This is a genomic window from Nitrospira sp. Nam74, assembly GCF_965152615.1.
On sequence record NZ_OZ224220.1, the window covers coordinates 5027630 to 5085300 of the forward strand.

49 protein-coding genes and 1 pseudogene (2 of these 50 running past the window's edge) are annotated in these 57671 nt (G+C 56.5%); 30 read left to right on the forward strand and 20 right to left on the reverse strand.

The annotated features are described in order from the left end of the window. The 3 genes from ACWHYZ_RS23740 to ACWHYZ_RS23750 all read right to left on the reverse strand — a co-directional run. On the reverse strand, positions 1-162 hold the beginning of the coding sequence (locus ACWHYZ_RS23740; RefSeq protein WP_447985139.1) for a hypothetical protein. It extends 219 nt beyond the left edge of the window; 162 of the gene's 381 nt are visible here — the first part of the coding sequence; its start codon is at positions 160-162; its stop codon lies off the left edge, out of view. Continuing rightward, positions 152-379, reverse strand: a complete 228-nt coding sequence (locus ACWHYZ_RS23745; RefSeq protein ID WP_447985140.1) for a DUF1653 domain-containing protein — start codon at positions 377-379, stop codon at positions 152-154. The genes ACWHYZ_RS23740 and ACWHYZ_RS23745 overlap by 11 nt, the downstream gene beginning before the upstream one ends. A 212-nt stretch (positions 380-591) precedes the next feature. After that, positions 592-1311: an SDR family NAD(P)-dependent oxidoreductase gene (locus ACWHYZ_RS23750; protein ID WP_447985141.1), complete on the reverse strand. Its 720-nt coding sequence runs from the start codon at positions 1309-1311 to the stop codon at positions 592-594. A gap of 247 nt (positions 1312-1558) precedes the next feature. Between ACWHYZ_RS23750 and ACWHYZ_RS23755 the strand changes: the two genes are divergently transcribed. Next, positions 1559-1948, forward strand: a complete 390-nt coding sequence (locus ACWHYZ_RS23755) for a hypothetical protein (RefSeq protein ID WP_447985142.1) — start codon at positions 1559-1561, stop codon at positions 1946-1948. Between the two features lie 81 nt (positions 1949-2029). On the opposite strand, the gene ACWHYZ_RS23760 is transcribed toward ACWHYZ_RS23755, so the two are convergent. Together ACWHYZ_RS23760 and ACWHYZ_RS23765 are read right to left on the reverse strand one after the other, a co-directional pair. Then, a complete protein-coding gene (locus ACWHYZ_RS23760; RefSeq protein ID WP_447985143.1) occupies positions 2030-3349 on the reverse strand; it encodes an MFS transporter in 1320 nt (439 codons plus the stop codon). 145 nt (positions 3350-3494) lie between these two features. Next, positions 3495-3635, reverse strand: coding sequence for a hypothetical protein (locus ACWHYZ_RS23765; RefSeq protein ID WP_447985144.1), 141 nt, complete (start codon positions 3633-3635; stop codon positions 3495-3497). A 145-nt stretch (positions 3636-3780) separates the two neighbouring features. Between ACWHYZ_RS23765 and ettA the strand changes: the two genes are divergently transcribed. Genes ettA through ACWHYZ_RS23780 form a run of 3 tightly spaced genes read left to right on the forward strand, consistent with a single transcriptional unit; the run spans position 3781 to position 7072 of the window. Further along, positions 3781-5463 carry an energy-dependent translational throttle protein EttA gene (gene ettA, locus ACWHYZ_RS23770; RefSeq protein WP_447985145.1) on the forward strand — a complete coding sequence of 561 codons (1683 nt, stop codon included), beginning with the start codon at positions 3781-3783 and terminating at the stop codon, positions 5461-5463. 2 nt (positions 5464-5465) lie between these two features. Continuing rightward, positions 5466-6020, forward strand: a complete 555-nt coding sequence (locus ACWHYZ_RS23775; protein ID WP_447985146.1) for a hypothetical protein — start codon at positions 5466-5468, stop codon at positions 6018-6020. Further along, positions 6017-7072 (forward strand): trypsin-like peptidase domain-containing protein, encoded by a 1056-nt coding sequence (locus ACWHYZ_RS23780; protein WP_447985147.1) that lies wholly within the window; start codon positions 6017-6019, stop codon positions 7070-7072. Before ACWHYZ_RS23775 ends, ACWHYZ_RS23780 begins: the two co-directional genes overlap by 4 nt. 23 nt (positions 7073-7095) lie before the next feature. On the opposite strand, the gene ACWHYZ_RS23785 is transcribed toward ACWHYZ_RS23780, so the two are convergent. The 3 genes from ACWHYZ_RS23785 to ACWHYZ_RS23795 form a co-directional block, all read right to left on the reverse strand. Further along, positions 7096-7269 carry a hypothetical protein gene (locus tag ACWHYZ_RS23785; protein ID WP_447985148.1) on the reverse strand — a complete coding sequence of 58 codons (174 nt, stop codon included), beginning with the start codon at positions 7267-7269 and terminating at the stop codon, positions 7096-7098. A 1236-nt stretch (positions 7270-8505) separates the two neighbouring features. Then, positions 8506-11079, reverse strand: a complete 2574-nt coding sequence (locus ACWHYZ_RS23790; RefSeq protein ID WP_447985149.1) for a PAS domain-containing protein — start codon at positions 11077-11079, stop codon at positions 8506-8508. 298 nt (positions 11080-11377) lie between these two features. Next, on the reverse strand, positions 11378-12346 hold the full coding sequence (locus ACWHYZ_RS23795) for a hypothetical protein (protein ID WP_447985150.1): 969 nt from the start codon (positions 12344-12346) through the stop codon (positions 11378-11380). 1067 nt (positions 12347-13413) lie between these two features. On the opposite strand from ACWHYZ_RS23795, the gene ACWHYZ_RS23800 reads away from it, so the two are divergent. Further along, positions 13414-14007, forward strand: a complete 594-nt coding sequence (locus tag ACWHYZ_RS23800; protein WP_447985151.1) for a YiiX/YebB-like N1pC/P60 family cysteine hydrolase — start codon at positions 13414-13416, stop codon at positions 14005-14007. A 258-nt stretch (positions 14008-14265) separates the two neighbouring features. Here ACWHYZ_RS23800 and ACWHYZ_RS23805 read toward each other — a convergent pair whose 3' ends face one another. Further along, positions 14266-15312, reverse strand: a complete 1047-nt coding sequence (locus ACWHYZ_RS23805; protein WP_447982971.1) for an IS110 family transposase — start codon at positions 15310-15312, stop codon at positions 14266-14268. Positions 15313-16016: 704 nt separating this feature from the next. Here ACWHYZ_RS23805 and ACWHYZ_RS23810 point away from each other — a divergent pair. Beyond that, positions 16017-17366 (forward strand): TolC family protein, encoded by a 1350-nt coding sequence (locus ACWHYZ_RS23810; protein WP_447985152.1) that lies wholly within the window; start codon positions 16017-16019, stop codon positions 17364-17366. Positions 17367-18122: 756 nt separating this feature from the next. On the opposite strand, the gene modA is transcribed toward ACWHYZ_RS23810, so the two are convergent. Next, positions 18123-18911: a molybdate ABC transporter substrate-binding protein gene (modA, locus tag ACWHYZ_RS23815; RefSeq protein WP_447985153.1), complete on the reverse strand. Its 789-nt coding sequence runs from the start codon at positions 18909-18911 to the stop codon at positions 18123-18125. A gap of 661 nt (positions 18912-19572) precedes the next feature. Between modA and ACWHYZ_RS23820 the strand changes: the two are divergent. From ACWHYZ_RS23820 to ACWHYZ_RS23830, 3 genes and pseudogenes are all read left to right on the forward strand, one after another. Continuing rightward, positions 19573-22747, forward strand: a pseudogene (locus tag ACWHYZ_RS23820) (efflux RND transporter permease subunit). Between the two features lies 1 nt (position 22748). After that, a complete protein-coding gene (locus ACWHYZ_RS23825) occupies positions 22749-24038 on the forward strand; it encodes an efflux RND transporter periplasmic adaptor subunit (protein WP_447985154.1) in 1290 nt (429 codons plus the stop codon). After that, positions 24035-25660, forward strand: coding sequence for an efflux transporter outer membrane subunit (locus ACWHYZ_RS23830; RefSeq protein WP_447985155.1), 1626 nt, complete (start codon positions 24035-24037; stop codon positions 25658-25660). The genes ACWHYZ_RS23825 and ACWHYZ_RS23830 overlap by 4 nt, the downstream gene beginning before the upstream one ends. A 248-nt stretch (positions 25661-25908) precedes the next feature. Here ACWHYZ_RS23830 and ACWHYZ_RS23835 read toward each other — a convergent pair whose 3' ends face one another. Continuing rightward, positions 25909-26073, reverse strand: a complete 165-nt coding sequence (locus tag ACWHYZ_RS23835) for a hypothetical protein (protein WP_447985156.1) — start codon at positions 26071-26073, stop codon at positions 25909-25911. Between the two features lie 143 nt (positions 26074-26216). Between ACWHYZ_RS23835 and ACWHYZ_RS23840 the strand changes: the two genes are divergently transcribed. The 6 genes from ACWHYZ_RS23840 to ACWHYZ_RS23865 all read left to right on the forward strand — a co-directional run bounded on the left by ACWHYZ_RS23840 (position 26217) and on the right by ACWHYZ_RS23865 (position 32354). After that, the gene (locus ACWHYZ_RS23840; protein ID WP_447985157.1) at positions 26217-29408 is read left to right on the forward strand and encodes an efflux RND transporter permease subunit; all 3192 of its coding nucleotides are present in this window, start codon (positions 26217-26219) and stop codon (positions 29406-29408) included. A gap of 585 nt (positions 29409-29993) precedes the next feature. Then, positions 29994-30191: a hypothetical protein gene (locus ACWHYZ_RS23845; protein ID WP_447985158.1), complete on the forward strand. Its 198-nt coding sequence runs from the start codon at positions 29994-29996 to the stop codon at positions 30189-30191. A 65-nt stretch (positions 30192-30256) separates the two neighbouring features. Next, complete coding sequence (locus tag ACWHYZ_RS23850; RefSeq protein WP_447985159.1) at positions 30257-30406, forward strand: hypothetical protein; 150 nt, start codon at positions 30257-30259, stop codon at positions 30404-30406. Beyond that, entirely contained in the window at positions 30373-30933 is a 561-nt protein-coding gene (locus tag ACWHYZ_RS23855; RefSeq protein WP_447985160.1) for a DsbA family protein, read from the forward strand. The genes ACWHYZ_RS23850 and ACWHYZ_RS23855 overlap by 34 nt, the downstream gene beginning before the upstream one ends. Positions 30934-30999: 66 nt before the next feature. Beyond that, positions 31000-31659, forward strand: coding sequence for a class I SAM-dependent methyltransferase (locus tag ACWHYZ_RS23860; protein WP_447985161.1), 660 nt, complete (start codon positions 31000-31002; stop codon positions 31657-31659). Positions 31660-31673: 14 nt separating this feature from the next. Next, positions 31674-32354: an SDR family NAD(P)-dependent oxidoreductase gene (locus ACWHYZ_RS23865; RefSeq protein ID WP_447985162.1), complete on the forward strand. Its 681-nt coding sequence runs from the start codon at positions 31674-31676 to the stop codon at positions 32352-32354. A 600-nt stretch (positions 32355-32954) separates the two neighbouring features. Here the strand turns inward: ACWHYZ_RS23865 and ACWHYZ_RS23870 are convergent. Next, positions 32955-33473, reverse strand: coding sequence for a response regulator (locus ACWHYZ_RS23870; RefSeq protein ID WP_447985163.1), 519 nt, complete (start codon positions 33471-33473; stop codon positions 32955-32957). 176 nt (positions 33474-33649) lie between these two features. On the opposite strand from ACWHYZ_RS23870, the gene ACWHYZ_RS23875 reads away from it, so the two are divergent. The 3 genes from ACWHYZ_RS23875 (at position 33650) to ACWHYZ_RS23885 (ending at position 37134) form a co-directional block, all read left to right on the forward strand. Further along, entirely contained in the window at positions 33650-34048 is a 399-nt protein-coding gene (locus ACWHYZ_RS23875) for a hypothetical protein (RefSeq protein ID WP_447985164.1), read from the forward strand. A 137-nt stretch (positions 34049-34185) separates the two neighbouring features. Then, positions 34186-34803 carry a Crp/Fnr family transcriptional regulator gene (locus ACWHYZ_RS23880; RefSeq protein WP_447985165.1) on the forward strand — a complete coding sequence of 206 codons (618 nt, stop codon included), beginning with the start codon at positions 34186-34188 and terminating at the stop codon, positions 34801-34803. A gap of 303 nt (positions 34804-35106) precedes the next feature. After that, positions 35107-37134: a PAS domain S-box protein gene (locus tag ACWHYZ_RS23885; RefSeq protein ID WP_447985166.1), complete on the forward strand. Its 2028-nt coding sequence runs from the start codon at positions 35107-35109 to the stop codon at positions 37132-37134. A gap of 75 nt (positions 37135-37209) precedes the next feature. On the opposite strand, the gene ACWHYZ_RS23890 is transcribed toward ACWHYZ_RS23885, so the two are convergent. The 3 genes from ACWHYZ_RS23890 to ACWHYZ_RS23900 form a co-directional block, all read right to left on the reverse strand. After that, positions 37210-37365, reverse strand: coding sequence for a hypothetical protein (locus tag ACWHYZ_RS23890; RefSeq protein ID WP_447985167.1), 156 nt, complete (start codon positions 37363-37365; stop codon positions 37210-37212). Then, the gene (locus ACWHYZ_RS23895) at positions 37352-37543 is read right to left on the reverse strand and encodes a hypothetical protein (RefSeq protein WP_447985168.1); all 192 of its coding nucleotides are present in this window, start codon (positions 37541-37543) and stop codon (positions 37352-37354) included. The genes ACWHYZ_RS23890 and ACWHYZ_RS23895 overlap by 14 nt, the downstream gene beginning before the upstream one ends. A 353-nt stretch (positions 37544-37896) precedes the next feature. Beyond that, positions 37897-38121, reverse strand: coding sequence for a PilZ domain-containing protein (locus ACWHYZ_RS23900; protein WP_447985169.1), 225 nt, complete (start codon positions 38119-38121; stop codon positions 37897-37899). Positions 38122-38404: 283 nt separating this feature from the next. On the opposite strand from ACWHYZ_RS23900, the gene ACWHYZ_RS23905 reads away from it, so the two are divergent. From ACWHYZ_RS23905 to ACWHYZ_RS23945, 9 genes are all read left to right on the forward strand, one after another. Continuing rightward, complete coding sequence (locus ACWHYZ_RS23905; protein WP_447985170.1) at positions 38405-38635, forward strand: hypothetical protein; 231 nt, start codon at positions 38405-38407, stop codon at positions 38633-38635. 391 nt (positions 38636-39026) lie between these two features. Next, a complete protein-coding gene (locus tag ACWHYZ_RS23910; RefSeq protein WP_447985171.1) occupies positions 39027-39392 on the forward strand; it encodes a hypothetical protein in 366 nt (121 codons plus the stop codon). 721 nt (positions 39393-40113) lie between these two features. Further along, the gene (locus ACWHYZ_RS23915; RefSeq protein WP_447985172.1) at positions 40114-41022 is read left to right on the forward strand and encodes a hypothetical protein; all 909 of its coding nucleotides are present in this window, start codon (positions 40114-40116) and stop codon (positions 41020-41022) included. A gap of 168 nt (positions 41023-41190) precedes the next feature. After that, a complete protein-coding gene (locus ACWHYZ_RS23920; protein ID WP_447985173.1) occupies positions 41191-41604 on the forward strand; it encodes a response regulator in 414 nt (137 codons plus the stop codon). Between the two features lie 100 nt (positions 41605-41704). Further along, entirely contained in the window at positions 41705-42922 is a 1218-nt protein-coding gene (locus ACWHYZ_RS23925; protein WP_447987636.1) for a CsgG/HfaB family protein, read from the forward strand. Between the two features lie 165 nt (positions 42923-43087). Further along, the gene (locus ACWHYZ_RS23930) at positions 43088-44188 is read left to right on the forward strand and encodes a pyridoxal phosphate-dependent aminotransferase (protein ID WP_447987637.1); all 1101 of its coding nucleotides are present in this window, start codon (positions 43088-43090) and stop codon (positions 44186-44188) included. Between the two features lie 261 nt (positions 44189-44449). Then, positions 44450-44572 carry a hypothetical protein gene (locus tag ACWHYZ_RS23935; RefSeq protein WP_447985174.1) on the forward strand — a complete coding sequence of 41 codons (123 nt, stop codon included), beginning with the start codon at positions 44450-44452 and terminating at the stop codon, positions 44570-44572. 161 nt (positions 44573-44733) lie between these two features. Then, entirely contained in the window at positions 44734-45390 is a 657-nt protein-coding gene (locus ACWHYZ_RS23940) for a cyclase family protein (protein WP_447985175.1), read from the forward strand. Next, positions 45387-46745, forward strand: a complete 1359-nt coding sequence (locus tag ACWHYZ_RS23945; RefSeq protein WP_447985176.1) for a glucose-6-phosphate dehydrogenase — start codon at positions 45387-45389, stop codon at positions 46743-46745. The genes ACWHYZ_RS23940 and ACWHYZ_RS23945 overlap by 4 nt, the downstream gene beginning before the upstream one ends. Before the next feature lie 531 nt (positions 46746-47276). Here the strand turns inward: ACWHYZ_RS23945 and ACWHYZ_RS23950 are convergent. Both ACWHYZ_RS23950 and ACWHYZ_RS23955 read right to left on the reverse strand, forming a co-directional pair. Further along, positions 47277-49595: a 6-phosphofructokinase gene (locus ACWHYZ_RS23950; protein ID WP_447985177.1), complete on the reverse strand. Its 2319-nt coding sequence runs from the start codon at positions 49593-49595 to the stop codon at positions 47277-47279. A gap of 71 nt (positions 49596-49666) precedes the next feature. Then, positions 49667-49852 (reverse strand): hypothetical protein, encoded by a 186-nt coding sequence (locus ACWHYZ_RS23955; RefSeq protein WP_447985178.1) that lies wholly within the window; start codon positions 49850-49852, stop codon positions 49667-49669. A 221-nt stretch (positions 49853-50073) separates the two neighbouring features. Here ACWHYZ_RS23955 and ACWHYZ_RS23960 point away from each other — a divergent pair, with 221 nt between their 5' ends. Together ACWHYZ_RS23960 and ACWHYZ_RS23965 are read left to right on the forward strand one after the other, a co-directional pair. Continuing rightward, positions 50074-51366, forward strand: coding sequence for an NAD(P)/FAD-dependent oxidoreductase (locus tag ACWHYZ_RS23960; protein ID WP_447985179.1), 1293 nt, complete (start codon positions 50074-50076; stop codon positions 51364-51366). Positions 51367-51378: 12 nt separating this feature from the next. Next, on the forward strand, positions 51379-51852 hold the full coding sequence (locus tag ACWHYZ_RS23965; protein ID WP_447985180.1) for an MEKHLA domain-containing protein: 474 nt from the start codon (positions 51379-51381) through the stop codon (positions 51850-51852). A gap of 63 nt (positions 51853-51915) precedes the next feature. Here ACWHYZ_RS23965 and ACWHYZ_RS23970 read toward each other — a convergent pair whose 3' ends face one another. Then, positions 51916-52227 (reverse strand): transcriptional regulator, encoded by a 312-nt coding sequence (locus ACWHYZ_RS23970; protein ID WP_447985181.1) that lies wholly within the window; start codon positions 52225-52227, stop codon positions 51916-51918. A gap of 87 nt (positions 52228-52314) precedes the next feature. On the opposite strand from ACWHYZ_RS23970, the gene ACWHYZ_RS23975 reads away from it, so the two are divergent. Beyond that, positions 52315-53160 (forward strand): mechanosensitive ion channel family protein, encoded by an 846-nt coding sequence (locus ACWHYZ_RS23975; RefSeq protein WP_447985182.1) that lies wholly within the window; start codon positions 52315-52317, stop codon positions 53158-53160. 79 nt (positions 53161-53239) lie between these two features. Here ACWHYZ_RS23975 and ACWHYZ_RS23980 read toward each other — a convergent pair whose 3' ends face one another. Continuing rightward, positions 53240-54760 (reverse strand): DUF4403 family protein, encoded by a 1521-nt coding sequence (locus ACWHYZ_RS23980; RefSeq protein ID WP_447985183.1) that lies wholly within the window; start codon positions 54758-54760, stop codon positions 53240-53242. A gap of 1472 nt (positions 54761-56232) precedes the next feature. Continuing rightward, positions 56233-57671 carry the 3' portion of a proteasome accessory factor PafA2 family protein gene (locus ACWHYZ_RS23985; RefSeq protein ID WP_447985184.1) on the reverse strand. Its footprint extends 43 nt past the window's final position, so only the last 1439 of its 1482 coding nucleotides appear in the window; its start codon lies beyond the right edge, outside the window — the gene reads right to left on this strand; its stop codon occupies positions 56233-56235.

Genomic DNA, 57671 nt, shown 5'->3' on the forward strand with positions numbered 1-57671 from the left:
AAGCCAGCCCTTATGCGAAAATTTTTGGAGATATCCGACGCGGTCCCCATCCGAAAAACTCCAGTTGAGAACAAACACCAGGTACGCCAGAAAGAGCACGATCGGAACCAAGAAGACGGCCCACGCCAGCCGTCTTGCACCTCGACGCCAATCAACGCTCATGATGCTTCCCGTCCAGCAACAGTGAAAAGCGCGGGACTCGCTTGCCCTCGATCAGAACCTCCTCCATAAACATGGCGCTCGGCCTGACCCACAATCCACGATCGCCGTATAGGGCTCGATACACCACGAACTCTTCTTCCGTCTCAGAGTGTCGAGCGCATCCGATCACCTCGTACTCGTTTCCCTTATAATGCCGATACCGGCCCGGCTTCACCATAATGTTTCATATCCTTCTTAGCAGACATCAATACAGAATGGCAGGTGGCCCTGTAGAGGGCTTCACCATCGCCTATACCGACGACGGGTCAAAGAGCAACGTGTCACGGCATTGCGACGTTTCTGCGCGGCTTAGAGGAGCTAGAGGCATCAGCGGCTGGCCGACAGCAATGAAGGTGAACCCGGACTACTTGCGGTGTCATGCGACCCTCCTTACCAATCCGCCATTCTCCGATCGAGGACGATCTGCTGCACGATCGAATTCGGTCCGAGCGTGGCCAGGTAGACACAGGTCTCTGCCACATCAAATGGGCTGATCGCACCACTGCGTTCAATGTCCTCAGGGGAAGCGTCCACTAGTTCGTCCGCAACCCCGCCGGGGCAGATCGCACAAACCTTAATGTTGTATGGCCGCCCTTCATCCGCCATCGCTTTGGTTAATGCCATGATGCCGTGCTTAGATGCGCTATATGTACCGGTACCAGACCACGCCTGAACGCCTGCGACGCTGGACATGTTGAGGATGACGCCGCCACCATTTTTTCTCATCTGCCGAAAGCCCGCGCGAGCACACAGGAATGTCCCTCGTAAATTAGTCGCGATGACGCGATCGAAAGTTTCCGTACTGGTATCGACAATCTGCCCTCCGCCTCCTATCCCGGCGTTGTTCACCAGAATATCGAGTCGCCCGTACTGCCGAACCGTCTCGGCTATGAGATGATCCACTTGCGACTCGTCGGTCACGTCCGTTGGGACTGAAATGGCCTGACTGCCGTCGGCATGAACCTGCGCGGCCGTCTGCTCACACAAGTTCTGCCGTCTGGCCGCCACAACAACACGGGCGCCTTCCCGCCCAAAGACGCGCGCGATCGCTTTTCCGATTCCGCTACTGCTTCCCGTGACGATAGTCACCTTGTCGGCGAGACGCTTCATTGGCGGAATTATAGAGTGTTCGCGATCAACGGGGCAATGCAAGGGTTAGCCAGTCTGCGCGAGATGGAGTGTCCTGCCCGGACAATTTGCTCCGAGCGGTTGGGTCGCTTTCGATCGCTCGATTCGGGCCCGTAGGTTGGAGCACTTTGATAAATCAGCAGTTCGATAACCGTTCAGTTGAAAACAATGAGGCCCGGCTCTTGCTGTACATGCGGAGGGCACGCTTGTCTCTCGTAAGGAGGATGTTATGCCGAATACCAATTCGTCCTTTTCGCCGATCACCAGAATTACTCAATTGAACGCACAACTTGAAAGATTGGAAGCCTTGGGTCACCGGCAAGCCAATGAACAGGAGCTGGCTCAGTTCGATGATGAGATAGAAGAGCTCTTGGGCCGTCACTTCGGACCGGCCGATGCACGTGTTGAGGCCTACAAGTATGCGACGCTGGCCGAAGCTGAAACGTTGGTCAACTTGCCTGAATCCGCACAAGAGCAATCGGCTCAGGATTTGCCGAAGAAAGCCATTCAACAGCGACGCCAGGTTCTTGAAGGGATCCTGTCGGAACTACAAGAAGCGGAAGGGAAGGAAACCGTTGCTCTCACAGGCGAAGACCATGAAGACCCACCTTTGGGATGAATTCACATAGAAGGCCTGAAGCCGTCAGAGTGTGTTGAGCAAGCCGGCCGATATTGGGATCGCGCCCCGGTATAAGGGCCATCACGATGCAGTCATTTGTTCGGGGGGAATAAGGCCGTGTTCTCGAATGTGTCGTCGTATCGCCGGTAACGAGCGCCAGAATACACCGGCCGTCAGTAAGGTGATGAATCCGCCAATCAGGACGATGACCGGGGCCGGCAAATAGGTGGCGCCGATTCCCGCCAACATACTGCCAAAGATCGTCAGGCCTAATGAGAGGGTCGTGAAAAAACTCACGACGCGGCCGCGCAGGGCATCCGGCACTAAACTCTGCAACAAAATATTGATGCCCGCGAGGCTACTGATCATGCCAAATCCGATCCCGACCATTGCCACGATCGAAACCCAAAAGAGGGAACTGGCCGAGAAAGCCATCAATGACACTCCAAAGAGTGCGACTGCTCGCGCAATCGCGCGCCCGAGGCCTTTCACGGTATCCCGCCCGGCATGGCGCAATGCGGCGGCGAGCGCTCCGATGCCGCTTGCTGCCATGAGGGCCCCCAATCCTTCCGGTCCACGGTGGAGGATGTCCCGGGCGAACACAGGCAACAAGGTACTGTACGGCATGGACACGATGCTCAGCATGGCGGTCACGGACAGCACGGCCCGGACATGCGGAGTGTGCCAGGCATAGCGCACGCCTTCCTGTAACTGCGCCCACGCATTGCCGGTATGCTGTCGGGGCTTAGGCTCAAGATGCATGGCACAAAGACACACCAGAATAATCAAGAAACTGACGGCATTGATGGCGAAGCACACCCCTTCTCCAGCGAGGCCGACGATAAGCCCTGCCAATGAGGGGCCGACAATTCGCGCCGCATTAAAGAGTGAAGAGTTCAATCCAATCGCTGAAGGAATGTCTTGGCGAGGCACGAGATCGGCGACGAACGATTGCCGGACGGGAATCTCGAGCGCACTGAAGATACCCAACAGCAACGCGAGCAGCAGAATCCATTCGATGGTGATCGTGCCGGTCAAGGTCAGGATGGCGAGGAGAGTCGCCTGTACGAGCAAAGAGGCTTCCGCGATGATCATCAGTTCCCGCCGTGGCCAGCGGTCAGCGAACAATCCACCCACGATGCCGAACACGAGGATCGGCGCGCGGGCCACAAATTCCACGAGCCCGAGCAGAAATGGGGAGCCGCTGAGCCGATAGACCAGCCAGGCCAATGCCATACTTTGCATCCAGGTTCCGCACAGCGAGAGGCCATGGCCGGTGAAAAAGAGGGCGTAATTGCGATGCGCCAGCGCGCGCCACCGGGAGCGCCGTACGACTGCCGGTACAGGAACGGGTGCGCCGTTCGTGGAAGGGCGAGTGCTCGTTGGGTCGGGAATATGCACGGTCGCTTACCATACCACAAGCAAAAGCGAAGGATGGAAATCGTGGGAGAATCGGAACTTACAGGAGGAAGGACCGAAGGTACACCGCACCCTCCGCGGCACTCAGAGCATCTGCCGCAGTACGTGCCTTAGTCAGTTAACGCCGTTATGCGGCGTTGTAATAGTCCTCATCCTGGCCGGTTTCATCAGGCGTGCGGCCGGAATCGTCAGATTCCATATAGACCGACACCACTGCGGCGCCCCAGGTGAGGATCAGTAAGGCGATGAGCAATGCTATAGGCAGCATGCCGACACCTCCGGGTGAATGATGATACTGCGTGCTGCATCATTATGCTAGTAGGCGCTGTCCGACAGGGTGGGCACGTCGGAATCACATTGCGTATGGGGGGATCGGTGCGGTACAAAGCTTCTGGTTGATAACCGGAGGATGCATGGCTAATGACAAGCAAGTAATTTTTTCGCTCATCGGTGTGGGCAGGGTCCATCCACCGAAGAAGCAGGTCCTAAAAGACATTTATCTCTCGTTCTATTATGGCGCCAAGATCGGAGTGATCGGGCTCAACGGTTCAGGCAAGAGTACGTTACTGCGAATCATCGCCGGTCTCGATAAGGACTATATCGGCGAGATCACCATGTCCAAGGGCTATACGGTCGGATTGCTGGAGCAGGAACCGCAGCTCGACAAAACCAAGACCGTCAAAGAAATTGTCGAAGAAGGCCGCGCCGAGGTCGTCTCGCTGTTGCGCGACTATGAGACCGTCAGCAACAAGCTCGGTGAAAACATCTCGCCGGAAGAAATGGAAAAACTCTTGGAGAAGCAAAGTCAGCTCCAAGAAAAGATCGAGGCGGCCAACGGATGGGAATTGGAGAACGAACTCGAGGTGGCGATGGATGCGCTTCGGTGTCCGCCGCCAGATAGCAAGATCGATGTGCTTTCCGGTGGTGAGCGGCGTCGTGTAGCGCTGTGCCGGCTCCTCATTCAAGAGCCGGATATTCTGCTGTTGGACGAACCCACGAATCATCTCGACGCCGAATCGGTCGGGTGGCTCGAGCAGCACCTTCAACAATATAAGGGCACCGTGATCGCGGTCACCCACGACCGGTACTTTCTCGATAATGTAGCCGGGTGGATTTTGGAGCTGGACCGCGGTCAAGGCATTCCGTTTCAAGGGAACTACACGTCCTGGCTGGAGCAGAAGCAGGCGCGGCTGGAAAAAGAGGAAAAGGCTGAATCGAAACGGCGAAAGACGCTGGAGCGCGAGTTGGAGTGGATCCGGATGTCGCCCAAAGGCCGGCATGCGAAAGGCAAAGCTCGTGTGACCCGATATGAGGAATTGCTCGGGGAGCAACAGGACAAGCAGGCTGATGATCTCGAAATTTATGTGCCGCCGGGACCGCGCTTGGGGGATGTCGTCGTCGAAGCCAAAGGGCTCGCCAAAGCGTTTGGCGATAAGGTGCTGTTTGAGGATGTGAGTTTTAGTCTGCCGCGCGGCGGCATCGTGGGCGTGATCGGGCCGAACGGAGCGGGAAAGACCACCCTGTTTCGGATGATTGTCGGCAAGGATAAGGCGGATGCGGGCACACTGACAATCGGTGAGACAGTCAAACTGGGTTACGTAGACCAGGATCGAACCTTGGATGCGAATAAAACGGTGTGGGAAGTAATCTCAGACGGTCAGGACACGCTCAAGCTGGGCAAAGTGGAGGTCAATTCACGTGCCTATTGTGGACGATTCAACTTCGGCGGCACCGAACAACAAAAAAAGGTCAAGGATCTGTCGGGTGGCGAGCGCAACCGGGTGCATCTGGCACGAATGCTGAAAGAAGGCTCCAATCTGTTAATACTCGATGAACCGACGAACGATCTGGACGTCAATACGTTGCGTGCCCTCGAAGAGGGATTGGAACGGTTCGGAGGGTGTGCGGTCGTCAGTAGCCACGATCGTTGGTTTTTGGACCGCATTGCCACTCACATCCTGGCGTTTGAAGGCGATAGTCGGGTGGCATGGTTCGACGGGAACTACAGCGAGTATGAAGCGGATCGTAAGAAGCGGCTCGGCAGGGACGCGGAACAACCGCACCGAATTCGATATCGCAAGATGACGAGGAGTTAAGGATGGTCGGACGACGCAGACCGATACGACTTCGTTGGCAACGGTGCAGCAGAGCGATCGCCTTCTCGCCTCTTCTTCTAACCGCTATGATCCTCGGGTGTGTCAAGGACACCGGGGGGCACCTGCAGCATTCACAGGCAGCGGTGATGCCGCCCACCACGGCGGCAACGCCATATCCTTCACTCGCCGGCACGTGGAAATACGAGGAAAGTGGACAAACCATTCTGATTACGCTGAATGAATATGGGCGTGGAACGTATGATTGGAAAGATGGTCAATTTATTACGACTACGTTCTCAGGCGGCGTCTGGAAAGGATTCTGGTCGCAGCGAGACAATGATCGAGATGGTGAATTCGAGGTGACGTTCATGCAAAACGCAGCTAAAGGGCAAGGTCGCTGGTGGTACACCCGCATTGGTAGCGACACAGCTCCGAGCCGGCCCGGTGGTGTTTTTCAGATCGCGCGGCAGTCCCCTCCCTCCCCCTCCAGCCAGGCATCAGGCGCGTCCGGCAGCGCCAATGACAATCGGCAAGTTCGTTCACGAGAACGCCGATGACGTTGGCGTGTCGCGTGATAGCTCTCGGCCAAGCAAGGACATACACGCATCAGCATCGACGGGCCATCGTGGCGGGCGTGCTGCTGTTGCTTATCTGGCCAACCATCGGCATGGCCGAAGGCCAAGAACGCCGCTCACCCACGGGTATCCAACAGGCGAAACGCGCGACGCTCGGTGTCTTGCAGCCCGGTGAGGATGCTCAGCGCCAGGGCGGCAAAGCCCATTTCGTGATGCGAGGAACAGCCCTTCATGTCCACGATGGCTACCTTCTGACGGCTCGCCACGTCGCCGAGCAGGATGAGGCCGGCCGGCGCGCCCTGGCGAAACAGATCACGGTCCTCACGGCAGATCTTGATGAAGTGTCGGCCGCTCTCGTAGGGGTCAACGCATTTCTGGACCTGGCCGTGTATCGTTTGCCGCAAGAGATGTCAGGCCGACTGCCGAACGTCTCGATCGCACCGAGTGATCCCGAGCCAGGGGAGGAAGTGTTCACAATCGGGTATCCCTTGGGATGGGGACCCGCTATCGCCTTTGGCCGCATCGGAAATCCCAGCACCTTCCTGCCCACCGTCGACACGCGCTTATTTCAAATCGATCTCTCGGTGTGCGCCGGTAATTCGGGTGGAGGCCTTTTCAATGCCAGAGGCGAGTTGATCGGCATCATGCATGCCATGATTCAAACGACGTCTGATCGTGGAGAACAGCCGTGCAGTCCATTGGCCTTTGCCTCTCCCGGCCAATTGGTTCATCGCGTCACGTCGGCGCTGATTAATGGCGAGCAGCCCGGCTTTTCAAAATTGGGGACGGCTCTGACCGCGGTGCGAATGGGCACCCGCTGGCGCGTGGCAGTGGCCGAAGCCAATGGGCCGGCGCGTGAAGGGGGCGTGCAAAAGGGAGATGTGTTACTGGCAATCGAAAGCACCGACATTGCCGACGGTGCGCACTTAAAGAACTATCTTATCGAGCGCACCGTCCCGGGCCAGCGAGTCGCTCTCCGCGTCCTGCGGGAAGGCAAAGAGCACGTGCTGCACGTGACCCTGGGCAAATCGTGATCAGCAGCGATGGACTGCGTTCCTTATGACTTCCCGCATGGCGCCGTTGTTGCCGCTCCCACCCTGTGCTGGTGATTGCGTTCGATCATCCGGTCCATGACGGATCCGCAGTTCACACAGCGCCAGACATAGGCCTCATCGAGTTCGTCCGCCAACCACTCCTCGATCATGAGCCCGCGGCATTTCCGGCATTCCATCGCGCAGCCTCCTCTGTTGAGATCCTTCACCGCAGGTCACAGTAGCAATCAAAGATGAAGGCGACATTAAGGCCAGATTAGAAATCTTTCATGTAGGGCAGAGTGCATGCCGAAGTGACGTGTGGAGAGCAGGTCTCTCACTGTTCCCTTAACGGGGTTGAGCGGTGTTCAATCGGGCACCGCCCCGACCTAATCCACCATGGACATTTAACACAATCAATCGATTTGACCCCGGCAATCCGGCGAACCCTCTCAATCGATATAATCCCGACAACCCGTTCAACTCCGTCAACCGTTGCGATCCTGTCAATCCCCTCCATCTAGCCAACAAATTCAATCTGCACACGCCATTCGCATCTCTACATCGGTAGGAGTGCAGACACTGTACCAAGGAACACCTTCTGCTCAATAGGACATGGACTCACGCTGGGTACTGGCCCGTATTTGAATGACGAGGATGTAGCCGCCATACAGAGAGGCACCAATCGCTTGCGCAGTATAAGCAGCGCTCGAAAAGTGTAAGGGGCATCCAGAAGGTGTGTACTGGATTTGAATGAAAGGAAGACAAAATCGCTATTTCACCGTTTGGTTTTGATACAGCGACAGCTTCGAAACCTCATGGCGCATGGTGCGTTTGAGAAACAAGGAGAAGCGTTCAGGCTGGAGCTGTTCCGCTGCTTCTTCCATATAGAGTTGAAAAAGACCGATTTAGACTGGCTGGCGAACTTAGTTTTGATGATGCGACGGCAATACAAGTGATAATGGATTTTGTTGACCATCTATGGTCAGGAGAGCGGGAACCTGCCCATCTATACATTCAAGGAAGCGGCTTGCCGATGATTCTGACAATGGCAGGCAGTTACAGTCGGGCAATGAGTTCCGTCGATGAGATGAGGGAATTTGTGGAATATCTCTGCTACAAGTTGGATCAAGCCGCAGACATGGACTGTGATATATCTTCCTCTATTATGGCACCTTCATGAGGCCATCATTCACGGCTGAGTTATCACGGAGCGAACTGCGATGGTTGCCTGTAGTATCGTAGTTTCTTAACCGCACGCTGGTCTAGAAAGTCCGCGGCTTGCGACATGAGAACGAGTGAGATCAAGTGCGCAGGAATCACTGGGAAATAGCTGTCCTATACGACCGTTTTACGACCGTCTGAATTGTCCACGTCTCCGATGGTCCCCGAGAAGTACTTACGCCATGCGAGGATGGCAAAGGTTGGCTGCTCCCTCAAGACCTCTCATCCAATTGAAGAAGTGAACTCGTGCTCCGAGAGGCGGTCTCCTGAATGACGGCGTACAATTGCTCGACGGCCGCTTCCTTCGTAATAAGTCTCATGGCTCCGGCCCGCTTCATCGCCTTCTGGTTCTCCTCGCCGGCATTGACCGATAACCCGATGATGATGAGGTTCGGATAGCGGGCTTTCAGGTGAGCTGTCGCGTCGATCCCGTTCATTTTGGGCATGTTTATGTCTATGACCACCACAGCCGGCTGCAGTTTCTCAGTAGAAATCAGGGCTTCTTCTCCGTCGCACGCCTCGCCAACAACTTCGATGTCGGCATTGGTCTCCAGGATCGACCTCAGCCCTTGGCGAAACATGGCATGATCATCAACGACAAGCACGCGAATGCGCTCTTTCTTTGCAGCCGGTGAGCGTTGCGGTCGGGCGTTCTGAATTCCTGATAGGGCCTCGCGGACCGGCGGCATGGCGGGCGCTGCTCCTCTCCTACTGTCTCCGGTCAGCGGCAACGTGAGTCTCGCGATGGTCCCCTGGCCGGGAGCGGATTCGATCTCAAATGAGCCGCCCAGCGCTTTCATGCGCTCACGAATGCTGAAGAGACCGAATCTCGAAGAAGTGTCGTCGAACGTAGTCGTTTCAGCCGCAGCAAGTTCAAAGCCTTTCCCGTGATCGCGCACCTCTATTCGAAGTCGGCTGTCGTGCGTGTCCATGGTCACATCGGCTTTACCCGACGCTGAATGCTTCCAGGCATTGATCAGCAGCTCGCGCACCGATTGAAACAACAGCACCGCCAGATCCTCGGGCAGGATGAGCCGCTCCTCCGGCACGGTCACCCTGACTGCCATGTCATGCTTTTGCATCGCCTCGCCGAGCCATCTCAGCCCCGCCGGCAAGCCGTGATCACGCAGCACGGGAGGGCTGAGTTCAGCGACCAGGGTGTACGTGTATTTCAAGGCATCGGTCAGAATGCCATCGACTTCGTTGATCAGTTTGGCACAGACTGGATTAGCTTCAACCAACTGTTTGCCTTGCCCCAGTTTGAGCCGACCCAGCGCGAGCATCTGTTGCAGGTGGTCGTGAAGTTCTGCGGCCAGTCGCTTGCGCTCCCGTTGTTCGGCCAGATTCAGCTCTGTGGCCAGCGCGCGCAAGCGGTCCTGGGACTGCACCAGTGCCTCCGTGCGTTCCTGTACCAAGTGTTCGAGTTGCTCGGAGAACGCCCTCAGCCGATTCTCGCTTTCACGCAACGATTCTTCCGCCAGTTTGCGCTCGGTGATGTCATAGAAGACTCCGGAGGACCTCATTGCCTCGCCGTGCTCGTCATAAGAGAACTCGCCGGTTCCAGAGAGCCACACGATCTGACCATCGTTGGCGCGAATCGCTCGAAACTCCAGGCGATACAACCGATGTTCCCGCTTCGCGGATTCCACCTCGGCCAGCACGCGATTGAGGTCCTCGGGATGAACCCGGCTCGCCCACATCTCGTAGGTCCCCTCGCGCGAGGCGAGCGGTTCATACCCCAGCAGCGTGAAATGCAGCTCGGACCAGGTCGCATGACCGGTGCGGACGTCCCAATCCCAACTGGCCATGCGAGCCGCCTGCATGGCAAAGCGCATTCGTTCCTCGTTCGCGATCAATGCCCGCTCCGCCCGCTTGCGCTTAATGCCCAGAGCAATGTGGTCGGCGACCATCGACATCGCTTTCAGTGTGGATTCCGACAACGCGTGGCGGGAGAACATCGCCATCACTCCGATGACCCGATCCTCGACGGCGAGCGGATACCCGGCGAAGGCCACCATGCCTTCGCGCCTCGCCCATTCCTGGTCGGGCACGAGCGGATCCCCAAGCACTTTATTGGTCAGAGTAGGCTTTCGTTCAGCAGCAATCAGGCCGATTTTCAAGCTGCCCACGGGAACGCGGGCATGGCGGCCATCCAAATGGGTGTACAAGCCGGAACTGGCATGAAGCTCGAGCATATTATGGGGTTCATTTAAGATCCAAATGCGCGCAAAGGCCCCACCCAGATCTTCCACCATCGTCTGAGTGCACCTCCGCAGCATGTCGGTCAAGTCACCGCTCTCGATCAGGTGCTTGCCGATTCGTGCGCTAAAGGCATCCAGGTGAGCTTGTTCCTTGAGTCGTTCCTCCACCCGCTTGCGTTCGGTAATGTCTAAGTTAATCCCGGCGATACGGATGGCCTTGCCAGTTGCATCCCGGTCGATGCGACCGAGCCCCTGCATCCATCGCTCCCCTTTCAGGGGATGGAGCGTCCTGAACTCCTGGCTCCACCCATTGTCGTCGGTCAAGCTCAGCAAGGACCGGATACGCCTGACCAAGTGGTCGCGGTCTTCGGGATGCACTCGGCCGATCCACGCGTCGAAGGAGCACGGTTCCTGCGAGTCGAACCCGTATAAGCGGTGATAGCGTTCATCCCAGGTGAACCTATTTGTCTCAACATTCCAGGACCATGTGCCTGCTAGAGAGGCATCGAGTGCCAACCGCAACCGTTCTTCGCTGTCCCGCAGGGCTTCGTCCGCCTGTACGCTCCCTCGTGGTGATGTTGTCATAGGCGTCTCGCCTTTCCTAATTCCGATAAGCTCAGGTTGTCATTTCGCCGCGCTAACAACGGGTGCTGCAGGTGACAGAAATTCTGCCAGGCTATATTAGTGATCCTATTTGAAGAGATCCAGGAGAAACGAAAAGTGTGTGAAAGTGATCGGAAGGTGAAGTCGTTCAGCACGAGGCAAGCTCTTGGCGTTATGCCATCATCGCTGTGGACATGCGGCTGCAGAGATTCTCGAACGCATCAAACAGAACTGTATTGTAGTTATTCGTCATGCTCCCTCCGGTTGGCCGGATGCGTCGTCACGGAAGCAAAGCGGGCCACAATCGACCCAGATCAAGCATGATTCTGAACCCGTAGGTAGGCCCAGAATCTGTGCGACCCAGGACATCATTCCAGGTTTCGACGACTCCGTAGGGATACCGCAAAGCAATGGAGCCAAATCGTCGTTCGATCCCATGTCCGCTGGGGGTGGCGAATAGCCCGGAATCGACCATTGCGGCAAACTCGAATTCCCAGCGTGGCGGTCCTTCCCCTCGATAGTCCCCCAGCGTCGCGGACACTTGTCCGATCCACGCTTGGTTTGCAATCACGGAGCCATCATAGGCTGCGCCTTCGTAGAGGCGGCTATACCGCCCCATGACAGACAAGCGGAAAAATTGAGACAACCAGTGGACCGGCGCGGGAGGCTCGAAGCCGACCGATGTAATGACCTCAGCCAATGACATCCGACGAAGCCCGACCCGCCAAAAAATCTCTTGGTACAACGAGCCTACGGCAGCTCCCATGCCGACGAACCCCACTTCACTGGCTCCAAAAGGTTTAAACCATCGAGTCACCGATCCGCTAATCATGAAATCGGCGACCCCGTTCCGCCGCTGATCCACCGGAACCGCATTGATGCCCAGCAAACGATGGACAAAGCCATTCTGCAAGTTTTCCGACGGCTCGTGCCCGGTAGGGCCGGCCCCAATGGTCAGATTGGTATTCCATCCAGGGAGTTGGCGTATCCGCTCAGTCCACGTGGCCGTGACAAAATTAAACCCCGCCGATTGGTTAATCGCATTGAATCGCGCGCCTCTACCGTTGAACTCCGTAAACCGATTTACTGTGATACCGGTCAGGAGAGTGCGATCCAGATCGGGATAGGAAATAGCACCCCAATGCTCGCTTGGGGCGGTTTGCTCTGCATGCACCGATGGCATAAGGGCCGAAAAGGCGAGCCCGAATGAGAGGAACATGCACGGCAACAGTGCCTGCAATCGAGCCATGGCATAGTCTTTCGTTTAGTGTGACCCTTCTCAACTGAATCGAGTTGGCCAGCAGCAACCTTACGGAGTGTTGCCCAGTAGTCCATTTTATGGGGGTAGGGTGCCAATCAGCAGACGGCTCAATGTATTGTCATACGAATGCCCCGTCGTATGAGGCGTAACGACTACGGTGGTCCATCGGAAGTGTAGCCCGGAAGTTAGATGACGTAGAACTCCGCGGCGATGATGCCTTGGGAAGGATGGGTCAGAGTTCATCGGTCTGCGTAAGCATCTTTGTTGTAGTTTCCGGCGACCTCTTGGTACCATGAAAACGGTGTGAGTCAGGCAGGATTTGCTGATGGCATTAACAGATCGCGCATATATGAAACGCCGTCCCGTTCCAAATCCATGGTCCCGAGTCTTAGGGCTATGGTTGGCACCATCTTTATGGATCTCGCTCGGATTTCTTTTGTGCCTCCTGTTCGTTCTTTATTGGCCGAAGCCTGCCGGGACAATTCTCCACCGTCTAGCGCTCTTGCTCCATCATCATTAAGGCGGGGTAGCACAATTGACCTTTGGTTCTCCTATTCATGTATTTAGGCGCTTAGCCCAACATGATCGACTCACTTACTGCATCATGCCGGGCCCCCAGAGATTTCTTGCGCCACGATTCCCATCCAGCCATACAGTACGCTGAAGCCCGATCATTTTCCTGACTCCCATCCTACTGAGGCGGCAAGCTCGGCCCTTCAGCCATCCCGACTGGTTGTTCGAGATCAAACATGCCCAGACACACCGAGCTTATTAATCGCGTCGCCTTTAGACATGAATCTAAGGTTCACGGAAAACCCATTTGCGCCTGACCCCGGTCCCGAAAGATCTCCAAGCTGAACTGATCAGCTCAAGCATTCTCCGAGACGGTCAGGCACAATGCTCATCTTCCTTTCGAAAATCAATGTGCCAAACACACGAATCCCCCCCCTCGCACCCCAGCTTTGAGTTTCTGTTATGCTCCATGAGTTAAGCGCTTGCCGAAAGTCAGCAGAACGAATGCTCTAAGCCAACCAACCCCTTGTGAGAGGTCAATAATGGCATACGACGCGAACACTCTGAAGAACTGGGCGGTTACAGACTATGCCACGGTTCGACCGGACATACGATCAGGAGATCTCATATTTTGCTCGGGTCAATACCTTGTTTCAAAAGCGATCGAAGAGGCCTCGAAGTCACTCTGGAGCCATATTGGGATACTGTTACGGGTCAATGAGCTGGACCGCGTGATTCTTCTGGAAAGTGTGGAAGATATGGGCGTGCGGTTAGCGCCAGTCAGTAAATATCTGACGGATTATGACGCGCCGGGAAAGCCGTACAATGGAACCGTCTATCTCGCGCGCTATCAGCCAGGTCTGAGTGAGAGCGAAATCAAGCAGATCGCCACATTTGGTTTAGATAAACTGACGCGCCCTTACAATCGGGAAGAAATCGCCGCGATCGCGGCGCGCATTGCTCTGCACATCCCAAATGATGATCTCATGAAGAATGACACCTACATATGTTCAGAGCTCGTCTATGCCTGTTTTCAAAAAGCGGGCATCACCTTTCCATTAAACCCCGGCAACTTTATCAGTCCCGAAGATATTGCGAAAGATCCACGCATTCAATTCTTGTATCGCATCCGATAACTATTGCCGAACAAAAGGACCAGGTCAGAGCGAGTTACATATTTTCTACTTAATCTGCTATGTCAAAGGTCAAGGTCCCTGAGAAGCCCTCCCAATCTGCTATTCGTGATCGGAACGCCGACCACAGGTCATCAATTCGAGGGATATCGATGAGAAGAAGGAGCATACTGACAGACGCCCCGTCACTGCCGACGAGGCAGATAAAGTCACGCTCCTTCCGTCCTCTGAATCCACAGTTGGCTTCTCGGCGCCATGGACTTACGCAGGGTACGGCTGCCGGAGGATCACCACGCGTCTGGCGTGCAGGAGCAGACGACGGGCCACAGCGACCACAGCGCGCTTCGCACCTGTTCGTAGTTTCAATCGGTCATAAATGGATCGCATCCCGGGATCTTTTGTGAGAAACCGCCACGCGGCTTCTATGAGCGTCCCGCGGAGCGCATTTTTGCCGGACCGGGTAATGCGGCCCATACGGACCTTGTCCGCACTGGAGTGCTGTGAGGGCGTCAGCCCAACATACGCCGCCAATTGATCGCCGTGCCTGAATCGGTGCAGGTCGCCTAATTCTAACAGCAACTCCATCGCCGCAATGAGACCAATGCCCGGAATGGTTCGGAGCCATTGAACCTGCGATCGATAGCGGTCCGTTTCTGCGAGTGATCGGAGCAATTTGGTCTGCTTGACGATCTGACCCGTGAGGAATTCGTACTCCTCTAAGAGCCGTTGAAAACTGTCCTGCAACCACGCGGTAGAGAACCGGAGACGCTGTAAGTTCTGTAGGTAAATACGGGTCCATGGCCCTGTGGGCTCAGGAAGCTCAATGCCGTAGAATCGGAGTTCCGCTTTAATGCGATTTTGCGTGCGAACACGATCGCCAATGAGCTGGCGGCGCCGCCGAATGACCTGTCGGTGCATCCGACCCTCTTCGTCTGGTACCCAGACCTGCTTCAGCAGCCCCTTCGCTAACAGCAGGGCCAGTTTTCGGCTATCCTTCCGATCGGTTTTCACTCGATTGCCCGCCTCCTGAGGAATCAAGCTGGGCGGCGTGACGATACAGGTGGCGCCCACCGCCACCAGCCGATCGTGAAGCCAGTACCCAAAATATCCCGCCTCGTAGACGACGTGCAGCACGGCACGGCGGTAACGACTGAGGAGGGCCTGCAACGCATCCCATCGACCGGGAATCGTGCCGTGGAAGAGTTCTACCTCCGTTGTTCTGACCGTGACATGCCAATTCTTTCGGTGAAGATCAATGCCAACAAAGAGCACTTGCCCCACGTCCTGCTGCTTTTTCTTGGTCGCCATAGAAGCCTCCATCATAATGAGTAGAACGAAGACTTCCAGGAAGTACTGATCCTTCTCACTGCAGGCAATACTCTCTCCAGAGCATAGTGACTGACAGTCAGGTAGAGTCCTCCCTTTCGGTGGCTTAAGGTCCATAACGGGCCTGGTCCCGTCCAATCTTCATCCCGTGTTCATGAGCCCTTCATCTAAGCGGTAGAGACTACACCCTCTGAGTTGGGATTTGTCGTGCTAGAAGTTGATCGCATGTCATTTCGCCTCGGCACATACCTCTTCACCCTTGTGTTCTTCGGATGTCCCTATCTCGTTGACCTCGCCTCCTGTGATGAATTTGATACGCTGACTCGCCAGCTGACGGTGACAGACATCGAGGGCCTCGACGTCTCTGAGTCTTCTCCTACCTCTCCTCTCCGTCATGGCCAACACGGCGATGGAGCATCAGGTAGTGTCACCTGGGACAGACGTCAACACTGGCCTGTGTTCTCGTCGCCACATGTCGAGTCTCATGCCCCCCTTCCACCTTGTCTAACCTGTTCGATCCCCACTCGGGCTCCGCCCAGACCCTAGTCAGCCTTTTTCACGCATTGTCTACGAAGCCTCGCGCGGCTCTCGTGGTCTTTGCATTGGCCATCTTTGATCAAGCAGAGCTGTGGTCGCCCCGAGGCCAACTCGTTATGCAGCCGTTACTCGACAGCAAGGAGATAGTGATGTCTTGTACCCGATTTGCTCCACGATCTTTGGGCGTCACAACTGGGTTGACGCGTCTAGGACAGATAGGAATTCTGCTCCTGGTCATGGTACTCCCGCTAGGCATTCTCCGAGTGGAGCCGACAGAGGCAGCGCTGAACACCAGGGGTCCCACTCCACCAGGTGATCTTCAGCTCACACTGAATGATGCCCTTGCCCTCTTCCTTCGGCAAAATCTGGATCTGCTCATGGCGCAATATGGAATCGACACGGCCAAGGGGCAGCAGATCACCGCCCGACTCTTCCCGAATCCGGAATTAACCGTTGGGACACTTGCAGCTTTCACGCAGGGCAATACTCTGAGGAACTCTAATTCGCTCGCGGTGAGTGTCCAGCAACTGTTCGAAGTGGCAAACAAGCGCGGATACCGAATTGAAAGCGCTCGGTTTGGCCTACAATCCGCAGAAGCCAATTTCGAGGATACCATCCGGCAGTTGAGCTTCACCGTCAAAGATAGCTACGTACAGGTGCAGGCCGCGCGTCGGCGTCTCGCCTTGGCCGAAGAGAACCGCGACCGCTTCTCGCGTATCTTGGACATCAATACGATTCGTCTGAGGAAGGGGTTCATTTCCGGCGTGGACCTGATTCGTCTTCGCCTTCAGGTCGTCGATTTCGAGAGCACAGTCATCGAGGCGCTGAAGGAGCTGGAATCGGCCCTCAACGATTTACGGATCGTCCTGGCGGTCTCCCCCACCGTTACACTGGCCTTACTCACGGACCTGGACTATCGCCGTGTGGATCCCGATCCAGCAGCTTTACAGCGCGCCGCGCTGGAGAACCGTGCTGATATTCGTATGAAACAGCTGATTCGTGCTCAGCGGGAGGTGGACTTCAAGTTAGCCCGGGCGTTCCAGTACCCCGATCCAGCGTTCGGACCCGGCTTCACCCTGCAAGGGCCACGAGGCCCGGATAACCCACAGCAGTACACATTGGGACTTTCGATCCCCCTGCCCGTGTTTAACCGGAACCAAGGCGGGATCGTACAGGCTGAGGTGGCCGTGCGAGCCGCGGAGACCGATCTTCAGAAGACCCTGCTGGCGGCCCAAAATGACGTGAATGTCGTCTATCGCACGCTCCTGCAGAGCCGGCGATTGGTGGAAATCTATCACGGAGGGGTGCTGGAGGATGCGCGGTCCAGTCTCTCGATCATCGAAGCTGCCTATCAACGCGGGGGCGCCACCATTCTCGACTTGCTCGATGCCGCCCGCACATCGGCTGCGGTCCAGCTGGACTATGTGGATGCCCTGACCGCCTATCAACGGAACCTGTTTCAACTCGAAAGTGCGGTGGGTCAAGAGGTGACGCATTGAGAAGTACTCTCCACATCGCCGTCTAGGGCGAGGGGCACGGCAGAGATGTGTCTCAAGAAGTGCTAGATGCATGTGTAGTGCGGCTAAGGCCCTAGGAGGGTGTCTTGGATGTTAGACCAAGACGGTGATCCGGTGACAAATGCGCGATAGAATGTTGTCTATGCTTCCTGAAAGGACTGGAAAACTACTGAATCAGTTAAAGCGGAAAGTCCTAGTTTACGACTTTATTCTCGTATCGATCTATTCTTCTCATTTTCTTACGGTTTCAGTTTACGACTTTTGTTCAGTCTCTACAGATCGTAAAAAGGGAGTTGGTATTCTGGCCCAACCAGCCACCCGGATGTTCGGCGTCCACTGAGTGCACCTGGGATTAGGCTCATCTGCCTAGATTTAGGCACGAGGACGGCCGAGTTGGTGCCCGGGAATGCCGCACGCTTTGCCTGGATTAGTTCGGCTTTGTTAGCCCTGAACCGGGCGGCTCACTTGTGGGAGTATCAGTGGCGTGGGCCGGACCGACGGGCGACGATGCCGGCGGTCGCTCAGTCCTCTGTTGTCCAGAGGCACATCCCAAACCGGCCAGCACTCCGAGAAGGCTCAGCATCGCTGCGACAGTCCCGAAGATCCTCAGTCTGTTCTTCCAGAACCGCATCGTATCCCCCGACCTAAAAGTGGAACGATAGACCACCCACATTGGGACTGCATAGTCTCTTCGATGTTCACTGCGACATGTCCGTAACGAACGCTCGAAGGGCAGCATTACCCATTTGATGGCGCGGCATCAAATCCATATTTCAGCAGGAGCTTTTGTATGCGGGGGCTCATCATGAAATTGAGAAATTCTTCCGCAACATCAAGGGCTGCAGTCCGGCACGTCCAGACCACCGCTTCCCCGAACTGTACCGGCGTATACGTTCCGGTCGGGGTTTCATCAATGATGCGTACTTGCCCGCTATTGATCGCATCCGTGCGATAGATCAAGCCGACATAGGCCTTCCCCGTCGCCACTAAAGCCACGACGTCCTCACTATGTTGGGCATGCACAAGGTTGAAATGGTTTTTATATGCAGGATCGAGCTTGGTCAGGACCCGGGCCGTGATTTCTCCTAGCGTGGAGACTTTGGGATCGGCGATGGCAAGGCGGCTTGCTGAATTCAGCGCCTCGTGAAAAGAGATCGGTGTGGCTCGAGAGCCCGAGGACATGATGAGCACGAGGGAGCTTTGTGCGTAAATTCGAGGGCCTCCCTTGAGCGTCAGTCCCTTCTTGTGCAACTGCTCAACGTCGTCGACCGCCGCCGGAAGGAACACATCGATTGCAGCGCCCTTTTCAATTTGCCGGCGAAGCGTGTGCGATGGACCGTATACGACGCTTACGTTGGCGCCATATTCTTTCTCGAACATCGGCACGATTTCCTGGAATGCCGGCTTCAAACTGTGGGCGGCGCCGATTGTCAAGGTTTCGGCCCAAACGGCGTCCCCGGTGGCAACGACCCCTGCCAGCCCACTGATGACAGCCATCGCCACACCAAATTTCAGAATTCCCGCCATGATACTCCTTTTCCCATTTGTTGGAAGACCCTCCTCCTATCTATTGTCCGAAGGCCTTCCAACAAAATTGATAGATATATGGGAGCTGATGCGTGTCGAGCGCAAAGCGTCAGACCATCGGCGTTAAAAATTTGATATGCAAGAATGAAAGACACCCATCAGCCCTTATGACGATTATGTTTGCCGAATGGGACAGCGCCTGAATCGTTTGTCAGCAAGCCCAATGCCACCTACAGTTTCCACTCAATGCCTTTTACGAAGTCGTTTAGTCACCATAGGTTTTAATCATTTCTCCTGGATTGTCTAACCGAATCGCACGGGCCTACATGGTCAAAATGTGAGATTTCGCACTATTCGCACTGCGCGTTCTTCGGCTTTGTTCTTCTCGCTTTGTTGTTGGATCATTAGACCGGGCCAGGTGGTAAACAGAACAGCAGCCGATACTATCGTGCCGTTTCGCACATTCTTTCCTCGGCTATGGTGTAATTCTTTTTATAGCGACCCGCATCGGTAAGGATTTTGCTAAGCCTTCAGGTCGGTTGGTACAGACCTCTCGATTACTGACATGGTGACAAGAAGTTCGTAACCCAATGCAATGAGTCGCAGCGTCGAGTGCCTGTTCCATGGTTGAAACGAAAACCGCTCGTGGTAGACTACGCCCATGAATCAAATCGTGCTCATTGCCCTGCGCAGGCCGTACACCTTCGTCGTCATGTCCATCCTCATCGTGGTTTTTGGGGGAATCACCGTTCTCCACATGCCAACCGACGTCTTTCCGAATATCACGATTCCCGTGACCTCCGTGGTCTGGATCTACTCCGGCCTCCTGCCGCAGCAGGTGGAAGGGCGCATCACCTATCTGTTCGAACGCTTCTTGACCTCGACGGTGGAAGGCATCAAATACATCCATAGCCATTCCTACTATGGCAGCAGCATCACGAATATTTTTCTTCAAGACGGCGTCGATGTAGGCCGGGCCGAAGCGGATATCGTGGGCATTGCGCAGAACGTCGTCAAGGCGTTGCCGCCCGATATTTCCCCGCCCATGGTCATGCGTCTCGCACCATCCTCGATCCCGGTGGCCATGCTTCAAATCAGCTCCGACAATATGACGCCTGCGGAGCTCTACAATCTCGCCTACATGCGAATACGACCTCTGCTCGTGACCGTACCGGGGATCGTCTTGCCGCACCCTTACGGGGGCCAGGACATGCAGGTCATGGTCAACCTCGATCAGCAGAAATTGCTTGCCCGTCATCTCACGCCATCGGATATTCACGATATTCTCATGAAGCAATACCTCGTGCTGCCGTCCGGCGACATCAAGATCAAACCGACCGATTGGATCGTCCAGACCAACGCGTCACCCATGCAGATCGAGCATTTCGCCGATATCCCGATCAAACGGGAAGGCAACGCGTTCGTCTATCTGCGTGACGTCGCCACCGTGCAGCTTATGGGCCGGGTGCAACAGAACGCGGTGCTGGTGAAAGGCAAGCAGACGGTCATCATCGTCGCCATGAAAAGCACGGAGGCGTCGACCCTGGATGTGGTCGATGGCATCAAAAAAATGATCCCGCGCGCCGAGCAAATTTCGCCGCCGGGCGTGAAGATCCGACTCCTCGATGATGCCTCGACCTTCGTGAAGGATTCGATCTCTGACGTCGTGCATGAAATGGCAACTGCCGGCGCGCTGGTCGGGCTCATTGTGCTGTTGCTGCTCGGCTCTTGGCGGGCCACGGTCATCGTCTGGACGTCGATTCCGCTGTCCATCCTGACCGCCCTCATCGGCCTGCATTGGCTCGGCGAGACCATCAATGTCATGACCCTGGGCGGGTTGGCGCTGGCCGTCGGCATTCTGGTCGACGATGCGACTGTGATGATCGAGAATATCGATCGCCATCTCGAAATGGGCAAGCCGGTGGAGACCGCCATCATCGATGCCGCCAATCAGATCGTCGTCCCGACACTTGTCGCCACCCTGTGCATTGCGATCGTCTGGTTCCCGCTCTTCCAACTTAGCGGCGTCGCCGGCTACCTGTTCAAACCCATGGCGGAGGCGGTGATCATCGCGATGCTTGCCTCCTTCATCCTGTCCCGCACGCTGGTGCCGACTATGGCAAAATATATGATGAAGGGCCACCATGTCGCAGCCGCCTGACCATAACAGTAAGGTGGCCGCGAACCCATCGCGGAACGTCTTCGTCCGCTTTCAGCAGGGATTCGAGCGCCGCTTCAATCAATTCCGCGAGCGCTACGGGGCACTGCTCGAGCAGGTGATCGCCAATCGCGGCGCCTTCGTCACGATCTCGCTGGCCATCGCGCTGGCATCCCTGTCCCTCTTCTTCTTTCTCGGGCGCGATTACTTCCCCGAGATCCGGTCGGGGGTCATTCAGATGCATATGCGCGCGCCGCTTGGAACCCGTATCGAAGTGAGCGGTCGCCTGGCCACGCTGGTCTCCAACAGCATCGAGGAGTTGCTGTCCGGCCAGGTCGAAAACATCGTCAGCAACTGCGGCCTGCCGGTCGGACCGCATAACCTCGCCTTCATCCCGACGCCGACAATCGGCTCGCAGGATTGCGATCTGACGATCCTCTTGCACGATGAAAAGTCACCGGTGTGGGTGTACCGGCGCATCCTCCGCAAGGGCTTGACGGAGCGTTATCCGGGCACCGAATTTACGTTCCAGCCGTCCGATCTGACCGCCAAAATTCTCAACTTCGGCGCGCCCGCGCCGATCGACGTGCAGATCAACGGCCCGGACATGTACCCCAACTATGAGTTCGCCCGCAAATTGGCGGGCAAGTTTCGTGAGATCCCCGGCGCCGCGGACGTGGTGATCCAGCAAACGATGCGCACGCCGACCCTCATGGTCGAAGGTAACCGCACGTTCGGACTCGGTGTGAACCGAACCCTGAAGGACATGGCCGATAATCTGCTGATGACGACCGCCGGCAGCCAACAGGTTGACCAAATCTATTGGCTCGATCCCAAGACCGGTATGTCGTACCTGATCAATGTCTATACGCCGCAGGCGCAGATCAACAGCGTCAATAGTCTGAAGACCGTCCCGGTCGATGCCTCGAACAATGCGTCGGATCATGAGGTGCAGTTGCTCGGCAATCTGGCCGACCTGACGGCGGAGGGCACGCCGGGCGTCATCACGCACGGGAATATCATGCCCTTATTCGACGTTTACGTCTCCGCGGAAGGGCGCGACCTCGGCGGAGTACTAGCGGATGTTCAGAAGATTGCCAAGAGCATGGACCACGAGAAACCCCGCAGCGCCGAGCTCGAAATCCATGGCCAAGCCTCACTGATGTACGAAGCCTATGCCGAGTTGATCTTCGGGCTGCTCGCCGCGATCGTGCTGGTCTATCTGCTGATCGTCGTGAATTTCCAATCCTGGCTCGATCCCTTCATCATCATTACGGCGTTGCCGGGCGCGCTGGCGGGCATCGCGTGGGCGTTGTTCTTGACTCATACGCGGCTCTCAGAACCCGCGTTGACGGGCGCTATCATGACTATGGGCACAGGGACCGCCAATTCGATTCTCATCGTCTCTTATGCGCGCGAGCGGCTCCAAGAACACGGCGACGCGCTGCGGGCGGCAATCGAAGCGGGGACAACCCGTTTCCGGCCGGTGCTCATGACCGCCTCGGCCATGATCATCGGGATGGTTCCCATGGCAACGGGCTATTCGCAGAATGCGCCACTGGGCCGCGCCGTCATCGGCGGCTTGCTCCTGGCCACCGTCTTTACTTTGTTTTTCGTCCCGTGCGTCTACGCCATCGTCTACGAGAGGCGAGCCGCTCGCCAAAAGGAGGATGCCTAAGATGGAGACCCTGCGTAGAACACGGCTTGCAATCCCGGCGATCCTTCTGTGCGTGCTCTATCTCGGTTATCGGGTTTATGAGAGCAGAAGCGATGCCGCGGCGCTGCGCCACGAGACGGTCGAGGGCGCGGTTCCCACCGTCGCCGTCATCTCTCCCAAGCCTGTGCCGGCGACCGAAACCATTACGTTGCCAGGGAATATTGTGGGCTGGTATGAGGCACCGATCTACGCACGGGTCACCGGCTATGTGAAGATGTGGTACAAGGACTACGGCGATCAGGTGAAGAAGGGCGACATCCTCGCCGAAATCAACGCCCCCGACCTCGACGCCGAATATGCGCAGGCCAAGGCGGATCTCGAAACGGAGCGTGCGAGGTATAAGCTCGCCGAGGTGACCGCCAAACGTTGGGTGGCATTGCGCCCCAATCATGCGGTCTCCGAGCAGTCAATCACGGTGAAGGAACAAGAACTGAGAGCCCAGGCGGCGGTCGTCAAGGCCGCGGAGCAAAAGATCAGAAACATTGACGCGTTCATTGGGTTCAAAACGATCGTCGCGCCCTTTGACGGCGTGGTGACCCAGCGCAACATCAACGTCGGTGATTTGGTTAGTAAAGAAGGCAATCTCAGCACTCCCAATGCGATCACCAATCTCTTTACGGTAGCGGTCGTCGATACGTTACGTCTCTTTGTCAGCGTGCCGGAGACGTTTGGGCCGTTTCTCCAGCCGGGGCTGACAGCCGACGTGACCGTGCCGCAATTGCCCAATCGCCATTTCACCGTCAAATTCCTAACGGTTGCAAAAGGCTTCGATGTGAGTACGCGTACTGCAGTCACCGTCTTCACGATCGACAATGAAGACCGAGCGCTCTGGCCCGGCTCTTACGCTCAGGTCCACCTCACGGCACCGGTCGATCGACAAGCCTTCATGATCCCGTCCACGGCCTTGGTGTTCCAGGAGCACGGCACACAAGTGGCCGTGGTGGCGGAGGACGACCGCGTGCACTTGAGACCGATCACCGTGAATAAACTGATGGACAACGCGGTCGAAGTAGGACAGGGGATTTCCGCAAGCGACCGCGTCGTGAATAACCCGAGCGCCGCGTTGCTCGAGGGCGACAAGGTGCGCATCGTCACGCCGGCGGCGGGGTACGATCTTGTCAACGGCGCCGCACCGCAGCAGGCGCCCCAGCCGGCACACTCGCCTGAGCCGGCACAGGGACAGCCGCCACAGGCACCCGCAGTGCCGCAGCCGGCACAGCTGCCGCAACCTTCCTCGCACACCCAGCCATGATTTCGGATTGCTTCCCAATTGGACATCAGTCGTCCGGATTTCGCCGCCACGCGGCCCGTTGCGCCGCCGTCTTTGCGCTCACCTTGTCTGCATGCAGTACGGACTGGTTGCCGCACGTCGATCTGGCGCCCACGTACCAACCGCCCGAATATGTCGTTCCCGTGTCATGGCGTGGGGCGAGTCCCTTCGTCGAGGCGAACCCGTCGGATGGCGAATTGCGTTCGGATTGGTGGACAGTGTTCAACGATCCGGTGCTGAACAGGCTCGTCGAACAAGGCATGGCGGCCAATCCGGATCTGCAGGCCGCCGCGGAGCGGTTCGTCCAGGCCCGCGACGTGATGATGCAGGTCCGCTCGCAGCGCATTCCACATCTCGGCCTCGGCGGGAAAGCCACGGACAGTAGCCGACACGTCAATCCCTCCGTATACGACCCTGATACTCCGTTGACCGGACCGCTAGCTGCCGGTGGCGGGATCGCGTCCTGGGAACCGGACTTCTGGTCGGCGATCCGCAACGCCACGCGCGTCGAGATCTACCGCGCCCAGGGGCGCGCCGCCGACTGGGGGCTCGCGCGCCTCAGCCTGCAGGCCGAAATCGCCGCCAACTACTGGACGCTGCGCGGCTTCGATGCGCAGGCGGCCATCTACAAGCAATCGATCGATCTCTATAGAAGCTCGCTCGGCCTCGTGAAGGCGCAGTTCGCCGGCGCGATCGCATCGGCGCTCGACGTCGCCCGCGTCGAATCCCTGCTCTTCAGCACCGAGACGAAGTATGCGCAGATCCAAGGCCAGCGCCAAGTGACCGAGCAAGCAATCGCTATCCTGGTCAACATGGCGCCGGCCAGTTTTAAGATCGACCCGGTCGATGATCTTCGCGTGGCGAAGTTCACAATTCCGCAAAACATTCCGTCCACCCTGTTAGAACGGCGCCCCGACATCGCCGCGATGGAGCGACGGATGGCGGAGGCCAATCGCGCCATCGGTATCGCGCGCGCCGCTTTTTTCCCGGATGTGCGGTTCAGAGCCGATGGAGGCATCCTCGACGTCGGTTTCAGCGCCGTCGAAGTGGCCAAGTTCGTCAGCGGGTTCTGGTCCTATGGCTCCTTGGTGTCGGTGCCAGCCTTCGAGGGCGGGTATCGCCGCGCCCAGTTGCAGAAGACCTGGTCGGCGTACCGGGAGATGGAAGACCGCTATCGTTCGACGGTGCTCAACGCTTTCCGCGAAGTCGAGAACGGGTTGAGCCTCACGAATCGACTCACCGTCGCGGCCGAACGGCAAGACGCCGCCGTCGGGGCCAACTTCAAGGCGCAAAATCTCACGACGGAGCTCTATCAGGGCGGACTGGCGTCCAGCCTGGAGCTTATTTACGCGCAGGTCCAAACCCTATCGGCGCGCATCGACTCCGTGCAGATCAAGGCCGAATTGCTGAGATCGTCGGTGGCGCTCCTCCGCGCGCTCGGAGGAGGGTGGGACCGCAAGCAATTACCCCGCGACGAACAGATCCAGCCCTTCGGGACCTTGCAATATACCAATCTCAAGAAACCGCCGCCTGCCGGGGGGATCGACGTCAACGCGGAGAATAACCGGATCAATAACGATGTGACGAAGCCTGCAGTGCGTTGACGTCATTCGCCGAACGATACGCCAGCGGCGAGTCACTTCACCGGCAAAGATTTTCGATAGATCCGAATCACTCCGCTCGAATGCCGCCCGTCCCAGGTTTTCCTGCCGCGAACTTCGCAAGGATCAGTTCTCCCAGGTCATGTTCACTGGACGCCCGGTGATCAGAAACACCGGCGAGCAGTATCTTTGTTGCGATATGTGACGACCCGGCGCGGATCGTACTTCACGTTATAGCGATAGAACCATGCTCAGGTCGCAATCGCTGTCGTTCTCACCTCGACATCCGCCGGTGACAGCAGGTCCTGCCCGATACGAACCGGCGACTGATTGATCACATTGCGCACAGTACGATCCGTGCGCTGGTGACACACCGTGCTCTTGCGTTCGCGAAAGGTACGCCGTGCGGTAAACACCTTTTCTTCCTAAACCACAGTAAGCCTGGTTCAAGGCCAGTACTTATGTTAGCTCGGACCGCATAACTTCGCCGCGCGCCTTCTGGTATGCGGCTTGCTTCATATTGCCTAGGATACACAACCTTATTCCTCGGTCGTTGCACATGAACCAAGTCGTCCTCATTGCCCTACGCAGGCCGTACACCTTCGTCGTCATGTCCATCCTCATCGTGTTGTTCGGCGGACTCACGGTGCTCCATATGCCGACCGACGTCTTTCCCAACATCACGATTCCCGTCACCTCCGTGGTCTGGATCTACTCCGGTCTGCTGCCACAGCAGGTGGAAGGGCGCATCACCTATCTGTTCGAACGCTTCCTGACCTCGACGGTGGAGGGTATCAAGTACATCCACAGTCACTCCTACTTCGGCAACAGCATCACCAATATTTATCTCCAGGACGGCGTGGATGTGGGCCGAGCCGAAGCGGATATCGTGGGCATTGCGCAGAACGTCGTCAAGGCGCTGCCGCCGGATATTTCCCCGCCCATGGTCATGCGGCTCGCGCCATCCTCCATTCCGGTGGCCATGCTTGAAGTCAGCTCCGAGACGATGACGCCCGCGGAACTCTTTAACCTCGCCTACATGCGAATCCGACCCTTGCTCGTGACCGTCAACGGCGCGATCCTGCCAGCGCCATACGGCGGCCAGGCCATGCAGGTCATGGTCAACCTCGATCAGCAGAAATTGCTCGCCCGTCACCTGACTCCGTCTCACGTTCACGATGTTCTCATGAAGCAGTACCTCGTGCTGCCGTCCGGCGACATCAAGATCAAGTCGACCGACTGGATCGTCCTGACCAACGCATCGCCCATGAAAATTGAAGATTTCGCCAGTATCCCGATCAAGCGGGAAGGCAACGCGTTCGTCTATCTGCGCGATGTCGCCACCGTGCAGCTCATGGGCCGGGTGCAACAGAACGCGGTGCTCGTGAAAGGCAAGCAGACCGTCATCATCGTCGTCATGAAGAGCACGGAAGCCTCGACCTTGCAGGTGGTCGATGGGATCAAGAAGATGATCCCGCGCGCCCGGCAGGTTTCCCCGGAGGGGGTGGAGATCCGACTCCTGGACGATGCCTCGACCTTCGTGAAGGATTCGATCTCGGACGTCCTGCATGAGATGATGATTGCAGGCGCGCTGGTCGGCCTCATCGTGCTGTTGCTGCTCGGCTCCTGGCGGGCCACGGTCATCGTCTGGACGTCGATTCCATTATCGATCCTCACTGCCATCATGGGCCTGCATTGGCTCGGCGAGACGGTCAATATCATGACCTTAAGCGGCTTGGCGCTGGCCGTCGGCATTCTGGTCGACGATGCGACCGTGATGATTGAGAATATCGATCGCCATCTCGAAATGGGAAAGCCGCTGGAGACGGCCATCATCGATGCCGCCAATCAGATCGTCGTCCCGACGCTCGTCGCGACCCTGTGCATCGCGATCGTCTGGTTCCCGCTCTTTCAACTCGGCGGCGTCGCCGGCTACCTGTTCAAGCCTATGGCCGAGGCGGTGATCATCGCGATGCTGGCCTCGTTCATCCTGTCGCGCACGCTAGTCCCGACCATGGCGAAGTACATGCTGTCGGCGCATCACACCTCCCATGCGATGGAGCTTGACCACCAGGCCGGAGCAGCTGCACCACGGAACGTCTTCGTCCGCTTTCAGCAGGGGCTCGAGCACCACTTCAATCGATTCCTTGGTCGCTACGGCGCGCTGCTCGAACGGGTCATCGGCCGCCGCCGCGCCTTCGTCACCATCGCGCTGGCTATCGCGGTGAGCTCCCTATCCCTCTTTTTCTTCCTCGGGCGCGATTACTTCCCCGAGATCCGGTCGGGGGTCATTCAGATGCATATGCGGACGCCGCTCGGGACACGCATCGAAGCGTCAGGGCGGATCGCCACGCTGGTCTCCGACAGCATCGAGGAGTTGCTGCCAGGTCAAGTCGAGAACATCGTGAGCAATTGCGGCCTACCGATCGGACCGCACAATCTCGCCTTCATTCCGACACCGACGATCGGCTCGCAGGACTGTGATCTGACGATCCTCTTGCACGATGAAAAGTCGCCGGTGTGGGACTACCGGCGCACGCTCCGCAAGGGGTTGACGGAGCGCTATCCGGGCACCGAATTTACGTTTCAGCCGTCCGATCTGACCGCCAAAATTCTCAACTTCGGCGCGCCCGCGCCGATCGACGTGCAGGTCAACGGCCCGGACATGTACCCCAACTACGAGTTCGCCCGCAAATTGGTAGCCAAGTTTCGCGAGATCCCCGGCGCCGCCGACGTGGTGATCCAGCAGACGATGCGTACGCCGACCCTCACGGTCGAAGGCAACCGCACGTTCGGCCTCGGTGTCAACCGAACCCTGAAGGACATGGCGGACAATCTGCTCATGACGACCGCCGGCAGCCAACAGGTTGACCAAATCTATTGGCTCGATCCCTCGACTGGCATGTCATACCCGATCAACGTTTATACGCCACAGCCGCAGATCAACAGCGTCAATAGTCTGAAGACCGTTCCAATTGATGCTTCGAACAATTCTTTAAAGGATCATAAGGATCATGATGTGCAGTTGCTCGGCAATTTGGCCAACCTGTCACCGGAGGGCACGCCGGGCGTGATCACACACGGGAATATCATGCCCTTGTTCGATATTTACGTCTCCGCCGAAGGGCGCGACCTCGGCGGAGTACTAGCGGATGTCCAAAAGATTGCCAAGAGCATGGAGCACGAGAAGCCCCACAGCGCCGAACTGGAAATCCATGGCCAGGCTTCATTGATGTATGAGGCCTATGCCGAGCTGATCTTCGGACTGCTCGCCGCAATCATGCTGGTCTATCTCCTGATCGTCGTGAATTTCCAATCCTGGCTCGATCCCTTCATCATCATTACCGCCTTGCCCGGTGCGCTGGCTGGCATCGCCTGGGCGTTGTTCCTGACCCATACGCGTCTGTCGGAGCCCGCACTGACGGGCGCCATCATGACCATGGGCACAGGGACCGCCAATGCGATTCTCGTCGTATCCTATGCGCGCGAACGGCTCCAAACGCATGGGGACGCCATCAAGGCCGCGATAGAAGCCGGGACGACCCGCTTTCGTCCCGTGCTCATGACCGCCTCCGCCATGATCATCGGGATGGTCCCTATGGCGACGGGCTATTCGCAGAATGCGCCGCTGGGCCGCGCCGTTATCGGCGGCTTGCTCCTGGCCACCGTCTTCACGCTATTTTTCGTCCCGTGCGTGTACGCCATCATCTACAACCGGCAAACGGCCCAGCAAAAGGGACAGGCTTCGTGATGAACTCGGTCAATGGCATTGCCTTTGTAGCAACTTATTGGTGTCGGCCATGGGATTTATGAGACCAGAGGCGGCGCCGCTCTGCTCCATGACAATATAGTGCCACAGGAATGTGGCGGTTCTTTCCATCAATTGCATGTCACTGTGCCGCTCTTTGGAGAATTGATTCGGCGCAAATGGCCAGACTTGTTGCCGTGGGAGCTAATATATGTTCGGCGGCCTGGATGAACTCGTGCTCAACATATTGGAAGACAGCAAAGCCAACAAAGCATCGCGGCGATAAAGATGACGAGGATCCGACCGGAAGGTAGGCGTAGCCTGTTTCTCATGAGCTCCGGCTGGCGTCTCTATCGGATCGGCGTCAAAGCATGGCCGACAGTTGAGCCTACATGAGGACGGATGGGCTCACATTGTTGTGTTAATTGAGCAGCTGACGGCATCAGTCTGATGTTGTAAGCGGCATGCTGACTTGTATTCCGATGCGCCCACGCCTATCGTCTGAAACAGCAGATAAGATCATGGAGGTGAGCAAGCGCAGCGAGCCGGCAGCCGGGTCAAGTCATCGAGTTGGACCACGAACACTTGATGGCGCTGGTGCTGCCCAAGAGTCGCCATGAGTTGGAACACAAAACGGTGCTGGCGACAGTAGACGGAGTCGCCCCCGGCCTTGGATCGACTGAACGCACTGATGATGGAGGGATGGCCCTGGCTGGATTACGTTTCGACTACGATCCATTACAACCGTCGCGTGGGACCGTCGCCTCCCTGAGAGCCCCACCCTGATTGTTCCCTCTCAAAGGCGCCAAGTCGTTTCGCTGTATCAGGCACGACATCTTGGACCTTGAACCATGCCGACCATCGCACTTCGCAATCAACTCGCTATCAACGATGAGGTTGTGCATTTCATGGAACAGGAACTGGACCTGGAAGCGATTCGGCTGATCCAGCAGGGAGGAGTCCCTCCATGTCAACGGTACGACCAGTACCCCTCATCGTAGACGAGTGGGATCACGTCAAAGGACCTGGCACTGCGCCGGTCACATTGCTCGCCTATGGGGATTTTGAATGTCCGTATTCCGGACAAATCTATCCCATCATCCAAACGCTGTTGAAGCAGGTGGGGAAACACCTTCGATACATCTTTCGGCACTTTCCGCTTCTCCACAAACATCCGCACGCGCAGCAAGCGGCAGAAGCAGCCGAGGCGGCCGGCGCACAAGACCACTTCTGGGAGATGTACGATCTGCTCTTTACGCATCAGGCGGCCCTCGATGAGCGCGATCTTCTCGACTACGCTGAACGCCTGAGATTGGACTGCACCATCTTTAAAGCAGCCTTGCGCGAACGAATTTACGCGAAGCGGGTCTATCGCGACGTGGCCAGTGGTAGACGACAAGGAATCGCGGCGACTCCTACATGCTTTATAAATGGGCTGAAGATTGACGAGGATGATCTTACAGGCATCGTGCTCAACACACTCGCCGACACCCATTCACGGCGGAGCCAAGACGGCTCTCCACGCTAGACGGGCGCCGCACATAGCCGCGTGATGATCGGCATGCCCCCTAGATCGTGACGCTAAGGAGCGTGTATGTTCTCCTGGATAAAAACGAAAGCTAAAAAGTATTGGCTCTCTTCCAGGCCCGCATCGACGGATGTGACAGAAGGTCAACATGGCGTCATCGAGACAGGTGGACCTGTGTGGGAAATCGGTCTCCCTCAGCCGGCGTTCGTTTCGTTGGCGCAATCTCAACAGATACGAGGTCCTCTCTTAGATGTCGGATGCGGAACCGGCGAGAACGCGCTCTATATGGCGCGGCTAGGATTCGACGTGAACGGGATCGATTCGGCACGCGGGGCCATTGAGATGGCAAGAGAAAAGGCCCGAGTCAGGCAGGTGCGCGCCTACTTCCGAGTCGTGGATGCGCTCGATCTAGCTTGTCTCGGGACGACGTTTGAGACCGTGATCGACTCAGGCCTCTTTCATCTTTTCACCGATGAGGAACGTCGTCGCTTTCTTCCGAGTCTTGCCGCGGTCCTCCGGCCGGGGGGAACCTATTTTATGCTGTGCTTCAGCGATCAAGAAACCCATGAGGGGCTGAGGCGGATTTCGCAAGCAGAGATCCATGCGACGTTTCGTACCGGATGGACCATTAATTACATTCACGCTACCACCTTTGAAACAAGGGTTCACGCCGGAGGGGCCAAAGCGTGGCTGGCTTCCATCAGTCGGGTAAAGTCCAACAATTGACAAGGAGAGAAACGATGGCAGTAGACGGAAAAGTCGTGGTCATTGCGGGCGGACGAGGAGGGTTGGGGCAAACGGTCACGTCGGCCTTTGCGAAGGCCGGTGCGCGAGTGATCGTCATCGATCGCCATGCCGCCAGTCAGCCAGGAGCCGATGAGTTGGGCATCGATGCCGATGTGACGGACGAGACGAGCGTCGCACGGGCGGTGAGCCAAGTGCTGGATCATGCCGGCCGGTTAGATTGTCTGGTGAACTTGGTGGGCGGCTTTGCTGCCGGCCGACTGGTCGAGACGAGTCCGGCTACTTGGAACACCATGCTCTCACTGAACCTGACGGCAGCGTACGTGTTGTCCCGAGCGGTCATTCCGCACCTATCCGCAGCCGGCAACGGCCGCATTATTCATATCGCCGCGCGTGCGGGGCAGGATCCCTTTCCAGGAGCCGCCGCCTATATTACATCAAAGGCCGGCTTGATAGCGTTGATTCGGGTGCTCGCGTTGGAGCTAACAGGGTCTGGCGTCACGATCAATGGCGTGCTGCCGACCACGATCGACACACCGGCTAATCGCACAAGTATGCCGGGCGCCGATCATTCAAAATGGGTCAAGCCAGACGCCATCGCAGAAGTCCTCATTTTTTTAGCGTCTGATGCCGCACAAGGCATCAATGGAGCATTGATTCCGGTTGGCTCACTCTGATTGACAATGCAGAAGGAGCCATACGGCGTCAGCAGCGGGTGGTGTGTTAACACCCGACCATGGCGGCAGGCCGTTTTGCATTTGGTTGCCTGCCCTATCCTGCGGCCCATATTGGCGACTTGGGAAGGAGTTCTCATAAGGGCTATCGGTTCCATAGGCAGACGTTTCTACCGCTTGCTCCGACTCGGTTCGGCGGCGCAGCCCGCCAGGGCGACCACTACAAGCCCCATGAAGGTGAAGCACCCACAAACGTGTTTTCATCCTGCGCATCCTTTGGTGAACCATGGCAAGTACCGCACGGATCATACGCGCAAGTGCACGGGTCGTGCTGTCGGTTTGATGATGGCGTAAAGAAATTGACGCCGAAAGCTCCAGGAAGGCCGACGTTCCTCTCATGCCGTTAGTTTCATCGACGTTTCATTATCGATTGTTATCCATTGAGGAGACTGCCTATGCATTTGGTTTTGCCAGGTCATTCCCTATCCAAGGCAATAGATCATCCGGCATGGCGCTAAAGAGGGAAATCAGTGAAGTGACCCAACCAGAACTATGAAAGGCAAGGTAGTCTCAAAGGAAGATGGATCCAGAAGGTGAGGAATGTTAATGTGTCGTCTCGTTGCCCGTGGACTCGAGATCTTGCTGCATACTTCGGTATATTTTTCGAACCTTCTCCCACAGTCGCTCACGCTCATTTGAGAATTCTATGAAGGGCGCTTCCGATCCCTTGTTGTTTTCGTGTGACCGTGCCTGACCCGCGGTATACACAGCGCGGTCGACCAAGGAGAGCAATTCGTGAGGTTGGACCGGTTTATGGATAAAGGCGTAGGCCCCCAAATGTAACGCCTCGGTTTCCAGTTCACGATCACCATACCCGGTCACCAACACGATCGGCGTACCGGGTCGAAGCCGCCTGCACTCTCTCAGCAATCGCAACCCGTCCAATCCTGAGAGCCGAAAATCGCTGATGATTGCATCATAGTCAACAACGCCAATCAAGAGCAACCCTGCTTCCGCACACACCGCGGTGTCAATGGCGATATCCGTTCTCGCGTCCATGATTAGTGCACTCACGGCGTTGAGAAAAACGGCGTCATCATCTATGAGAAGAATTTTCGGCATTGGGATTCCATAGCACGCCATGTGTTCGGAGGGAAGCAAGATCACGTGTAGTTCCCTGACAGCCAGTTTCGTACGCGGGAGTTGCACGGGATGCCGGCAGGACAGCGTTTTTTGCGGCCGAATGTCACGTCCATGACAGACACGAAGACGGAAGTTCCTGTAGGACATTGCCCGCCATGGATCTGTCCACCGATTGGGACAATCTGTTCGTCAACAATCCGTCACCCATGTGGGCGTTTCATGTGAACACGCTCCGCTTTGTGGACGTCAATCAAGCCACCGTTGTCTGGTCGGGATACACGCGTACGGAGTTTCTCCATCTCAAACTTGACGACATTCACCCTGCAGAGAATGTCGCACAACTGAGTAAAGTATTCAGTGCGAATGCGGACCCTCTCGATGTCCTGCCTGTTCGCTTCGGTATCATGCCGTTCCGGAAAAAGAATGGTTCCTTTGCTTTCATGAGGATGATGTGCCAACCTGTTCGTGAACATATTGTATACGTGCAGGGCAAAGAGGAGAGCTTGTCGGGGTCGCCGTCTGACAAGCAGGCTTCCGGGACGCCGACTGGCTAAGGGAGCCTAGGAGCCATATAAAACCCGATCAAGGAATGAGAATGCGTAAAGCAGACGCCGACCAATCCTCGAACAACCGGTTACTCGAAGGGCTACCAAAGCCCAGCAGGGATCGGCTCTGTGCGAAGGCGCAGATCGTGTCGGTTTCGGTCGAGGACATTCTGTATCATCCGGGAGACTCCATCACCTCTGTATACTTCCCACTCACCTGCGTCATCTCCTTGATGACAGAAATGAAGAATGGCGCAACGATTGAGATTGCAACGGTCGGTAACGAAGGAATGCTCGGCATCGCCGCCTATTTGGGCATCGATGTGGCGGTTTCGCGCGGCATCACGCAGGTCCCCGGAACAGCACTGCGGGTGGGCGTGGAAGATTTCAAACGGGTGGCCAAGACTGAAGAAACTCTGGACATCATACTACGTCGCTACACCCACGCGCTCCTCATCCAAATCGCCCGCTCAGGTGGCTGCAATAGTCTCCATTCGGTCGAAGAGCGTTATGCCCGATGGCTCCTGATGATGCATGACAGAACCAATGTCGATGTGTTTGGTTTTACGCAGGAGTTTTTGTCCGAGATGTTAGGCGTAAGCCGTGCGCGCGTGAACATTGTCTCGGGAATGTTGGAAAAAGCGGGACTGGTCAAGCACGGCCGCAAACAAATTACGGTGCTGGACTGGAACCGGCTTGAAGCGTCTTCCTGCGATTGCTATCGCGTCATTAAAGAAGAATTTGCCCGCGTGCTGCCGAGCTAATCGGCCTCCAAGACGTCCCTCTCTTACCGTTAGCCCCGTTAGGCTTGTGCCCCGAAGGGTTTATTAGTACCTACCTCCTCCGAAAGATAGGTGTCGTTTAAACGACCTTCTATTCTATTATTGAGAGCCGCCGTTTCAGTTTTGACGATATCTCACCGTACTCCTCGCCTCCTTTCCGTGGCGGACGGATTACCACTTAACAGTTGTACGTCATTACACGTAGGTTACAAGACTACATTTTTAACGGCCAAGGTAGACTATGCTGTCAAAAATTTGCTGATCTCACGTGTGTAACGGAGTCTGATGGCACCGGAACTCCTTTTCATTGACGATGACATTCGTCTTTTGAGAGCACTGGGGGAAATACTAGAATCCAGTTCAATCCGAGCCGTTGTGAGCACCGCGACTTCGGCTGAGGCGGCGCTCGCGCTGCTCAATGAGCACAATTACGATGCGATCGTCAGCGACATCAGAATGCCCCGCATGGATGGACTCACGCTCATGGGAAAGATCCATGAGCATCAACCCGACACTCCCATACTGCTCATGACGGCCGAGGGCGACCATGGGTTAGGCGTACGGGCACTCAAGGCCGGGGCGTATGCCTTTATTCAAAAACCCATCGACACAGACATTTTTCTAGCGTGGCTCACCCGTGCGATTCATGTACGGGCGCTATCGAGGGATGTTCAAGATAAAACCCGTCGGCTCGAACGACAGAATGAAGTTCTCGAGCAAGCGGTACAAGAGCGTACCGCCCATCTTCAAGCTGCCCTTGAGGCACTCGAAACAGCTGAGCAGGGAAACCGTCATTTAGCCGCTCTCGTCGAGTCGTCCGAGGATGCGATCATCAGCAAGAGTCCGACCGGCATTATCCAGACCTGGAACCGAGGCGCCGAACATCTCTATGGGTATACGGCTGGAGATGTCATTGGGCGACATATCTCTCTGTTGATGCCGGCCAACCGTCAAGTTGAAGAGGCAGAAATCCTTGCACGCATTCTGCGAGGCGAACGCGTACCGCCATTTGAGACAGTACGGGTGAAAAAAGATGGTTCACCGGTTCAGATTTCACTGACGGTCTCACCCATCGTCGATAAAGGCGGACATGTCATCGGAGCGTCGAAAATTGCCAGGGACATCACGGAACGTAAACGGGTCGAGCAGACCCTTCATGAACTCAGACGGCACAATGAACTGATCCTGGAGTCTGCGGGCGATGGCATCTACGGCATTGATCAGCAGGGTCGTTCAACGTTCGTGAACCCCGCGGCTGCTCGGCTGCTCGGGTGGACGGTCGAGGAACTGCGTGGGGCGCCCATGCATGAGGTGTTGCATCATTCGCATCCGGATGGGACACCCTACTCCGCATCTGAGTGCCCGATCTATGCCGCCCTGCGTGATGGACAGGTTCATACCGTCGACTCGGAGGTGTTCTGGACGAAAGACGGTAAAAAGCTTCCCGTCGACTATGTGACGACGCCGATTTGGGACGAAGGGCGGATTCAGGGGGCCGTCGTAGTGTTCAAGGACATTACCGACCGTAAGCGTACGGAGGAGCACATTCGACAATTGTTGGGCGAGGCGGAAGCACGAGAACGACAGCTGATGGAGAAACAAGCGCAATTAATTCAATCGGCCAAACTCGCCAGCATCGGGGAACTTGCGACCGGCATTGCTCATGAGATCAATAATCCTCTCAATAACATTACGCTGTTCGTGGGGAATGCCATTGACCGCCTGGTCCAGACGGGTACCCATGAAGCGATTGTGTCGAATCTCAGGAGAGCGGAAGGACAGGTCCGCCGTGCTGAGGCGATTATTAACCACTTGCGTACATTTGGAAGATTGTCGTCACCCCACCGTGACTCCATCTCGATTAATGAGGTTATTCATTCCGCGGTTTCATTCGTCGCCGAAGTATTCCGTATGCGTGATATCGTGATCCAGTTGGACCTCTCGCCTGGGGATCTCATCGTTCCAGGAAACCGAATTCAGCTAGAGCAGGTCTTCGTCAACCTCCTGACGAATGCGCGGGATGCACTCGAGGGGGCTGAGACAAAAGCGATCTCAATCGCCTCTCGTACGGCAAAGACGATGGTTGAAGTGGTCTTCGGTGATACGGGATCGGGTATTCCTTCTGAGCTCCTCCCGCGTATCTTCGATCCCTTCTTTACGACAAAGCCAAGTGGGCACGGTACGGGCCTTGGTCTCTCCATCAGCTATGGCATCGTGAAAGAACATCACGGCGAGATCGAGGTGCACAGCCGGGTCGGTGAAGGGACAACCTTTATCATCCGTTTGCCCGCTGATAGTGCTCGCGTGCGCTGAGCGAGCCGTGACCGGTCATATGCTTTGAAGCAGAGTAATCCAGCCCGGTAACGTGAGGGCGGAGGTCACCTCAGCTCAGGCGACATCCACCCAATACACGCGATAATCGTCTTCAGCAAAGTAATGTGGCCCTTGATGGTGCATCGACCCTTGGCACCGCAGTACCGCCGTGACGCCGTTTCGCATTCCATCGCGACCCTCTGGGCACCGATCAGGATCATTCGTGTGCACAGTCTCCCTCCTTCGTGGTTTGGTCGTGATCCGAGGCTTCTGCTTCATCGCGCACCTGTTCCAGTATTTGCCGTACCATCTGGGGACTCATGTACTTGGCCAGGACTGCACGCCATCGATTCCGCTCTAATTGGACAGCCACACGTTCAGCCAGCTCATGATCGAAGCAATAATTCATGGCACCTCCAGAGTCTAGACGCCGTGAACGGCGTAGGCTTTCATCCTACAACGCTGTAAAAAAATGTATAGTGGGTCATGTACCGTGGAGATGTTACGTAAATAATGGACCGGGACAGTGGACCCGGAACGCGTAAGTGATAGCCGGGTCCGTTGCCGGAGGAACGTGAAATGAGGAACATAGCAAGCTCATGTGAACGTCAATAGATCGCAATCCCTCTGCTGCGCTCCCGTTGGGTCAGCCTGTCCAAATAGGCAGACACCGCGAGTGTCGCCTGATCATGCCGCCAACAGAATCTGGAGCCTAAGAAAGGCCAACCCCTCACCGCATCGTGGCACGAATAAAAACTTATCCTACCCGGGCAGGACAAACACAAGCAAAACTTCCTCATCCGTCTGGTAGGAGGCCATGACATGTACCGCGCAGCCTCCCGTCGAAAGATTCTTGATAGTTCCTTCACTTCGATCGCTCCCAGATAAAAACACCGGAGACCGAACTTCACAGCCGAGCAGTTTTCGCCGCTCCGAGAATCGTGCTTCGGGCCGCTGCGCGGATGCGCCATGGCTTGAAAGAGACATAATATACTCATGTGCTTGCGTCAGTCATGGGTTCAAGAAAGCATCGGCCATGCTCAGCATGGGTCACTGCAAACTACCAGAACTGTCGGCACTTGTAACAGAACTGTGGCGCCTAACACACTTGCAGCGCGTTTTCATTATGTTTCCGTCAGACATCCGGGGTTGCATCCCTATGAGCAGGGTTGTGCCCTTTTCATTATCTTCGCGTGAGACTTTTGTCGAATAGACGCAGCGGAGCGACTGTAGTAATTAAGTGCTCTACAATGCATCGGGAGGATGGAGAATGACGTCGGCAGCGGATCGTTTGCTCCTGGAAGCCCAGACAGCCATCCTGCAGGACAAGCAGGCTCAGTTTCGAGCACTGCAGGCAGCCGGACGCAATTCGGAGGCGATGCAAAAAGGAATGGAAGTCATGGTAGCGGCTGCCACCGTGTTACAGATGTCCAATCTAGTGCTTCAACAGACGGTCGACCTGATTCGCAAGGGAAACACCGAACCACTCGAAGAGCATTGACCCACCGCTTCACTCTCATTGAACTATCTCTGCTGTAAGGCACTTTCCACTACTTCCGCCCGGACGGCAAGCAGCGGCACGTCACCTTAACCCATTCTGAACAAGGATCGAGATCGCGGTATGATGGTTCAGGATGCTCGCGCTCCTCGTAATGGTCGCTCTGAAACCCACGCGGTCGATGAGACCCTACTCAACCCGGGACCAGTTCTAGTAGGGGCTTTACCCGATACCAGTGACTGGTCATAACAGAGTAAAAAAGACAGTACATCATAAAGTGCGCACGATGATCTTTCGCTTCCTCACATACAGCCTGGGTGTCTTGCTTTTCTGTACGGCTTGCCAATCCCATGTGGTGCGTCCAGCCCATCGCGTCACTCCGGTAATACCCTTTATGACCATGTGGGACGAATACCGGCACTGTCTATCCCGTGACGAGTTGGATGAGGTGATGTCAGATGTGGATCATCTCTCCGTGTGGGCAGGGCACTCTGTACCGCCTCCTTCGCCAATGCTGAAACCCGTGCGTCCCTGGGTCGACCCGCTGCCCGTCCGTACCGCCGCGGATCCCAAAGCGATGCTGGCCGACTGCACTCTTCGTGCTGCGCATTTGGCAAAAGAACGGCGACTGTTTGCTCTTGCTGAAGATCTGTATAAAAGGGTGAGCGAGGAGTTGCCGCAAGACCGCTATGCTTACTACGTTAGCGAGGCGATGGCCGGCCTTGATGATCTTCGTCAAGCCCAGAAGAGAGAGCCATAAGGCTTTGAAGAAGCGGGCGGCACTTTATTCGCGATAACGACTGCCCGGTACCTGCCCGGATTCCAAACAGTTCCGCCTTGAGCGACGACTGCATGTCCACGGCCTCATTTCTCGATGGGTGAACGCACAGACTGTAATGTAAGACATTGCTGCGACTCCCTTACCGCCCTTCCTTCATCGGTATGCAAAGAACGGTGCCCCGAGATATCACTCGTTCTCCAGACCTCCCTATATAACGCTTTGCCTTTAAGGATACGGAACGGCTTGTATTCTACGTATCAGCAACGGCTTTTAAATTCGGGTGGCGGTCAGTCCCGACCTTCTGAAGACAAGTAGAGGCCTACGGGTGTGAAGATCCAGAGGGCTTCCTTGGAAGTCACATCAGAAGTCACATCGTCATCTATAGGGAACATCATCAAGTGGCGAAGGACCTAAGCAGCGTCAACATATTCGTCATGAGGCGGACATGATGATCACGTTGGCTGCACCAAAGAGCAGATAGACAACACAAGCTGCCATGGCTCTTGTTGTCTGGCAGCATGGCCATTGAGGCCTTCCAGGAACGTTTCGACTGGGGAGACATGAGCAAGCCGACCACGCTTCAGGGCCCCGAGATCATGTCTCTTTTCCCCCAGAACAGTTGCGGTTGCACGCTAGAGCGTGATGGATGGCTGGCTTTATGTTACTCTTTTCATCAATAGCCGTTCATGAGGTGGCCGCCATGCCTGCAGGCGAAGTGTTTGTGCCGGCGCGCATCACCAAAGTCGAGACCGTTGATCCAGGCGAGATTCGTCTCATCGAATTGACGCTGCCGGAAACTTATGAGATGGCCGGGGCGCGTTACCCTCTTCACGATGGAATGCGGCCCGGCAATGCCTTTTTGGCCAGGCCTCTGGGGGCGAGAACGGCCAAGCCCCGGCGCCGTATGTATACCCGTTCCAATGCGTCACTGACTGCTCCTCACGTGTTGCAAACGATTATCAATCACACCCATGAGGCCAGAGCCGATACGTCCATCTGGTGGCAAACCGAAGAAGTAGAACGTCTGCATCGCGAAGGGGGCACGATCGATGTTCGTCTCAATATTAACCCAGATGCACACCGTCTCGACGTGTTCGAGAATACCCTACAGACCGATGTGAAAAACCTAAGGCTGGAGCCGGATGACCAGTGGCCGACAATGCGGTATGTGGCGGTCGCCCTCGGTACGGGGATTACGCCGTTTTTGGCGTATCTCGACTATATGCAGGCGTTACGATTCGGCCGTCACGACCATTCGCCGGGTTGCCGATTCACCTTGGTCGCGAGCGTGCGCCATTACGGGCAACTGATGGAGCACGAGCGCTTGCTGGACTTGGAACGCCGATTTCCGGACAACTTTCGGTACTACCCGGTCTTGACACGTGCATGGCCTCCTGATTGGACCTATGGGACGGGCAGAATTGTCCGCGCGAGTGAGACATGCGAAGGCAGCCGGCAGATCGATATGGGGCCTTTAGTCAAAGTCGTTCCCGACCTTGCCGAGTGCCATCTTCGCATGTGTGGAAACGCACTCTGTCGGGATGAAATCGTCCTCGGCTTGCAGCAGCACGGTACCGGACCCTTAAGTTTTCGATCGGAGGTCTGGTAGTCGCTTCCTTCTCAACATACCTGTCGCTTTCACTGTCATCGATCTGCTCACATCCCGCTCACACCATCTTTCGCAATGTCCGCGGGCCTCATTCCCCAAGAGCAAATTCTGTTATTACCAGTTATAATGCCCTTAGCTTGCGAAGAAGGCCTTAGAAGCAGAACTGAGATGCCTCATCCAAAGCAGGATAGCCAGCGAGCCCCGTCACAGCCACGAACGATTCTGATCGTCGATGATGAAGCGAAAATGCGGGCGGTCCTATCGCTTTGGCTGACGCGACACGGATTTTCCGTCCTTGAAGCGGGGTGTGGAGAGGATGCCTTACGGATTTGCAAAGAGTCTGAAGGGCCGATTCACCTCTTACTCGTCGATGTCGTGATGCCCGGAATGAGCGGTGTCGAGCTGGCCCCCCAGATTATGGCCTTGCGGCCTGGCATTAAAGTTATTCTCATGTCGGGATATCGAGACGATCGGGTGTTTTTGAACGCGGCGCTCAATCCCAATACGCCGTTTTTCCATAAACCGTTTACCTTTGAGGCGCTCATTCAAAAGATCCAGGAACTTTTGAACGCCTCTCGATAGTCACGCTCGCGTGGCTTTGGCCTCTCCTCCGCCTGGTTGCCTGCTCCACCTCACAATGCTACCCTTTCCGTCTGACCGCCATTGATGGTGTGTGTACCCTATGTTGAAACAAGCCTGTAGCCTCTTTCTCATGATGACCTTCTCGGGCTGTGCGGTGGCCTACACCTTCGTGAACTCTGAAGGAAAATTGGAGCGGCTGTCGCCGTCCATGTCCAAGGATCAAGTGGTCAACAAGATCGGGACCCCCGATCTCGTACTTCGCGATGACGGCCGCGTGTCGGTGTGGCAATACAATATGAACACAAGCCGGCAATGGCTCTATGAACTTGCGTTGTGTCCGGTCTCGGTATTCGTCGGGGGGTGCATGTTTTATCCGTTCACCAACTGGGTCGCGACCAATCATCGGGAACACCCCGTTCATCTCATTCTGATCAACAACCAACTGTGCGTGTGGGGGCCGCCCCTGGCGCTCTTGCAGAAGCGGAAGGGTTGCACGGGTGCGAGTATGATTACCGAGGTCGTGCCGAATGCCCAGAATCGGGAGATCTATCCCGCAACTGCAGGCTACGGTCCTATTAGCAGTCAGACCATCGAACAGTATCGAACCTTGGCGGTCATGACGTTTGCGGATGCGCCGAATGCGCCCGGGTCCGGAGCAAAAGTGTCGGCGATCGTGACGAACCTCTTGTTGGATCTCGACATGACCATTGTAGAACGGGCAAAGCTCGAACAGGTCTTTGACGAACAGGTTGTGCAGTTGAAACATTCCGAGGACGCGAACGCTTTGCGCATCGGGAAGATCGCCGGCGCGAAAGCCATTATCGTGGGTGAAGTCCAGCAATGGGAAAACACCGAGCCGGACAAGACGGCGAAGGTGGCGCTGACGCTGCGCATGATCGATGTTGAAACAGGCCAGCTACTCTTTGATGGGGAGGGCCATTCCAATGATCCTATCAGCGCGACGCCTGATAACCTGGCGCGGCTTATTGCCCATCGCATTATCACGAGATTCGGCATCAAGGCGGGTATCATCGGAACCGGACGCATCGGGGTAATGTGGGATTGGCGGGAATGGCCCCGCTCACATGTGTACCTCGTACAGGAAATCTCCAGTGGCTCGCCGGCCGAAAAAGCCGGCCTCAAGGTTGGTGATGCCGTCATAGCTTGCAACCATGTATCCTTCGCGCTCATCGAAACGGAGCGAGAAGCCAAACGAGCTTGCCAGATCGATGCCGGGCAACCTCTTCCATTGGAGGTCGTGCGCGGCGACCAGCGCCTTGATCTTCAGCCGATCGCGGAACGCCGCCCCGGCATTTAGCGGCGAGATGAGTTTGATCACGTATGCTTAAAATCAAACAGGATGTCGAGCTTGCGGCAGGTGCGTGGGTGCCATGCAAAGCGACGCAACACAACAGGAGAGGATGGCGTGCTGAGACAACCCAGTGATCGATCAACTGCTTTAGCTCAATCGGACATCCGAACAATGACTCTAGCGTGCGCGAAAGTCAAGGGGATCAATATGTCCCAAGGAGTGTGCGATACGGCTGTTCCAGAGATTGTGCTGGAGGCCGCAAAGGACGCGATGGACGTTGGTTGTAACATCTATACCCGGTTCGATGGCGTCCCCGAACTGCGCCGGGCCATTGCTTTCAAGTTGCGGGACTATAACCGGTTCGAGGTAGACCCGGAAACGGATATCACGGTGAGTGCCGGGGCTACGGGGGCCTTTCAGGCGGCCTGCTTTGCATTGCTGAATCCCGGCGACGAGGTCGTGCTATTCGAACCGTATTACGCCTATCATCTTCAAGCCATTATGGCCGTGGCCGCCGTGCCGCGGTACGTATCAATGCGGCCTCCTGACTGGAATGTCAATCCGATCGAGCTTGACCGAATGATCACCTCGAAGACCAAGGCCATTGTCGTGAATTCTCCCGGCAATCCCTCCGGAAAAGTATTTACCCGCGAGGAATTATTGATGATTGCAGATGCGGCGCGTCGGCACGACCTGTTCGTCTTCACCGACGAGATTTACGAGTATTTCGTCTATGACGGCCGTGAGCATGTGAGCTTCGCCTCATTGAACGGCATGGCGGATCGTACGATCACGATCGGAGGGTACTCGAAGACGTTCAGTATCACCGGCTGGCGGATCGGCTACAGTGTGGCGGCGCCACAATGGGCGAAGATCATCGGTGCCATGAATGATGTGATTTATGTGTGCGCGCCCGCGCCGCTCCAATACGGTGTCGCAGCCGGGATTCAGCAACTTCCGCAGTCGTTCTATGCCGGCGTGAGCACGGAACACCAACGGAAGCGCGACCGGTTTTGCCGCGCGCTTGCCAAAGTGGGGCTCACACCATCGGTTCCCCAAGGGGCCTATTACGTGCTGGCCGACGTCTCCCGCTTGCCTGGTGTAACCGCGAAGGAACGAGCCATGTATCTCCTGGAGAAAACCGGGGTTGCAGGGGTGCCTGGGACGGCCTTCTTTGCGGGATCGAACGGGGAACGGTTTATGCGGTTTTGTTTTGCAAAGACTGACGATGAATTGGAAGAGGCGAGCCGGCGAATCGAGCGCTTGGAATAGTATCGTAGTGCGGCCGGCACGTTGTCCTGCCGTAGGACTCTTCGCGCCTCGTCGTACGCCGTGATACCACCATGCTGCCGTGGCGCCAGCCCCGCCATGACCTTTCATCCTATATTCAACCCCCTCAAACAGAGCTATCCTAGTCTCAGCGACTCAGCGCCTTACCGGTCCTTTGTTTTCTCGTAAATTTCTGAAGTAGTCTGATGCGTCATATCTGTCGGGATTCCGCACGGACCGAATTATGCGGGTGCGGGGAGGCGTATGGACCCACTTATTCTGCTCGGAGTGTTGGCCATTGTCATCGGAATTGTCGGTGTGGTCGTGTTGATCAAGGGACGGAAACGGAAGCCGGCTCGTGAACTGAAGTCTCCCCCAGAACCCTAGACGACACGCCACCTAAAAGACGAGGGCCAAAGCCAATTCGGCCCCATGCGGCTCGTGGGACTCGACATCAACCCCTTAGGGACGCCTGCTGAATGGGTGAACCTCCCAGGACCAAGGGATGTCGCATACCTCAACGAATGGGAAGGCAAAGGAGCGGCGACATGATGGGATCAGAGTGGACCGATATCACGGTGACGATTCGAAACGGCATGCCGTATTGGCCCGACAATCCGCCGCCACAAATCGAGCGCGTGATGGAGATGATGCGGGGAGACGAGGCCACCGTGTCGGCGTTGGTGGTCGGCTCGCATACGGGTACGCACATGGATGCCCCGCTCCATTTCATTCAAGGAGGGAAAGGATTAGAGGAGATGCCGTTGAGCGCGACCATCGGCGAGGCCCTGGTCATTGAAATCGGAGACCGCGAGATGATTACGGTGAAGGAGCTGGGTAAGTATCGCATCGCTTCGGGCGACCGAGTGCTGTTCAAGACACGCAATTCGGCACACGGATGGCCGGATCGGGACTTCATCAAGCAGTTCGTGTATCTCTCGACCGATGCCGCGCGCTGGCTCATGACCCGGGGCGTGCAAACGATCGGCGTGGATTATTTGTCGATCGGAGGGTACCAGAAAAACGGACCCGAAGTGCATCGCGTCCTGCTCGAAGCCGGGGTCTGGATTATCGAAGGCCTGGACCTGTCGCGTATGCAGGCCGGGGCCTATGACTTGATCTGCCTGCCTCTTAAATTTCATCGGAGCGATGGCGCACCTGCTCGCGCGGTGGTCCGCGCTCGATCTGGCAATAGGCGGGCATGATCCGTCGACTCGTCATCTTCGGGGCATCGGGCGATCTCACAGGCCGCTATCTCATGCCGGCCATTGCTTCTCTTCACCAATGCGGACGGCTGCCCCCCGGGTTTCGAGTGTTGGGGGTGGCCCGCGAAGACTGGGACACGGAGGGCTTTCGCCGGCATATCGGTGAGCGACTGGATCGTCATGCTGCTTGTCTGGATCCAGGCCTGCGTGAGGCAGTTCTCAAGATGCTCGAGTACCGGCGAGCCGATGTCGCTGATCCCAAGCAAGCGGCCCAGGCCTTGTATGGAATGAATGAACCTATCGTGATCTATCTGGCCCTGCCGCCGTCGCTGTACGAGCCTGTTATCAACGCGCTCGCGACGGTCGCCCTGGTCAGAGACGCCCGCCTCGTCATCGAAAAGCCGTTCGGCTTGGATCTGGCTTCTGCGCAGGCGCTTAATCGACTCCTGCACGACACGTTTCCCGAGCGACAGGTCTACCGGATCGATCATTTTCTCCACCAGCAGACCGTGCAAAACCTGCTGGGACTGCGCTTCGCAAACCGCATTTTCGAGCCGCTCTGGAGTTTACAACATGTTCAGCGTATCGACATCATCTGGGATGAAACCTTGGCGCTGGAAGGCCGGGCCGGGTACTACGACACAGCGGGAGCGCTCCGAGACATGGTTCAGAACCATCTCCTCCAACTTTTGACGTTGGTTGCAATGGAGCCTCCTCAGACGTTGAACGAACGAGATTTTCGTGACCGGAAGGTCGATGTGCTCCGGGCGGTGCGCCGCTTGTCATCAGAAGAGGTCCGTCAATACACCAAACGAGGACGTTACAGAGCGGGACGTATCGGCGACCGTTTGATTCCGAATTATACAGACGAACCCGGTGTCGATAGCCGCCGGCGCACCGAGACGTTTGCTGAAGTGACCCTATTCATCGACAATTGGAGATGGGCCGGCGTGCCGTTCATGTTACGAACGGGGAAGGCCCTGTCCGCAGACCGGCATGACATTTCCATCGCCTTCAAATCCGTTCCTCATTTGGCCTTTGGTCAACGGGCACAGCCCGTGCCCAACGTGTTGCGTCTGGATATTGATCCGGACCATATCGCGCTGTCGATCAATATCAATGGACCCGGTGATCCGTTCGACCTTGAACAATCCGAATTGAAACTGGCGCTGGCGGCCCGCGACATCCCGCCCTATGGGCATGTCGTCATCGACATTTTGGAGGGCAATCCTATGCTCTCGATCCGCGATGATGAAGCCGAGGAGGCCTGGCGGATCGTGGAGCCGATTCTGGCCGCATGGACTGAGCCCGACTTTCCGTTATTGGAGTATGCGGCCGGATTCTCGGCTCCGTAAACTAGAAAGGCGGCCACTCTCTGACCGAATCGGATCCTGGCCGGGCTGCTTGAAATATTGGTACTGTTGACTGACCTTCTTGAGGGTTTCTATCGGACCGTCGAGTTTCCTCACTCCAGTCGGATTCATGGCTAACATGCCGTGGATCACACATACAATATGCTTTCTCATCCTCACCTCCTCTGCCGAGCTGAAGACACGCCGGCTTGATGATACATACACCTAGGGTGTCTAAGGGTATAAATGGCAATGCCTTGCCGTTATGGTCTGATGCCAGGCGGCGTGGGAACTGCCCCCGACTCAATCCAGTGAAGCTTGATGCACCTAAACAAGAGACTTCAGTACATCCCGCTTGAGCGGATCTACCTAAACATTATATGGAAGTATTCGCGGCAAGAAGTCTTCACCGGCGGGAATGGGTATATCGGTGGTCGATTGGTTCCTCAATGGCTTCGGCGCGGTGATATAGTGGGTGTTCGTTGGGTCGGGTTCGGAAACGAACTGTCCCAGCGATATGCGGTCACCGCAGCATTACGTAGACTCGTTCCCGTGCATGCGGCTGAAAATATTCCAGTTGAACGGCTTGGGGGCGATGGCATGAAGAGGGATCGGTTCAATCACTTGCTGCTCGCGATAGGCGAGCATGCACCCAACGATGGACTCCGGCTGCTCGACCAGACGACGGACGACCTCATACGCCAAATCCTGGGCGATGGCCTTGTCTTCGGGAGTGGGTCGAGCGCCGCGTAGGGTGTGGCCTAGTATCGTGGCCTTGGTTGATACGCTGAGCGGATAGCGTCCGGGGCCCGCCTGAAACTGCGGCCATTGTGCGACCGCGTGTGCCACATACTCGCCCAGACCATGGACCCCGCCCAAGGGATCGTGCCGATGAGGCGTCCGTTCGGCCACGACGAATAAGTGACTCTTATTGGAAATGCCGAGCGTTTGTTTCAACCTGCCGAGGATAATTTGCTCGACATACGCGTCGGGGTCTGGGTGTTCGTTGACCAGGATGCCTTCCGCCCGGGCTTGGTACGCGCAGGCGAGCGCCAGATGGCCGGATCCGGCTCCCATCACTTCGACGAAAAAGACGCTGCCCATCGCGGCACTGGTGGCCTTCAACGATTCGATGGATTGATTGGCGAGTGCGACGGCGGAATGAAAGCCGAGCGCGGTGGTTCCGGCGATGTTGTCGTCGATGGACCCTGGAATGCCGACCACTTGAACACCGAATGTTTCAAAGACGGCCCGCGCTCCTCGGAGACTCCCGTCGCCGCCCAAGACGACCAAGGCGCCGTTTTCTAAATAAGGTTGTAAATTGCGGATCGCAGCCTGCTGGATCCGCTCGTCTTTAAAATCCTCAAAGCGGCTACTGCCGATCGGGCTACTGGCCTGGCCGACCATGCCGCGTGTATCCCGCTCTTGGACCTCCTGAATCCAATTATTGGCCAACCCGAGGAACCCATGCCGGACGAAATGGGTCGACACGCCGAACCGGCTTCCGCTCACGTACAATTCCTTCAAGGCGGCCCCGGCCCCGGCAAAGTCTCCGCCGGAGACCAAGGCAACGATGCGCCGGATCTGTCTCGGCTTCAGCGAGACGTGGTTCTTTCGAGACTGCTCGGCCGAGATCCAGGCTTCGCGAGTGGTCCGTTCATGGGCCGACAAGCCGACGGCCGTCGAGTAGCCGGACAACTGGCCTTGCTCATACGTCAGTAACACTACATTATCCTGATCTTCCTTGTAGTCACTGAATTCCCTGAAGGCTTCATGGAAGGGGCGAGGGTCGAGATAGATCATTAATGCCCGCATCGTGGAGCTGTGTGTATACAAACAGGCCACATGGCCTTGATGCGACTGCGCGAGTTGATGAAGTCCGTCGATGACATCGATATAGAGGTCGAAAAAGGAGTGTCCGCCGGGATAGCTGTATAGCGGATGTTTCAGAAGCTGTTTTGCGGTCTTGACATCGACCCCGAAGGCGGTCGCCGCTTCCTGCGCTTCCACGGTTTTCTCCACACCGGTGACCCAGCCGAAATCGGACGATTCCAGCGCCGGTTCAAACACCGGTTCGAGAGCCGTTGCGCCGGCTCCGAGAGCCGTGCTGACCCGTTCGAAGAGCTCGCGCGTATTGGGGCTGCGGCTGATAAAGTGGAGAAAGGCGCGGGGATCAAGGTAATTATGGAGGTGAAGAAAATCGAGCTGCTGACCCACCACACCCACCATGCGGGCAAGTGCCGCTCCTACTGCATCGGCCTTCGTCCGGCCACGCTCGGGGTCAAGGGTATTGGCCAACCGGCAGCCGACACGATGGATTTTGCTCTCCACGTGCGAAACTCCATGACGCATGGTGAAGAGAAGCGTGCGGTTCGACATGTCTCGAGGCAACAGCCAGTAACGATCGTCGCCGAGGTCTAGAACGATCCGGCCTTCCGCCAGTTGCAGGGTTAATTGCGTGCGCGGCACAATAGCGACGGGCCGGCGTCGGGTCGGTTTGCGGACGGTTCCGATTGGAGCTTGAAATAGGGACGTGAGCGCGCCCTCTGAGAGCACTCGGTTCCAGGCGGCAAAGAACACCAGTGCATCGCCGCCACATGCGTCCTCCAGGATCCGGCGTCGAGCCGTTCGATAGTCAGCCGCGGAGGAGAATCCTGCTTGGGCGCGGGTGACCAACCGGTGAACGGCCTCGGTCGCTTCGCGAGCGCGGTGAATTCGATCGGAGCCGACAGGTAAGCCGGAGGGAAGCGCAATATGGTCGGCCGCGATGCGCGGCGTCCGCATAACGACCTCTCCATATCGCAGTAAGCCTTCGATCGTGACAAAGTCTAACGCTTCATGGTCGGAGGGCATGTCACCTCCATGGTGAACCGGATGTTGAGGAGAGACGACGGCTGGCTCCTGCGGAGCCGTCGCGGCCGGGCTTATTTTTCGGAGCGAGGCCCAGTGGACCTGTGAATGGAGGCCCAGGAGAAGAGCTTTCGAGACGGCTGGCTGTCAAGGTCGGAGAATTGAACCGGATTCTGAATCTCCCGGAGCACCAATACTTGGACAAGATCCCGAATCTCTCGAAGGAGCGCCAGCGTTTCGGTGTCTGTACGACGGCTCATTCCTCAACCTCCTCTGTAAGTGTGCACGATCCGCCTTTGTCAGACGTCAACGTACATCTGGCAAATGGCTGTTAGAATATCGCGTTTTTATACAAGAATCTATTTGGGCAAACTCCTTCAGGAGTAGTACGCAAGACTAAACTTGCTTCGCGGAGAGCTTGTCGTTTTGTCGGTGTTTTCTTGCAGCGCACGACAAAATGCACAGATTATAATGACCCGCTATGCCTGAGGAGGTCGATATCGCCATCATTGGAGGGGGTGCTGCCGGACTCACCGCCGCCATTTTTGCAGCTGCAGCGATCCCTGAACAGGCTGGCGCTGGACCCCCTCGTCTTGCTGTGCTCGATGGAGCGAAAAGCATTGGCGCAAAAATTCTGGTATCAGGCGGTGGTCGATGTAATGTGACTCATGCCGTGGTGCGACCTCAAGACTTCCACGGCTCCCAGCCCGTCATTCGTAATATCCTGGCGGCCTTTCCCGAGCAAATGACATGCCGTTGGTTTGCCTCACTGGGTGTCGAACTGAAACAGGAAGAAACGGGAAAGCTGTTCCCGACGACGGATAAGGCACGAACGGTGCTTAACGCGCTGCTCTGCCGCTGTCAGGAACTTGGTGTCACCCTACTGCCAAACCACCGGGTCACGGATATTAAGTTGACTCATGGCGAAAGTGTATCAACGACCCCTTGCTTTGTCATGGAGCACAGTCGGGGCAGATTGCTCGCTCATCGGGTCATCATGGCGACAGGTGGCCGATCATTACCGAAATCAGGGAGCGATGGAGGGGGATGGGACATCATTCGCCGGCTGGGACATACCGTCACGGAAACCTATCCGGCATTGGTACCCCTGATGCTTGACCCGTCCATGTTTCATGCGGAACTATCGGGACTTTCGCAAATCGTGGAACTGAAGACTGTCGTCGCGGGAAAGGCCACTGATCGCCGAACGGGTAGTCTTCTCTGGACGCACTTCGGCATGAGCGGGCCAGTGGTGATGGACAGCAGCCGATTCTGGACGATGGCTTCGGCGTCAGGGACGCCTGTCGAGATGATGTGCAACTTCTGTCCAGGAGAAGATTTTGCCCCGGTGGATGCGTGGCTTCTGAAGCGAGCGCGTGACAAACCGAGGCTGAGTATCGCCAAAACCCTGTCCCAACGATTTGCCGAGCGGTTTGCTTCTGCACTGTGTCGATGGGCCGGCATTGATCCCTTGACGCCTATTGCGCAATTGTCTCAAAGACAGCGGCGGGAACTCGTGCACGGGTTGACCGGGTTTCGGTTGCTGGTCCTGCGTGATCGAGGGTGGAATTATGCGGAAGTCACGGCGGGTGGTGTGCCGTTGTCTGAAATCGATTTCCGCTCCATGGCGTCCCGCAAGGTGCCGGGACTTTTTGTGATCGGAGAAATGCTGGACTGCGATGGACGAATCGGGGGATTTAACTTTCAATGGGCCTGGGCGACCGGGTATGCGGCCGGCCGTGCAGCAGGCGCCGCTGTAGGTAAGAAGGATTAATGGAGCATGAGGATGACGACGACTGCCTGGTGGGCAAGGCCGGAACGGCTCGAATGGGTGCAACTGCTCCTCATGAGCTTCCGGCATTGGACGGGACGAGAACTCATTGAACGCACCGGGTCGATAGATCAGCAAGCGAAAGATCTTTTTCATGTTCCGTTCGTTGTGGTCTCGCACGGCGGTCAGTCGGATCCTATCCTGAACTATGGCAATCGTGCCGCACTCGACCTTTGGGAGATGACGTGGGAGGAGTTCTGCCGTACGCCGTCCAGGCTGACGGCAGAGCCGGTCGATCAGGAGGAACGAGCGCGCATGCTCGCTGACGCGCAGGATCGTGGGTATATCGCGGACTATCGTGGCGTGCGGATATCAAAAACAAGGCGGAGATTCGTAGTGGAGCAGGCGCTTGTGTGGAACGTGATCAACATGGACGGGCAGACGCTCGGTCAGGCGGCCACATTCTCTCGATGGAATAGACTCGATTAATCCATGGAAGTCATGGGGTCTCGGCCGTCTCTCACATCATATGAAAGATGATCGAAGAAGCGACTAACCGGATCGACAAATGTCGATCATGAATCGAGGCGCAGAAATCGCTTCGTTCCGACAACGAGGGCAGCGGCTAGGCCGGGTCAGTCGCGTTCGTTCGCGAAATACATAATGGCAGCTTTGGCATATGGACGGCTCCAGTATAAAACGGCGCGTCTGATCATGAGCGAGCGTTCTCACGATATGGCGCAAATGCTCTTCGATCTGACGCTCCGGGAGGCCGAGCAGGACGGCCAGTTCATACGACGAGCGCGAGATACCGGCCAGCAGCTGCATCAGATACTGACGAGGCGTTTGATTGGGAGGCAACATTGGCACACTCGCTTGCCGGACTCTAGCCTATCAGATTTGTCATGCCTATGATCTGCCATTGATCACTTACGGAGGAGTCTCCGCAACATGAATTGGTTGCCCTTTTCGAACAGTGCGATTCTGCCCGATATCGTAAAATCTTTCATCTTGCTGGTGCTGGTCCTCACGGGGAGGCTAGCCCTCATGCGCGCGGTCACGCATAGCGCGTCACTCAGCGTCGAGACGAAGCGGCGCTGGGTTCTGATGATCCGTAATGGCGCGGCGGCGATATTTGTCATCGGCTTGGCTTTTATTTGGGCGCACGAACTCAGCACGTTCGCCGTCTCCTTGGTCGCGATCGCGGTCGCGCTTGTTTTGGCCACTAAAGAGCTGATCCTCTGTCTCAGTGGGACGGTGCTGCGGGCCGGCGCCAATGCTTATACGCTTGGAGATCGGATTGAGATCAGCGGGACGCGGGGCAACGTGATCGATCAAAATCTATTAGCGACCAGGGTGCTGGAAATCGGCCCCGGCCATAGCTCCTCGCAATACACCGGCCGGGCGGTGGTCTTCCCCAACAGCTTGCTGCTCAGTCATCCGGTGATCAATGAAACCTATATGGAAGAATACGTTGTCCAGGTGCTCACCATCCCGTTGACGATGGAGGATGACTGGCAAGCGGCGGAAAAGCTCTTGTTGGAGATTGCCATGAGCGAATGTGCCCCGTTCATGGAAGAGGCGCGTGTCCACATGAAACAATTGGAAGGTAAAGCTTGGCTTGATGCCCCTTCCGTTGAACCGCGCATTTCTCTTCATGTGCCGGAGCCCGGCCGCATTAATCTGCTCTTGCGCATTCCATCTCCTGCGCATCGCACGTCTCGACTTGAGCAGGCGATTCTGCGTCGCTTCTTGTCGGCGTTCGCAGGGAAGACGGTCAAAGAAAAGCCGATATGATGATGAAGATGGGAAGAGGGAGTGCGCGGCCGGCGCGCGTCATTCTCCACGCGCCGGCACATAACACTCGCCGATGCCCTTACATCGAGCTAGACCGATGGGAAATAATCGGCGGCTCAGTGGGTGTCTTTCCAGGGGCAGGAGCCGTCTCCATTGCCACCGGCGCCGACGCGCTGGCCGTTCCCTCAAACAGAATATCGGCCACGAGCGCCCCCGGCGTCGAATACGCACGCTGGGGTTGCTGCCTCGCCATACGGACATCCATCGTCAGGTCCCCGCTCTTATGCGTCCCTGTCATGGCGGTTTTCATCCGGGCGATCCTGTCGGTGAGATCCACCCGGGCGGCAGCCTGCAATTTTTCCCGCAATTGCTGATCGATGAGCTGCCAATATCCGACCTTAATATCATCCAACATTTTTTTTGACTCCGCGGCCATCTGAAGGTCGGGAATCGTCATCACGGTCCCCCCGCCTTCCAGTCTCGGTGTTCCCCAGTAATAGAGGGGACCCTTGATGTCTCCGACCGTCCGAATCGCGATCAGCACTCTGCCTGCCGAGTCCGAGGCGCTGACGTGATCGATCACCACGTTATCTTTCATCATGCCGCCGAAGGTCATTTGTTGGTGAAAGAGTTTCTCCTGGAGCACTTGGTCCAATACGGAATAGGGGACTGCAACGGACGCGAGCACCTTATACGGCTGCCCCTCCATGAGGGCCGTCCCGGAGGTCACTTTCATGGAGTTGCTGGAAGGCTTCCCGCAGGAATTCTCAAACATGGCCGTTGGCGTTTCTTTCACCATGATAGGAATGGTCGTCCTGTGGACATCGCCCTTTAACGTACCGACGGCCATTTCGACGGGCTTCCCATAGAGGCAGGCCTGCGTATTGATGTTGACGATGTTGACGGCGACCGGACTCTCTAAGCGCGTCCAGACTTGCTGCAACGGAATTCTGAATCCTCCCTCATCGACGGCATGCTTCACATCTTCGACCAGTGCGCCACGGTTGAAGAGCTCAGCCAGCTGGTCTTTGACCGGGATGTTGAACATATTGCACTTGCTTTCACTCTCGGGCTTCAGCTCTATCGTGGTCTGGGGATTCTTTAATCCAAGCACCAGAAACTCACCTTCTTGTCGCAAGTCGAGTTGACCGGTCGTCTCGAGGATTGGATAGATAGGGTCGAGACGGCAGCCGCGGCTCAGCGTCCTCGCCTCAATATCACCTGTGTACGTCGTATGAATCGTGACGAATCCGTCTTCAATGGACACCTGCGGCATTCCATCTCGCACAAAATCCCATCGGTAATCGTTTCTCAAGGGATGCCTGGCCTCACTGAAACGCTCAGGCATGGTGGTCTGTAACGTCTGCTCCAGAGGTGTCAGATCAACCACCAGTGTGACGGGGAGCGCCGAGTCGGGAAGTTGAGAGATGGGAGTTTGAATGGCGCCGGGCGCCGGGGCACTATACTGAGGCGGCGGGACTGGCTTGGCCGTATATTCGGGTATTGTATGGCTACAGGCCGCCGCTAGCAACAAGCACGGTAGTAACGCTATCCCATGTTTCAACCTATTCCTCGTTTCCTCTCGTGTGAATGCCATCATGGTTGCCTCCTGACTTATAGTGGTATCGGAGTCCCACGATTGCGGTAATGCAATGAGTACGCCACTCACCGGGCAGGTTTCTATTGTGAAAAGACGTTAGTTTTCATAAAGCTTCCCAGCCGGGAAGAGGGAAAGCGAGCAAGGAAAACTGGGACGATTTGTCCTTGGACTTAGACAGACTGGTAGCGACTACAATGTCGTGTGCTGGTTACCAGTCCTGTCTGTTCACTTTATTTAATCTTATTTGATCGTGGAGCGAGGGTTCTAAAAGAGAAGGCTTTAAGGCAAACCGGATGTTGTGACTATCTTGACCCCTTAATGTTCCGCTCTCGATTGAGCACCGGGTTCATTGGGGCCATTTCTCTTGGTCGCCGCAGTTCCCCTCCTCCCCTGAGGGGAAGGACCGCTTTGGCCTGTGGTGCCATGGGTGGCAGGAAGGGATTGCCCGACTTGTGCCTCAAGCAGGTTTAATTGCCTCGTCAGCTCGTCGATGGTGTTTGCGTGTGCAGCTATCTCTGTCTGGACAGAGGCAAGCTGAAAGGCCAGCTCAGTTATTTCCCGTTGCTGACTTTGGATGATGGAATGGGTGGAACTTAATTCATCCTCTAGACGTTGGTGACGCCGTCGGAGAGAGCGGACCGCAGATGTCAGAGGTCGCACCAACCGCTCCGTCTGGTTGCGCCAACCGGCCTGTGTCCCCCACGTCTGCCGCATTCTTTTTCCATAATGGAGGGCTTTCCCGGCGAACCTGTGTCGCATCGTGTCAAACCGTCGGCGCCGCGCTTGCCAACCCGCCATGATCGATTCTCGCATCGAAATGAACCAGACAGACACAGCGCGTGGTGCAGCGGGCTCAAGCTGGGAAAGGCCTTCCGCCGGGCGAGCTGGGGAAGCAGTTGATGGTTCAGTGTTTGATTGAGATATTGTCTTCGGGCTAGGTGATCCCTCTGTATTCTCGTGCCGCCCTGAGGATTCCGGTCTCTCATAGACTGATGGTGACGTGGGCCGCACCCGCGCTATTTGAGCCTGCAGAGTAGTCAGCACCCGAGTGAAGGCCTCTCTTGTGGCTCGGAGTGCTTGTTTCACACGCGCTAACCATGAACCCGGCCGGCCCGGTGGCCCTCCCGGCCTGTTCGAGAGCGGCAGGATTTTAATTATCTTTATTGGATCGATGTCTCGTCTCATTGTGAATGCCCCGAAAAAACGCTCCTAGGCGCAAGTCACAGGCCAGGCCGCGGTCTAATGACTCGCGTGCGGTGTTTTTAAGATCGATATGAAATCAAAGGCCTAGCGCCGCGTGAGTCCCTCGAGGCTTATAAGGCAAGACTCACCCCGAGACTCGATGCGGAACGTTTTGTTTAAATCAGAAGCGCTAGACAGCTTCAATGGCTGTATTGTGAATACGTTACGACAGGAGAATAATTGTCTGTCACGGAACAATCCGTCTTTCGGACGCTTCGGGTTCCGGTGCATTATTCCGCCGCATCGACATAGTGCTTCACTTCTCTCACGTACGTCTTAAATGGATCCGGCATGAGGAACGGCGAGCGGCCTCGTAACTGAAGAGCTGACCAGTTAATGACATAGGCGGGAAAGAAGCGTGCGGCGACGTCCTCCTCCTCGGTGACCTCTGCTGGCCCTCGAGTCAGCAAGTGGCGGACGACTTGTCCTCTACCGAACGCGCGGGTATTTCGAGGTGGATGCTGCTGAGCCAATTCGATTGCCGTGTCGGTCGTCACACGTGGGACGCGACCTTCCTCCACTAACCCCGCATAAAGGCCTTTGTTCGGATCCAAGTTGTGGTACTCCAAGTCCAGGCTTTTCAGGATAGGATCGCTCCAGTCCACCCGCTCGGCTTCTCGAAATGATTCCAGTAACCACAATTTCGACGCCCAATCGACGCGCCCGACGAGCGTGGTATAGTCCCCACGCAAATCGTTCAGCACAGATTCCCACTGCCCCAGCACCCAATCGGTTTCCTCATCCTGCCCGGCGCAATGCTTCTGGGCGGCCTTAAGATACTGCTCCTGTACATCGATTGCCGAGATTGTCTTGCCAGACTCCAGGCTCACCAGCCACGTGCGTTCCTGGTCGTGGGATATGTCCTGAAGCGCCTCGACCGGCTCTTGGATTTCCAACCCTGTAGGGTGATGGCCTTCCTCAATAAGCTGCAGCACCAGCGACGTCGTGCCGATCTTCAATGCCGTGGCGACTTCGGCCATATTAGAATCACCGAGCAACAAATGGATTCGGCGAAACTGGTTCGGGTCCGCCAAGGGCTCATCTCGTGTGTTGACGATAGCGCGATTCTGCTGGACCCACTCAAAGAAGTCATTCACGATATGATCGGCTCGCTGCGAAATTTGGAAGGGCAGTGCGTCCGGGTCGTTATGGAGCGCAGGCCGATGCACGATCAGTGGCCCCCGATGCACCCATCCATCGAGCGTACTGGCGCTGCCAATCCGTCCCGATCCGGTAAAGATCTGTCGAGTGACCAAGTGAGGAATCAGTTGGTTGAGGCCTCGTCGTGAAAAGGGAAACTGTCGCGACACAAGGTAATTTTCATGTGAACCGAATGTCGCGTCCGTCTCATGATCGATATTGTTTTTGATCAAAGACACGGTGTCGGTGAGCCCGAGGTCTTGGAGGGCCGTTTGCAGGATCCGGTCACCGGCCAGATCCGAGGCGATGAGATCGGCCAACGTCCCACACTCGGGGGAGGCGAATTCCAGATGTCCCATGTCCAAATAGATTCGACCGGCATTGGTCAGGAATCCACCGTTTCCCGGTGGTTCGTCGTGTCCTCGATGATGCAGATCCAGAACGCCGCGTTGTTGCACTTGGAAGATATAATCCCGAAGTCGATGCGCGACCCACGATGGCGAATGCTCGGGACGATCTTGATTGATCA

What these genes read in the sequence shown, in the direction of transcription:
- ACWHYZ_RS23850 (WP_447985159.1), top strand. Translation starts at nt 30,257, where the DNA reads ATGCCGACCATCGCACTTCGCAATCAACTCGCTATCAACGATGAGGTT.
- ACWHYZ_RS23970 (WP_447985181.1), bottom strand. Translation starts at nt 52,227, where the DNA reads ATGTTGCCTCCCAATCAAACGCCTCGTCAGTATCTGATGCAGCTGCTG.
- ACWHYZ_RS23790 (WP_447985149.1), bottom strand. Translation starts at nt 11,079, where the DNA reads ATGACAACATCACCACGAGGGAGCGTACAGGCGGACGAAGCCCTGCGG.
- ACWHYZ_RS23795 (WP_447985150.1), bottom strand. Translation starts at nt 12,346, where the DNA reads ATGGCTCGATTGCAGGCACTGTTGCCGTGCATGTTCCTCTCATTCGGG.
- ACWHYZ_RS23895 (WP_447985168.1), bottom strand. Translation starts at nt 37,543, where the DNA reads ATGAATTATTGCTTCGATCATGAGCTGGCTGAACGTGTGGCTGTCCAA.
- ACWHYZ_RS23910 (WP_447985171.1), top strand. Translation starts at nt 39,027, where the DNA reads ATGACCATGTGGGACGAATACCGGCACTGTCTATCCCGTGACGAGTTG.
- ACWHYZ_RS23945 (WP_447985176.1), top strand. Translation starts at nt 45,387, where the DNA reads ATGATCCGTCGACTCGTCATCTTCGGGGCATCGGGCGATCTCACAGGC.
- ACWHYZ_RS23840 (WP_447985157.1), top strand. Translation starts at nt 26,217, where the DNA reads ATGAACCAAGTCGTCCTCATTGCCCTACGCAGGCCGTACACCTTCGTC.
- ACWHYZ_RS23830 (WP_447985155.1), top strand. Translation starts at nt 24,035, where the DNA reads ATGATTTCGGATTGCTTCCCAATTGGACATCAGTCGTCCGGATTTCGC.
- ACWHYZ_RS23870 (WP_447985163.1), bottom strand. Translation starts at nt 33,473, where the DNA reads ATGCCGAAAATTCTTCTCATAGATGATGACGCCGTTTTTCTCAACGCC.
- ACWHYZ_RS23925 (WP_447987636.1), top strand. Translation starts at nt 41,705, where the DNA reads ATGTTGAAACAAGCCTGTAGCCTCTTTCTCATGATGACCTTCTCGGGC.
- ACWHYZ_RS23885 (WP_447985166.1), top strand. Translation starts at nt 35,107, where the DNA reads ATGGCACCGGAACTCCTTTTCATTGACGATGACATTCGTCTTTTGAGA.
- ACWHYZ_RS23800 (WP_447985151.1), top strand. Translation starts at nt 13,414, where the DNA reads ATGGCATACGACGCGAACACTCTGAAGAACTGGGCGGTTACAGACTAT.
- ACWHYZ_RS23980 (WP_447985183.1), bottom strand. Translation starts at nt 54,760, where the DNA reads ATGATGGCATTCACACGAGAGGAAACGAGGAATAGGTTGAAACATGGG.
- ACWHYZ_RS23955 (WP_447985178.1), bottom strand. Translation starts at nt 49,852, where the DNA reads ATGAGCCGTCGTACAGACACCGAAACGCTGGCGCTCCTTCGAGAGATT.
- modA (WP_447985153.1), bottom strand. Translation starts at nt 18,911, where the DNA reads ATGGCGGGAATTCTGAAATTTGGTGTGGCGATGGCTGTCATCAGTGGG.
- ACWHYZ_RS23775 (WP_447985146.1), top strand. Translation starts at nt 5,466, where the DNA reads ATGGTCGGACGACGCAGACCGATACGACTTCGTTGGCAACGGTGCAGC.
- ACWHYZ_RS23950 (WP_447985177.1), bottom strand. Translation starts at nt 49,595, where the DNA reads ATGCCCTCCGACCATGAAGCGTTAGACTTTGTCACGATCGAAGGCTTA.
- ACWHYZ_RS23965 (WP_447985180.1), top strand. Translation starts at nt 51,379, where the DNA reads ATGACGACGACTGCCTGGTGGGCAAGGCCGGAACGGCTCGAATGGGTG.
- ACWHYZ_RS23765 (WP_447985144.1), bottom strand. Translation starts at nt 3,635, where the DNA reads ATGCTGCCTATAGCATTGCTCATCGCCTTACTGATCCTCACCTGGGGC.
- ACWHYZ_RS23750 (WP_447985141.1), bottom strand. Translation starts at nt 1,311, where the DNA reads ATGAAGCGTCTCGCCGACAAGGTGACTATCGTCACGGGAAGCAGTAGC.
- ACWHYZ_RS23825 (WP_447985154.1), top strand. Translation starts at nt 22,749, where the DNA reads ATGGAGACCCTGCGTAGAACACGGCTTGCAATCCCGGCGATCCTTCTG.
- ACWHYZ_RS23785 (WP_447985148.1), bottom strand. Translation starts at nt 7,269, where the DNA reads ATGGAATGCCGGAAATGCCGCGGGCTCATGATCGAGGAGTGGTTGGCG.
- ACWHYZ_RS23935 (WP_447985174.1), top strand. Translation starts at nt 44,450, where the DNA reads ATGGACCCACTTATTCTGCTCGGAGTGTTGGCCATTGTCATCGGAATT.
- ACWHYZ_RS23860 (WP_447985161.1), top strand. Translation starts at nt 31,000, where the DNA reads ATGTTCTCCTGGATAAAAACGAAAGCTAAAAAGTATTGGCTCTCTTCC.
- ACWHYZ_RS23780 (WP_447985147.1), top strand. Translation starts at nt 6,017, where the DNA reads ATGACGTTGGCGTGTCGCGTGATAGCTCTCGGCCAAGCAAGGACATAC.
- ACWHYZ_RS23745 (WP_447985140.1), bottom strand. Translation starts at nt 379, where the DNA reads ATGGTGAAGCCGGGCCGGTATCGGCATTATAAGGGAAACGAGTACGAG.
- ACWHYZ_RS23920 (WP_447985173.1), top strand. Translation starts at nt 41,191, where the DNA reads ATGCCTCATCCAAAGCAGGATAGCCAGCGAGCCCCGTCACAGCCACGA.
- ACWHYZ_RS23865 (WP_447985162.1), top strand. Translation starts at nt 31,674, where the DNA reads ATGGCAGTAGACGGAAAAGTCGTGGTCATTGCGGGCGGACGAGGAGGG.
- ACWHYZ_RS23900 (WP_447985169.1), bottom strand. Translation starts at nt 38,121, where the DNA reads ATGTCTCTTTCAAGCCATGGCGCATCCGCGCAGCGGCCCGAAGCACGA.
- ACWHYZ_RS23975 (WP_447985182.1), top strand. Translation starts at nt 52,315, where the DNA reads ATGAATTGGTTGCCCTTTTCGAACAGTGCGATTCTGCCCGATATCGTA.
- ACWHYZ_RS23940 (WP_447985175.1), top strand. Translation starts at nt 44,734, where the DNA reads ATGATGGGATCAGAGTGGACCGATATCACGGTGACGATTCGAAACGGC.
- ACWHYZ_RS23805 (WP_447982971.1), bottom strand. Translation starts at nt 15,312, where the DNA reads ATGGCGACCAAGAAAAAGCAGCAGGACGTGGGGCAAGTGCTCTTTGTT.
- ACWHYZ_RS23755 (WP_447985142.1), top strand. Translation starts at nt 1,559, where the DNA reads ATGCCGAATACCAATTCGTCCTTTTCGCCGATCACCAGAATTACTCAA.
- ACWHYZ_RS23855 (WP_447985160.1), top strand. Translation starts at nt 30,373, where the DNA reads ATGTCAACGGTACGACCAGTACCCCTCATCGTAGACGAGTGGGATCAC.
- ACWHYZ_RS23810 (WP_447985152.1), top strand. Translation starts at nt 16,017, where the DNA reads ATGTCTTGTACCCGATTTGCTCCACGATCTTTGGGCGTCACAACTGGG.
- ACWHYZ_RS23930 (WP_447987637.1), top strand. Translation starts at nt 43,088, where the DNA reads ATGACTCTAGCGTGCGCGAAAGTCAAGGGGATCAATATGTCCCAAGGA.
- ACWHYZ_RS23875 (WP_447985164.1), top strand. Translation starts at nt 33,650, where the DNA reads ATGGATCTGTCCACCGATTGGGACAATCTGTTCGTCAACAATCCGTCA.
- ACWHYZ_RS23915 (WP_447985172.1), top strand. Translation starts at nt 40,114, where the DNA reads ATGCCTGCAGGCGAAGTGTTTGTGCCGGCGCGCATCACCAAAGTCGAG.
- ettA (WP_447985145.1), top strand. Translation starts at nt 3,781, where the DNA reads ATGGCTAATGACAAGCAAGTAATTTTTTCGCTCATCGGTGTGGGCAGG.
- ACWHYZ_RS23905 (WP_447985170.1), top strand. Translation starts at nt 38,405, where the DNA reads ATGACGTCGGCAGCGGATCGTTTGCTCCTGGAAGCCCAGACAGCCATC.
- ACWHYZ_RS23845 (WP_447985158.1), top strand. Translation starts at nt 29,994, where the DNA reads ATGGCGCTGGTGCTGCCCAAGAGTCGCCATGAGTTGGAACACAAAACG.
- ACWHYZ_RS23960 (WP_447985179.1), top strand. Translation starts at nt 50,074, where the DNA reads ATGCCTGAGGAGGTCGATATCGCCATCATTGGAGGGGGTGCTGCCGGA.